Consider the following 55,459-nt stretch of genomic DNA (forward strand, 5'->3'; position numbering starts at 1 on the left):
CGGACGCGCCGGCCACGGCGCGGCGGGGCATGGGCAGCCCGTCCGGATGTGGGGAATCTGGCGTTCGGGCAACGGTCGAACGGGGCATCGAACTCTCCAACAGTGGTTGGATCAACTTTGCCCCTCCAATGGCATGGCGGAAGACGCCGCCTGTGCAGGATATTCCTGCATTGAACGCCATGTGTTAGCCTCGGCACCCATGGCCGATCCCGATCTCAACCTGCTCATCGCGCTCGACGCGCTGCTCACGGAGGGCAGCGTCGTCAAGGCGGCGCGGCGGCTCGGCCTCAGCGACTCCGCGATGAGCCGCACCCTGGCGCGCCTGCGCGCGGTCACCGGGGACCCGCTGCTCGTCCGGGCCGGGCGCGGCCTCGTCCCGACGCCGCGGGCCATCCAGCTGCGGGAGCGGGTGCCCGCCCTCGCCGAGGAAGTCCGCGCGGTGCTGCGTCCGGCGGAGGCCATCGACATCGCCCGGCTGGAGCGCAGCTTCACCCTGCGCGCCAGCGAGAGCTTCATCGAGGTCTACGCCGCCCGGCTGGTCGGCCGCGTCGCCGCCGAAGCCCCCGGCGTCCTGCTGCGCTTCGCGCCGCGGGGCAACCGCGACGCGCAGGCGTTGCGGGACGGGCTGATCGACCTCGACATCGGGGTGCATTCGGAAACCACGCCGGAGCTGAAGGTGCAGAGCCTGCTCCGCGACCGGCTGGTCGCCGCCGTGCGGGACGGCCATCCGCTGACCCGGCTGGAGGCGGTGACGCCGGAACAGTATGCCGCCTGCGGCCATGTGCTGACCTCGCGGCGCGGGCTGGTGCGGGACCGGGTGGACGAGGCGCTGGCCGCCCTCGGCCTTGCGCGCAAGGTGGTGGCCGTGGTGCCGAGCTTCCCGGCGGCCCTGGCGATCGTCCGCGCCTCCGACCTGACCGCCCTGGTGTCCGAGCGTCAGGTTGCCGCGGGCGTGGCTGGGGTCCGCACCCTGCCGCTTCCCATCGCCCTGGATGAGGTCGTGGTGACGCAGATGTGGCATCCCCGGCAGGACGCCGACCCGGCCCACCGCTGGCTGCGCGGGGTGGTGCTTGCTGCTTGTCGTGAGTCGGCGCGGGCGGCGTGAACTGTCAAGGTGTGAGTTGATCGGGGTGGCCGGAGATGACAGTGGTGGGGTGGCTACCGTCCACAAGGGTCGGATGAGACCGTTGATGATCCGTGGATGTCGTTCTTCCCTCATCGCATGTGGCCGGCGTCGAGCCTTTCCAGGATGGTCGATGGTTGCCTCAGCGCGGCGTACGACGCTTTTCCTTCCTGCGCGCTGTGTTCACAGCCGCGCATCCCGCCCGGCCCATCGCATCGGATTTCAGTGGTCACCGCCACCGCCACCGCCACGGAAACGCGCAGCGCGCGCCATCTTGCGGCGAGAGAGGCCGATCTTGATGCCGACCAGCACGGGAGCGGCGATGACGAAGAGCAGGGCGACGGCGGTGAACGCCGTGTCGAAGGCGATCACCGTGGACTGACCCGTCACGGTCCGGCCCAGAAGGCTCGTTGCGACCCGGCTCGCGGTCGCCGTCTCCAGCCCCTTCGCCGTCAGCGTGGCTGCGGTGGTCATCAGCCGCTCGATGAGGATGGGGCCTCCCGCGGTGACGTTGGCGCCGAGGACCGCGGCGTTGGCGGGGATGTCATGGTCGATCAGGGTCTGGAGCGCCGCGACTCCCATCAGGCCGCCAAGCTGGCGACCGGTGTTGAAGAGACCGATTCCAGCCGCCAGACTCCGGCGGTCGAGGGTGCCGAAAGCGATCAGTGTGATCGACAGGAACAGCAAGCCGAGGCCTAGGCCGCGCAGCAGGATCGCCGCCATCATATCGTCAGCACCGCTCTGGGCGGTCGAGCCGGACAGCATCCACATGGCGCCCGTGATGGTCAGGATGCCGAAGGGCACCGTGGCGAACGGAGGGACGCGGCGCACCTGAATCAGAAAGGCGGCCATCAGGAGCGAGCCGGTGAAAAGCGCGCCGCTCGGCAACAGCAGCAGGCCGGCCTCGGTGGGGGTGAAGGCGAGGACGGACAGGGCGAACGACGGAATCAGGAATGCGCTTCCGAACAGGGCGGCGCCGGCGACGAAGCTGACGATGAAGGCGAAGGAAAAGGCGTCCGATTCGAACGGGGAGACGTCGAGCAGGCCCTGGCCTTTCATCAACGCCTGTTGGCCGAGAAAGACCAGCAGAGCGGCTGCGCCGGTCACGGTCAGCCACAGGATGCGGGGCTCCTCGAACCAATCCCACCGGCTGCCCTGGCTGAGGACGCAGGTGACGCAGAAGAGCGTGACGGCGATCAGGGCGAAGCCGAGCCCGTCGAAAGGACGGGACGCGGTCGCGGCGGGCATCGGTTTGTCGGCGATCAGCAGAAGCCCCGCGGCCGCCAGGGCCAGCGGAACGACGCTGAAGAAGATCCAGGTCCAGGATTGGCTGTCGAGCAGCGCCCCCTGAAAGGCCGGGGTGATGGCTGCGGGAGCGACGACAGCCCCCATGGCGAACAGGGCTTGCAGGGCAGGCTGGCGGGATCGCGGACAGGCGAGGAACAGCATAGTCTGCCCCCCGACAAGCAGGATGCCGCCGGCGAAGCCCTGGACGGTGCGAAGGGCGACCAGCAGGTCCAGCCGATCGGTCACGGCGGCCATGCCGCACGCCATGCCCATGGCCAAGGTCGAGCCGACGACCACGCCGCGCGGAGGGATGCGGGTCATCAGCCAGGGGGCTGCCATGAAGCCGATGAGCTTGAGCGTGGTGTACCCGATGTCCAGCCAGGCGAACTCATCGGGGGTCGCGTGCGTGGCGCCCATGATGTTGCCACGCCCGAGCGACAGCACGGTGCCGGCGACCGCCTCCGTCAATGTGGCGAGCAGGATGCCGGCGACGAGGAAAACTTCGGCCGCGGCCCCTTCGTGGCCCGGCGTGGCCGTGGGGGCGGTGGTCATTGGTCGCCTCCCTCGGTGATCTCGACACGCGCCGACAGGCCGGGCACGAGGCGGCCGGGCAACGGGTTGCCGACAAGCCGGATCTTCACCGGCACGCGCTGAACGACGCGAACGAAGTTCCCCGTCGCGTTGTCCGCGGGCAGCAGACTGAAGGCGGACCCGCTGCCGGGTGCAAGGCTGTCGACCACGCCGTCGAGCGTCCCGTCCGGATAACCGTCGACGGAGACGCGGGCGCGTTGGCCGGGCCGGATGTGTTCGAGCTGGGTTTCCTTGTAGTTCGCCACCACCCACATATCGTCGACCGGAACGATGTCGAGCAGGGAGGCGCCCGGCGCGACGAGGCGGCCGACGCGGACCTGGCGGTTGCCGACGGCGCCGCCGACCGGCGCGCGCACCACGGTGCTCTCGAGATCGATCTGGGCGAGGTCGCGCGCGGCCTGGGCCTGGGCCACGGCGGCAAAGGCCGCGTCGCGTTGCGCGGCAAGGACGGCGATGCGTTGCTGCTGGGCCTCGACCATCGCCGAGGCGGCCGACACGCCCGCCTCCGCTTTCAAACGCGCCGCGTCGCTTTCATCGAGGTGGGCTTGGCTGACGGCGTTGCCGCGGATCAGTTCACGGCGGCGGTCGTAGGCCTTGGCCGCGAGAGTCATCTCAGCCACGGCCGACCGTCTCTGGGCTTCGGCCTGCCGGATCAGGACATGCTGAAGCCGGGTCTCCGCATCGACGTTCGTAAGCCGGGCCTGGGCCGCCTCGACATTGGCCACCGCTTGGGCCAGCCGGGCGCGGTAGTCGCGATCGTCGATCCGGAACAGGACGTCGCCGGCTCCGACGGTCTGGTTGTCCTCAACCTCGACGGCCGTGACGTAGCCGGCGACCTTCGGGGCGAGCGAGGTCACGTCGCCGCGGACATAGGCGTTGTCGGTCGCCGTCCCGCCGTTTGAACGGGCCCAGTTCCACCCGCCCGCCGCGACCAAGACGGCGCCGAGGCACAGCAGCACGCCGACCGTCCTTCTTCTGTTGGGGGGCGCCGCGGCGGCGCCGACCGCGGAGCGTTCGCCGGTGGCGTTTGTGCCGGCGACGACGGCCCCCCTGTCCTCGAGCGTGTCCATTCCCTCGTTCCCTGTTGGGGGTGTCCCAGCGTCGCCGCTGATCGCCACGCCACCGCTCCCATCCGCATCGGCTCAGGCCTTGGCGGCCACCGGAAGACGGAAGGGGGCACCCAGCCGGTTGAAGGCGTTCATCGCAGCGATGGCGATGGTGAGATCGACCAGATCCTTCGGCTCGAACGCCGCTGATGCCGCCGCATAGGCGGCGTCGGACGCGTGGGTTTCGCTGACATGCGTCACCTCCTCGGCCCAGGCCAGGGCCGCGCGCTCCGTGTCGGAGAACAGGTGCGGGACCTCCTCCCACACCGGCACCAGCGTGACCTTGTCGATCGACATGGTCTTCCGGAGGTCGCGGCTGTGCAGATCGATGCAGTGAGCGCAGCCGTTGATCTGCGAGACCCTGAGGAACACGAGGTGGATGAGTTCCTCGGGCAGGTTGGTGCGCTTCGTGACGTAATGATGGACGCCGAACAGAGCCTTCGCGCCGTCGGGCGCAACCTCGTACCAAGCCAAGCGTGCCATGTTCTTTGCCTTTCCTATCATCAATTGATTGCGGTTCCCGCTGCGCCGGCCCATGGCCGCCGCCGGGTGTCTTCGAAGTCCTTCAGCGCGCGGCCTGTAGGACGAGCCAGTCCTCGAACCGGATGGCGCCGAGGCGGGGGTTCCGGCCGGGGGTCAGCGATTGATCGTTGAGAACGTCGCCGAAGTAGCGCGCGTGGATGTCCGGCACGACCTTGCGCGTGTCCTTCGTCGCCTGCAGGAAGCGCCGGACCAGCTCGTCGAGTGGGATCGCCTCCGGACCGGCGACTTCGAGCGTGCCGTTGACCGGCGACGCGAGCGCGACCTCGGCGAGGGCCGCCACCACGTCGTCGGAAGCGATCGGCTGGATCAGCGCCGGCGACAGGCGGATTTCCCCGTCGACCGTGGCCGACTGCGCGATCCCGCCGACGAATTCGAAGAACTGCGTGGCGCGCAGGATGGTGTGGGGAATGCCCGACGCCTTGATGAGGCGTTCCTGGGCGACCTTCGCCCGGAAGTACCCGTTGTCGGGAAGCCGTTCACTGCCGACGATCGAGAGGGCGACGTGGTGGCGGACACCGGCGGCCGCTTCGGCGGCGAGCAGGTTGCGGCCCGAGGTCTCGAAGAAGTCGAGGACGGCCTTGTCCTCCCAGACCGGCGCGTTCGTCACGTCGACGACGACAGCGGCTCCGTCCATCGCCTGGGCCAAGCCCTCGCGGGTGATGGTGTTTACGCCCGTCTTTGGCGAGGCTGCGAGCGCGTCGTGGCCGCGCTCGCGGAGGGTCTGCACCAGCTTCGATCCGATGAGGCCGGTGCCTCCGATGACGACGATCTTCATGGGGGCTCTCCGCTTCTCGACGGAAACCAGCGCCGTCGATGGAAGGGAGAATGCCTGCGCACGCCGGGGAAGTCCTTGCGGCGGGCTTGAATTGCCCTCCAAGGACGCTTGGATTTCCGTCCAAGGAGGCCATACGGTGCCACGTGCCTCGACGCGAACGGTGCAGCCGGCGACGCGCCGCCGTGCTATCAAGGGCGCACATCGTTCGCCCGTCGCCCCGGACAGGGTGGCGAGGACGCTCGGTCCAGGGAGGTGCGGGCCTTGCCGTTCCGTTTCGGAGAGTGTGTGCTCGATCAGGAGCGCCGGGAACTGACCCTGCGCGGGCAGGTCGTGGGCGTCGGCCCGCAGGTCTTCGACCTGCTGCTGCATCTCGTCCGCAACCACGACCGCGTCGTCAGCAAGGACGATCTGCTGGAGGCGGTGTGGAACGGACGGATCGTCTCCGAATCGACCATCACCAGCCACATCAACGCGGTTCGCAAGGCCATCGGCGACAGCGGCGGGGAGCAGCGCCTGGTCCGCACGGTCCCCCGCAAGGGATTTCGCTTCGTCGGGGCGATCGAAGGCGGGGCGGCCGAAGTCGGGGCGGCCGAAGTCGGCGCGATCGGGGAGACGCCGCAGCCCGGCGGGTCAGGCATCGCCAGCCGCGCCTCCAGCGAAGGCCGGGAGACGCCGTCCGCACCGGTCCTGCCGGGCAAGCCCTCGATCACCGTGCTGCCGTTCCAGAACCTGAGCGGCGACCCGGAGCAGGACTATTTCGCCGACGGCGTGGTGGAGGACATCATCGCCGCCCTGTCGCGCATCCGCTGGCTGTTCGTCATCGCGCGCAACTCGAGCTTTGCCTACAAGGGCCGGGCGGTGGATGTGACGGACGTCGGCCGCGAGCTGGGCGTCCGTTACGTGCTCGAGGGCAGCGTCCGCAAGGCCGGGAACAGGGTGCGCATCACCGGGCAGCTCATCGACGCGACGAGCGGGATGCATCTCTGGGCGGAGCGCTTCGAAGGCATGCTCGATGACCTTTTCGAACTGCAGGACCGGATCGCCGAAAGCGTCGTCGGCGCGATCGCACCGCAGCTCGAGCGGGCGGAGATCGAGCGCGCCAAGCGCAAGCCGACGGAAAGCCTGGACGCCTACGATTACTATCTCCGCGGCATGGCGAAGCTGCACAGCGGAACCCGCGAGGCGATCGACGCGGCGCTGCCCCTGTTCCACAAGGCGACGGGCCTCGACCCGGAATTCGCATCGGCCTATGGCGGGGCGGCCTGGTGCCATCTCTGGCGCAAGGTGAACGGTTGGATGACCGACCGCCCCCTGGAGATCGCCGAAGGGGTGCGGCTGGCGCGGCTGGCGGTGGAGTTCGGCCGCGATGACGCGGTCGCGCTGACGAGAGCCGGGCACGCGCTTGGCCACTTCGCCGGCGATCTCGATGGCGGCATCGCGCTCATCGACCGGGCCGTGCTGCTCAACCCCAATTTCGCCCCCGCTTGGTTCCTCGGTGGTTACCTGCGCGCTTTCCGCGGTGAAACGGAAAGCGCGAGTGAGCATTTCGCCCATGCCGCCCGCCTGAGCCCGCTGGACCCGGAGATGTTCCGGATGCAGGCGGGGACGGCGCTCGCGCATTTCTTCGCCGGGCGCTACGATTGCGCCGTGGCCTGGGCGGACAAGGCGTTGGGGAACCTGCCCAGCCTTTTGGTCGCCATCGCCCTGACGGCGGCGAGCCACGCGCTGGCTGGGCGGACGGAGGACGCGCGGCGGACGATGCAGCAAATGCGCGCGCTCGACCCGTCCTTGCGCGTCTCCACTCTCAGGGAGTGGCTGCCGATCCACCGTCCCGAGGATCTCACGCGGTTTGCGGAGGGGCTAAGGCTGGCTGGGTTGCCCGAGTGAGCTCAGCCCTTCTCTCCCCGCCGGGCATGCTTCTCCGAAGCAGCCCGGTGCCGAAGGACGTGCGCATCGTCACCCTGACCCACCACCCCGGTGCATTCTGCCAAACAAGCCACCCATCGCCCATCGCCATCCGTCCACACTCCACCGCTCCTCGCCCGCGGAGCAGGACATCAAATAAGAATGCGACTTGTTCGCAATTCCATTTTGTCCTATAGGTTTGGCGGCTCGGGGGAGGATTCGAGGCCCCGCGGCGGCTGGCGGTCTTCGATCAGGCGGGGGAGGGCGGGCTGCACGTCATGGCGTCGCCCGGCCGTGGCGAGGTCGGCCGGCGCAACCGCTGAGCTATGTCCCCACCGACTTGCGGGCGTGGTCGCGCACGGTGAACGTCCGCCGGCTCACCCATCTCGACCTCCATTTGACATGTCCGTCCTGGGGGACCGTTACGTCGATGGGCTGGACATCCGGGGCATGAACCGGCCACGGCTGAACTTCGCCGACGAGCGCCTGTTCGCTCTGGTCCGCCTGTTCGCCGCGGTGCTCGCCGGTCCCTATCTGGTCCGACTGCTCGGCCGGTCCGACGCCCGCACCATCGCCTTCCCCTGACCCTTTCCGCCGTTCCGCAATGAGAAGAGCCATGCTTCGCCGTTTCCTCTCCTACTACCGTCCCTTCACCGGCCTGCTGGTCCTCGACATCGTGTGCGCCGTCCTGTCGGGCTTGCTGGAGCTGGGATTCCCGATGGCCGTGCGCGCTTTCGTGGACCAGCTCCTGCCGACCCAGGATTGGCCGCTGATCGTCGCCGCCACGGTGGCGCTGCTGGCGATCTACATGGCGAATGGCGGGCTGATGGCCATCGTGACCTACTGGGGCCACATGCTTGGCGTGAACATCGAGACGGAGATGCGCCGCAAGAGCTTCGACCATCTGCAGAAGCTCTCCTTCAGCTTCTACGACAACAACAAGACGGGCCATCTCGTCGGGCGGGTCACCCGCGATCTGGACGAGATCGGCGAGGTGGCGCACCACGGTCCCGAGGACCTGCTGATCGCGGTGATGACCTTCGTCGGCGCCTTCACGCTGATGGCGGTGGTGCATCTGCCGCTGGCGCTGATCACCGCGGCCATCGTTCCGGTGATCGCCTTCGTGACCAGCCGCTACGGCGGGCGGATGACGAAGAACTGGCAGTCGCTCTATTCCCGCGTCGGCGACTTCAACGTCCGCATCGAGGAGAATGTCGGCGGCATGCGGGTGGTTCAGGCCTTCACCAACGAGGACCACGAGCGCAAACTGTTCGCCGAGGACAACGACCGCTACCGCACCACCAAGCTCGCCGCCTACAAGATCATGGCGGCCTCGACGACGCTCAGCTACATGAGCATGCGGCTGATCCTGATCGTCGTCATGCTGACCGGCGCCCATTTCGTTCTGGTGGGCGAGCTGACCCAGGGCGGCTTCTTCGCCTTCCTGCTGCTGGTCAACACCTTCTTCCGCCCGATCGAGAAGATCAACGCGGTTATCGAGACCTACCCCCGCGGCATCGCCGGCTTCCGCCGCTACACCCAGCTCCTCGACACCCGGCCGGACATCGCGGATGCGCCGGGCGCCGTCCCGGCCCCGGCGCTGAAGGGCGACATCCGCTACGAGGGCGTGTCCTTCGGCTACGACCCGGCGCGCCCGGTGCTGAAGGGCGTCGATCTGTCGATCAAGGCCGGTTCCACCGTCGCTTTCGTCGGGCCGTCGGGCGCCGGCAAGACGACGATCTGCTCGCTGCTGCCGCGCTTCTACGAGGTCATGGAGGGGCGCATCAGCATCGACGGCATCGACATCCGCGCCATGACGCTGGCCTCGCTGCGCCGGCAGATCGGCATCGTCCAGCAGGACGTGTTCCTGTTCGGCGGCACGATCCGCGAGAACATCGCCTACGGCCGTCTCGGCGCCGGCGACGCGGAGATCATGGAGGCGGCGCGGCGGGCGCATCTGGACGGGCTGATCGCCTCGCTGCCGGAGGGGCTCGACACCATCATCGGGGAGCGCGGCGTGAAGCTATCCGGTGGGCAGAAGCAACGCCTGACCATCGCCCGCATGTTCCTGAAGAACCCGCCGATCCTGATCCTCGACGAGGCGACCTCCGCGCTCGACACCCGGACCGAGCGGGAGATCCAGAAGTCGCTGATGGAGCTGGCGGAGGGGCGGACCACCCTGGTCATCGCCCACCGTCTGGCGACCATCCGCAACGCCGACGAGGTCTATGTCGTCGGCACCGAGGGCGGGCTCCAGCGCATCACCCACGAGGAGCTTGCGGCGCGCGGCTGATCGCGCCGCGTCCCCGGCCATGGAAACGGTCCTCGGCGCGGCACCATTGCCCCATCGCCCTGTTTGTGGACGTGAGACACAGGCAGGAGGGCGACATGGCATCCCGCGCCGAGCGCACCGACCCCCGTATGTGGGAGACGGTGAAGGCAAGCATCCTGAAGGGCGACAAAGGCGGTGAGCCCGGCCAGTGGTCCGCCCGCAAGGCTCAAATGGCCGTTCAGGAATACAAACGGCGCGGTGGCGGCTATACGGGGCCGAAGAGCGCGGGCAACAGCCTGAGCCGGTGGACCGACGAGGAGTGGGGCACGCGCTCCGGCAAGCCGAGCGCGGAAACGGGGGAACGTTACCTCCCCCGGCAGGCCCGCGAACACCTGTCCGAAGCGGACTACCGGCGCACCAGCGACAAGAAGCGCGCCGACACGACGAAGGGCAGGCAGTTTTCAAAGCAGCCCGACGACGTTGCCCGGAAGACGGCGCCGTTCCGGCATCCCGCCGATGGGAACCGGACCCGCGCGGCCCTCTACGAGAAGGCAAAGCAGCAGAACCTGCCCGGCCGCTCCCGCATGAGCAAGGAGGAGCTGCAAAAGGCGCTCTCCTGACCCAATCTCTTGACGCGGAGAGGGCCGTACACGGGTTACTCGCGCATCAGCTTCGGCAGGTCCATGGCGACCCGGCCGACGTCTTCGCGGCGCAGGCCACGAGCGGCCAGTTCGGCCCGGCTCAAGGCCGACAGCTCACGATAAACGGTGTAGGCGGCGGATGCCTCGAACCAGGCGCTGACGAACTCACGAACGCCCTTGACGATCCCCGACAGCCGGCCGTCGTGATCGATGTGCGATGCGGTGGTGTAAGCCATGGTCCGTCTCCTTCATGTCTGGTGCAGAAGACCTTACACTGGCATACCAAATACCTGATACGCTGAGTGTGCAACGCAGCGCGTCAGAAAAATTACAGCTATTTCAAGCATTTGTTCGGCCAATTGTCAGCAGCGCCAATCATCGGCGCGCTGCTCATCACACCGCTTCTGATTGGCTCACCGCGTCCAGGGCATGGGCGATGCCGTCGTCGCCGAGGTCTGTCGGGCAGGGCTGCGTTGGCCGGAATCCGTTCGACAGGTGTCGCAGCCTCATGGTTTAAGAACACGTGACACGGCGCAATTTCGGGTCCTTGTTGTTGGAGCCGGAATCAAGTCCTGGTCGAGGGTGCGGAGGCAAGCGGGCGGGAACTCTCCATGGCGACGGTGCGGGAAGCGCTGGGACTTGCGGTCGAGTATCATCTTCAGGGGGGACTGACGGAGGCCAGGGAGCTATACGGCCGAATCCTTGCTGTCGAGCCGGACCAGCCTCATGCATTGCACCTGTTGGGCGTGCTCGACGGGCAGGAGGGCCGCCCGGTGGAGGCGATGGCGCAGATCCGTCGGGCCATCGCCAGCGCTCCGGGCATTGCCGACTTCCACGCCAACATCGGCAAATTGGCCATGGCGCTGGGCCGAACGGACGAGGCGGTCGCGCTCCACCGCCGGGCGCTGACGTTGTGCCCTGGCCATCCGGATGCGCTTGCCGGTCTGGCGCCGGTGCTGGCCGAGGGTGCTCCGACCGACGAGGCCGTATCGGTGCTCCGGCAACGACTGCGCCTGACGCCCGAGGATGGCGGCCTGTGCTTCTCCCTCGCGCGGATGTTGCGGGCAAGGGGAGAGGCGGCGGAAGCAACGGCGGCCTATCGTCGTCTCATCGTGCTCGACCCCACCCATGTTGCGGCCTGCAACAACCTGGGCAATCTGCTGCGCGCCGGCGGTGCCGTGGAGCAGGCGGTGGCCTCCTTCCGCTGCGCCACGCGGCTTGCGCCCGGCTCTGCGACGATGCCGGTCAATCTCGGCGCGGCGCTCGCCGAACTCGGACGCACCGAGGCGGCGACGGCGGCGTTCCGTCGGGCGATCGCCTGCCAGCCCGACAACGGCGACGCCTATTTCGGGCTCGGCAGCGCGTTCTCCGGACCTTGCCCATCCGACGGCTTGCGGGTGATGAGCCATGGGTTGCGCGCCGCCCCGGACCATCCTGGGTTGCTGTATGCGCTGGGAGTGCTCCACGCCGGCCGGGGCGAAGACACCATGGCCACCGGCTTTTGGGCCCGGGGGGTGGAGGTGGTACCGGAGGATGCCGCCTGCCGCATGGCCTTGTGTGTCGGACAACTCCGCCACGTCTATGCCGACGGAGCGGAACTGGCGTCCCGACGGGAAGCCTACGCGCGCCACCTCGCCGCGCTCGACGGGCTGATCGGCCCCAGCGCGCCGATTGAGGCGCGGCTGAGCGCCTGCGACCTTGCGGGCTCGCATCTGCCCTTCCTGCTGGCCTACCAGGGCATGGACAACCGGACTCTGCAGGAGACCTACGGCGGCATCGTGGCGGGGCTGATGGCGGCGCGTCTGGGGAGTCGCATCCCCACCACCCCGGAAACGCCCCGTGCCTCCACACGTCCCCGCCCGGCCCGGACGCGGCTGCGGGTCGGGATCGTCTCGTCCTATTTCCACGACCATTCTGTCTGGCGGGCGATCCTGGCCGGCTGGCTGACCCGGCTCGATCCGGAGCGGTTCACCCTTCTGGGATACCATGTCACGGGGGAGCAGGATGCGTGCACCGCGCTGGCCGCATCGCGTTGCGCGGTGTTCCGGCGCGGACTCGGTGTCGTGGAGCGCTGGGCGGAGACCATCGTCGCCGACCAGCCCGACGTGCTGCTGTTCCCCGAGGTCGGCATGGAGCCCATGACTCATCGGCTCGCGGCGCTGCGCCTGGCAGCGGTGCAGGCCGTGGCGTGGGGGCACCCCGACACGACGGGGCTTCCCACTCTCGACCATTACCTGTCGGGCGATCTGCTGGAGCCACCCGATGGAGACGCCTTCTACAGCGAGCGTCTGGTCCGGCTGCCCAACCTCGGTTGCCATGTGGAGCCCACGCGGCGGCCCGTCGTGTCGGTCACGCGCGGCCGGCTTGGCCTGCCCGGCGGGGCGCCCGCCTTCCTGTGCAGTCAAAGCCTGTTCAAGTATCTGCCGCAGCACGACCATGTGTTTCCTTCCATCGCCGCCGCCCTGCCCGGCAGCCGGTTCCTGTTCTTCCGGCACCGCCAGGCCACCGTCACCCGCAGCTTGGAAGACCGGCTGGAACGGGCTTTCGCCGTCCAGGGCCTCGACAGCCGGGAATATTGCGTCTTTGCCGACCAACTCGACCATGACGCGTATCTCGCCACGCTGCGGGTGATGGACGTCTATCTCGACAGCATCGGGTTTTCCGGATTCAACACGGCCTTGCAGGCGGTGGAGGCGGGGCTTCCGGTGGTGACCGCGCGGGGGCGCTTCATGCGCGGACGGCTTGCCGCCGCCCTGCTGGACCGCCTCGGTATGGCCGATGCCGTTGCCAAGAGCCCGGACGACTTCATCGAGGACGCCATTTGTCTGGGGCGGGACCCGGCGGCGCGGACCATTCGGAAAGCCCGCCAGACCGCCGCGCTTCCCACCGTCTATCGCGATCAGGCGGCCATCGTCGGACTGGAGCGTTTTCTGACGGGATAGCCCCGACGGCGAGGCCGGTGGCGAATCCTTTGATCAGAATGTTCGGCGACGGGGGCCAGATCCTGCCGGTGTGCCGATGCCACACGAAAAGCCTGACGAGGTCTGGATCGTGCGCATCAACCCCCAGGAGTTCTATCCGGCTTCACCAAACATTGGCCTCGAGGACATCCGGGAGCGGGAAAACAATCTGGCCGGCAACCTGTCGCTCAACCAGGAGCTGGGCGCCATCATGACGATCAACCAACGGATCGAGCGCAATGGATTGAGCGGCACGGAAACGAGCGTCCCCCGCTGGACAACCACAAGATCGTCGCGGTCCGGACCGTCAAGATGACCCGCGATACCGCCTGGGGCCTCAAGCACACCTCGAAATTCAACCGCTGCCCGGACTGCTTCGCGATGCTTCGCGAGGAAGGGCAGACCGTCACCGAACGGTGGCTGGCGGACTGGCGGAGGCTCGGCAAGGACTTCCCCCGCTATCCCAACGACGCGCGCTACCCTGAGCCGACCCAACCTCCATCGCGCGAAGTTTCCTGAGATTTGAAACAGCGTGCGGTTGGGCCCCTATGACTTCTATTGTCATCAACACGCTCGGACACCGATAGGCGTCGGAACCCCATACCGAAACACAGGCTGGCAGTCCGCGATCATGCCAAATCCATGGCGCGCCCCTTATTCGGGATAGGTTTCGACGTCCTCCGGCGCCACCTTGTTGAAGAGAATAAATACCAGAGGGTTGCCGGGTTCGGACATTGCATCGCTGCGCTGCCCCGTTACCTCTCCGGTCACACCGCTTCTATACTCCGCAACCACTTCGCCGAAGCTGTTGCGCTGGATGGCCACCGGCTGTCCAGGTTCGACCTTGTCGTTGAGCTTGACCAGATGCTGGATGATCCCTCCCGCAGTGGCAAGGATCGGGAACGCACTGTTGCCGATGAAGACAGCCACGTCCTTGCTTGTACGCCCCATTGGTCCGGCAACGATGCCGTGATGCTTGAGGACATTCATCGTGCCCTCCACGAACAGGGGGATCATCGTGAGGTCCAGCACGCGCGCGGCGCCGATCTCCGGCGTGAAGGACGGGATACCCAGGTCCATGAACGCGTTGTGCAGGACACCAGGATAGACATGGTTGTCGAAGATCTGGCCGACGGGATAGAGTTCCACCATCGCCTTGACCTCGGGCACATCCATGCCGGCAATATTGAATGCGGTGACCTCAAATCCGGTTGTTCCGGTGTGAAAGTCGATCGCGAAGTCAGCGTTCGGCCGCAGCAGGCGGTTGAACAGGAGCCCGGCGTGTCGGCTGGGTGCGGTGGCGCCGTCTTCGTTTCCGGGCCATTCCCGGTTCATATCAATCAGGTCGATGCCTCTGCCCTGATTGGGCCATCTGCGCTGCATGCTTTCCAGGGCCGGGCGGGACACGTCCGCAACCGCCATCACCGTGCCCGACATTTGCGCCGGATCGAGCTGGTCCATTACGGTCTGCACCGTGTGTATGGAACTCATTTCGTCACCATGCACGCCGCTGACCAGGACACCGCGCTTGCCCGGCTTTGCTCCCCTGGCGACCGTCACGGAGACATACCAATGCTGTCCGGTGGGCATCTCGACACCTTGGAAATACAGAAGGTGCTTCTGCCCGGGCGTCAGGTCGTTGACGTCGAGCTTGCTGACGACTTTCCTCCCGTCGATGACATCACCGACATAGACCGTCCCTTGTGATGCCGGAACGGCAGAAGAGGCAGAGTTATCCTGCGCATTGACAATACTGGCATTTGTGGCGAGAGCAGCCGACATGCCGGCCGTGACTATGGGCGCGAGCATGAAGTCTCGACGGTCGAGGACTTCCTTGGGCTTGTTCGGCATGGTCGGAAATCCTTGCTTGGAAAGCTATTTCCTGATCGAAGGCACGATCCGTCTTGCACACGAAAATAAGAGTTATGTGAATGTAGAAAAGCAAGAAATGTCCGCCTCAGCTCCAAAATCACTCACTGATGATATTTACCACTAAGATCCGCAAGTGGCGCTCCGCAAAATGGCCGTCGTGGATCGACCGATACAGCTCCACTTCTCTCCTTATCGCGCGATACACGATCCAAGTGATCGGCATGCTACCGACAAAGTTCAGCCTACACACTGCCACCGACGCATTCTGCATCATCGGTGGCGGGAATTTCATTGTACGTTCTCTTCCTCGTTTTTACGACGGGTGGAGCTGGTCGGTTGCAGCACACAACGCACCTGACCGGGACAGTCCGCAAAGCGCGACGGCCCGGTTGGTGGCCTTCTTTCCTGTAGTGGCCCCAAATGGCGCGCTGGAAAGGTGTCCTCGGCGACACGCCGCGCTTCCACTCCGATCAGGCGCAGGCCACCGAGGTCGCCGTTGGCGTCGCGGCCCTCAACCGTATGCTCGACCTCGGACGCCCTGAATCCGTTCGCGTTGCCTGAGCGCCAACGGGGGGCGATCTCTTGCTCCGCTCACCTCGCTGCAACACACCGTCGGTAGCGCCAAAGCCAGTCATTTCAGGAGGAGGAGACCAATCCCGGTGCCGATCAAAGCGCCCGCCCACACCAGATCGAAATTCACCCAGCCACGGCGCAGGATACCGAGCCCGACGGTCTCGAAGACCACCAGCCCCACGATCGCGATTACCACCAGCATGGCCGCCATATGCACCAGGACGACAGCCAGTCCGGCGGCCGCCGACCCGAGTGCGGCAATCATGCCCGTCATCTCGGCTCCCGGTCCACACAGCGACAGCGCCATCAGTTGGGCCGGCGCGAGCATGCCCAGCAGCAGGGGCAGGATCATCAGCCCGGCCCCGTGCGCCGATGCCATCAGGAACGACCACAGCGCCAGCCCGGCAAAACCTGTGCGCATGCCGACCCGCACCCGATGCCGGTAGCCACGCACCAGCCGATAGCCACCAAGGCCGATCAGCACCGTCACCGTGGCCGGCTTCAGGAGATCTGGCGGGATGACCAGTTGGACCATGGTAAAGCTGATCACCACCACCAGCACTGACAGCGCGTGGCCCAGCGCGATGGGTGGCAGCGCCTTGACCACTGCCCCGCGGCGGCCTTCCTGAAGTCCGAGAGCTACGGCGAAGAGCCACCCCATGGCCGGGTTGACTCCGTGGAAGGCGCCGAGGCCGATCAGCGCCAGCCACTGCCACGCATCGCTCATGGATAGCAGTACGAGTCCGAGGACGCGTCGCCGCCTTCCAGCCGGATCTGGTGTCCGCGGAAACCGTCGTCGAACCGCAGGAAGAACCGCTCGTCGATGCTCAGGCCACCCTCCGGGGAGGCGTCGAGCTTGACCATCCAACTCTTGATGCCCTCGGGATAGAACTGCTCATCCCAGCTCCGGTACAGCGAGTTGGTGAAGTAGACCCGTTTGCCGTCACGGCTGACCTCGACCATCTGCGGGCCGCCGTTCAGGTCTCCTTCAGCACTTGGATGTCGGCTGCGCCCGACGATCCCGCCCAACCGGACCGAGCCGGTCAGTTTGGGTCGGAAGGGGTCGGAGACGTCGTAGCGTTGCATCTCTCCGGTGCCCCAGCACGACACGTACAGCCAACGGTCGTCCAGCGACAGGTCGATGTCGGTGACCAGCGGCGGCACCGCCTTGAAGCCTTTGAGAATGGGTGGCAGTTGATCCGGATCGGCCGGTTCAGCCGGGATGTCGATGACCTTCCGCATCGCCCACTGGCCGCCGTCGCGATGCCACAGCCAGATCGACGAGGAGAGATCCTTCAGATTGACCACAGCGTTCATGAAGCCATGCGCCTTGGTCGGATCGTGCGCCGGGCGCAACTCCAGTGCCAGCTGATACTCCGGACCCAAATCGATGGTCTGCCGATGCCGGCGGCGGTGCAGGTCCCAGAAGTGGACTTGTCGACCATACTTCGCACCCAGCAGAAGGTCCGGGTTGAGGCCGTCCTCGATCATGTCGGGCGTACCCCATTCGCTGGTGATCATCGTATCCTGGCCGAGATGCCACCAGACGTCGTAAGAGAGGAACTGCGGGCCGCGGTCGATCTCCCATTGGCCGAGCACGTCGAACGTCTCATGGTCGATAAGGAACACACCGCCCGGCCCACCGCCATTGCCCCCGCCGTTGCCGAGCGCGCTGACATAGATGCCCTCGGGACCGCAGTGCAGCGTGTGGGGGCGGGAATAGTTGGCGCGGGAGGCCAGTTGTTCCGGCTCGATCACCTTGACGATCTTTGGATGGGCTGGGTCCGCCTTGGTGTCCACGATGTGAATGCGCGAGGACCGCAGCCCCGGTACGATGAGGTAGCGGCGCTCGACGTGCGGATGAGGCGCGTAAGGGCACAAAGCGGAACTGCAGGCGTTCCAGCCGAAATGATGCAACTCATCGCCGACATTTGGCATGTCGAGGCGGCTGATGATCCGGCCGTACCCCGAAGAGCCGGGATCGACGTCGACGACACCGAGGGCATCCGGGCGGGCGGCGGTGTCCGTGTTCAACATCGCCACATAGGCCAGCCGCTCCGGGGGAGCTTGCATCGCCATACGTGGAGACGGATAGAAGCTGGGATCGGGGGTCCAGGTGGCCATGGAGGAACCTCTCAAGTCGCCACGCGCCTAACAGGGAGGGTATCGCGACACAGAGGTTCATGATGCGAAGGAAAGGGGCTTGTCGGTTCTTCCATAAGTGGGTTTAGTCATCCCTATTTTGGTTCAGAATAATTGGGATAAACGCATGATGATCAGGTGGTGCTGGAACCCCGGCGCGTCTTATGCGCCTCCACATCCATTGGTCCCACGCCGATGGCCTGATCCGCGGGCTCCGTGAACGCGAGGACGGCCGTTCTATACCCATCCGCGCTGCGGACTTGCCGCATCCAGAGGCGTATTTTGGCGCTTTCGCACCTTAACTTTCCCATGGAGGGGTGCCATGACCACGTCGGCAGCGAAAACCATCGATTTCAGTGACCTGAAACGAGCCATCGAATGCAGCGATGCCGACACACTGGTCCAGTTTTATACCGATGATGCCGAGATGATCATCGTCGATCGCAACCGTCCGCCCAGCGCGCCGATGACGCTGTTGGGCAAAGAAGAAATCACGGCATTCTGGCGCGATGTCTGCTCCAGGAACATGACGCATCGTGTCGGTCGAGAGGTGATTGGGGTGGACCGCGCCGCATTCGTTGAGGAGTGCGCCTACCCTGACGGGTGCCATGTGATGTCGGCGATGACCCTCGAGCTGCGCGACGGTCGGATCGCCCGGCATCTTACTGTTCAAGCATGGGATGAGGTCAGCTGCGCGCCTGGTCGAACGTCCTGAAGCCTCCCTCCTATCCCATCGACGGTTCCGTCAGCTCTCACGCCAGGACTGGCGAGTGGGCGCCGGGCGGCCGGGACGTCCTGCTTGCGCTTGGTCGCCGGCCGCACGACGTTGCGCACCTCATCATGGGCGCGGCAGAAGCGGTGAGCGCTGTTCGGCTGGTGGAAGCCGCGCATCGGCCGTGTGCGCCCTTTCACCCCGCGGTGATGTTGCTCCAAATGGTTGTTTTGTACTTGGGGGCGGTTGAGCGGTCGGCGACGCCGGGCGATGACCGCCAGGTCGTCGGGGCCGAGGGTGTCATGGCGGCTGAGGCTGCCGGTGAAGTCAGGGCGCGCGGCGGACTCCTCCCGTCGGCCCAGGCGGCATGGTCACAAACGCTCGGCGTGTAGGCTGAGCCGTCCACCAGTGTCAGCCGGCATGTCATTGCCCATCCTCCTTCAATGGGCCGGCAGGCGCTCCATGGCACCCGGTTTGTCGTGAATCGCCAGCTTGTCCACGATGGTTTCGCTGGCACGGTTCAGGCCGACGATCTCGACCTCGGCCCCTTCCCGACGGAATTTCAGCACCACCATGTCGAGCGCGGAGACGCTGGAGATGTCCCAAATGTGGGCGCGGCTGACGTCGATGGTGACCGTCTCCAGCGCCTCCCGGAAGTCGAAGGTGGCGGTGAAGGTTTCGGCCGAGGCGAAGAACAGCTGTCCCTCGACGGTGTAGGTGCGTGCGGTGCCGTCATCCGACAGGACGGAGCTGACGCGGAACAGTTGGGCCACCTTGCCGGCGAAGAACAGGCCGGACAGCAGGACGCCGATCAGGACGCCGATGGCGAGATTGTGCGTCGCCACCACACCAACGACGGTCGCCACCATGACGATGCTGGAACTGCGCGGGTGCGTCCGCAGGTTCTTCAGCGAAACCCAGCTGAAGGTGCCGATCGACACCATGATCATGATGGCCACCAGCGCCGGCATGGGGATGAGGCGCACCCAGTCGCCCAGCACGACGATCAGGAACAGCAGGAAGACGCCGGCGCAGAAGGTGGAGAGCCGCCCCCGGCCGCCCGACTTCACATTGATCACCGACTGGCCGATCATCGCGCAGCCGGCCATGCCACCGATGAAGCCGGTGGCGACGTTGGCAATGCCCTGTCCGATGCACTCGCGGTTCTTGTCGCTGCCGGTATCGGTCAGATCATCGACGATGGCCGCCGTCATCAGGGATTCAAGCAGCCCGACCACCGCGATCCCAGCGGAATAAGGCAGGACGATCCACAGTGTCTCGAAGGACAGCGGCACCTGGGGCAGCAGGAAGACCGGCAGGGTTGAGGGCAACTCGCCCATGTCACCCACGGTGCGCACATCGAGGCCGAACGCGACCGACAGTGCGGTCAGCACCAGAATGCACACCAGCGGCGATGGGACCGCGCGCGTCACCCGCGGCACCAGATAGATGATGGCGAGGCCGCCGGCGACCATGGCGTAGGTAAGCCAAGTGACACCGATGAGTTCCGGCAACTGAGCCAGGAAGATGAGGATGGCCAGGGCGTTGACGAAGCCGGTCATGACCGATTTCGACACGAAGCGCATGAGGACGCCCAGCCGCAACAGGCCGCAGCCGACCTGCAGCACGCCGGCCAGCACGGTCGCGGCCAACAGGTATTGCAGACCATGGTCCTTCACCAGGGTGACCATCAGGACCGCGGTGGCCGCGGTTGCGGCGGAGATCATTCCCGGCCGGCCACCGACGATCGCGATGATCACGGCGATGGAGAAGGAGGCGTAGAGCCCGACTTTGGGATCGACTCCTGCGATGATGGAAAATGCGATGGCCTCCGGGATGAGGGCCAGGGCGACGACCAGCCCGGCAAGCACGTCACCGCGCACGTTGCCGAACCACTCCGTACGGAGTCGTTGCAAATTGAATGTCATGAAGCTCGTGGAAAAGGAGGGGCGCGGCGGCTCCAAAGAAGCCGGCCGGCATCACGGCAGGATGTGTGAAGGCGCAGCGTCCGCCACATGACGATCATCCCCAGGCGACCCAGCGGGGTCGGAGGACACTAAAGCGGATCGGTCAAGGCGGCGTATTGCGGTGCGGCATGCACCTTCCCTACCAGATCACGCTGATCGGAGCAACCAGGGACATGAAAGGCTTACCGTGTTTCGACACTCCGCAGGAGCCCGATCCCGCTTGGGATGTCATCGGACGAAACCTTCCGTTGCAGTTCGGCACAGCTTGGAGGACAGAGGCTCTTGGTTTGTCCCCTTAACGTATAATCACGCCTGGCTTATGGCGCGTCCCCATCAGGGACCATACACAGTATAAAATTATCAAGACTATAATAATGAAATAATATGACTATGTTTAGGACGTGTTCATCCCAAAATTGTCATTCTGCAACATGCAATCTTCTGATCAATGCTTCGTCCGATTGGAGGGGGCATGTCACTAACGAAGATCGCTGTCTTCACGGCCACGATGCAAAACACGGGCGCTGAACTTTGGGCCACCGACGGCACGCCGTTGGGAACGCGCCTTATTGCCGACATCAGACCCGGCGAGGAGGGAAGCGCTCCCCAGGACGCTGTCGTTGCCGGCGGCAAGGTATTCTTCACCGCCGACGACGGCCTGTACGGACGCGAACTCTGGGTCACGGATGGCACCAGCAGCGGGACCCGGATGTTCGACGCTGCGGCCGGCGCCGCATCAGGCACCCCGGACGACCTGACTGTGGTCGGCGACCGGCTGTTCTTCACTGCGGACGATGGGATCCACGGCCGTGAACTGTGGGTGAGCGACGGAACCGCGGCGGGGACGCGGATGGTCGCTGACCTCATGCCAGGGACACAAGGGTCCTCCCCATCGGCGTTGACAGCTGCACACGGCCGGATCTACCTGCACGCAGACGGTGACACTCAGGATGGGATCTGGAGTTCCGATGGCACCGCCGCCGGAACTCTCCTCTTCCATGAGATGGCGCCGCTGCCCTCCTGGTCCCACGGCATAACGCTGGTCAGCATGAATGACGGAGGGGTGGCCTTTCACGAGGGGACGGCGTCCTGGCCTTCCAAGCTCACCTTCGTCAATGGCAATGGCGCCGCGACGGCATTCGCGAACCTCATCCCCGACAGCGGGGCCGTCCGCTATTCCTCCTCGCCCGAGGGGATCGTGGTGTCAGTCACGAATGTGATCGACTGGACCGGGAGCATGGAGTGGCCTACCGCCGTCCGTCATTCAACCTTCTGGGTCACCGATGGCACGTCCGAGGGCACGCGCTATCTTGGCGACCTGACCATGCAGGGCTGGGACCTTGAGCGGATCGCCGGCGTGCGTGACGGCCATGTGGTGTTCACAACCGACATGGATACCTACCGGGTGGAACAAGGTTCTGCCTCGCTGATCGGAATTCTGGAGGAGGCTACTGGCAAGGTAAGCTTTCTGCCGAGCCAGGAACTCGCCAACCCGCTCGGATGGCTCGATACGGGACTGCCCGGCGATGATGGAGATCGCCTTCTCTTCTTAGACGAAAGCTATTGGTCGGGCTCGCAACGCCTGCTGGCGAGCGATGGCACAGCTGGGGGCACCGCCGAACTTCATCAGAACGATTGGATGTACCAGGACATTGAGATTGCCGGCGGCCGGGCCTTCTTTCTGACGGACCAGAGCGGAGCCAATCCCGCTGCTCTGTGGGTGACCGATGGCACGCCCGAAGGCACACACAAGGTGCAGGACACATCGGGGGGAGCCTTCGGCGACAAGCTCCTCGGGGATCTTGATGGCCACATGCTGGGGTTCGATCGTGATTACGCCGCCAAAACCGATCGGTTCTTCCTGTCCGACGGCACGACGGACGGCACCATCGTACTCGCGGAGCTTCCCCCTGGAACAGGGAACGACTATTGGGATCACACGGCCAAGCTGCTCGGTGTCATCGCAGCACCGGACGGTATCCACCGAGGATCTGAAGGCAACGACACGTTGCTGGGCGGAGATGGTGCGGATCGGATTCATGGATTGGGTGGTGACGACCACATCTTGGCCGGTGCCGGGGACGATCGGTTGAACGGCGGCGCCGGCGCAGACTTCATCGACGGGGCGGAAGGTGCCGATCGCCTTTATGGCATGTCCGGGCGGGATGTCCTCGTGCCGGGGGCTGGGCGCGACATTGTGGATGGTGGTGTCGGCGATGATGTGCTGCTTGCCGAGCGGGACGGCGAGAGCGACCAATTCTTCTTCGCCCCAGGCAGCGGCGCTGATGTGCTGACCGCTCTCGACCCGCTGCTGGACGTCATCATTCTGAAGGGATTCGAGCAGGACATCGGTACGGCGCTATGGCGGGCAGAGCACGTCATCGAATTGGGGGGAAGCGTGCATGTCGATCTCGGAGGCGGAGACAGCATCCTCGTCCTGGACGCGATCGCACAGGACCTCCGCTTTACGGTCATCGACCCAAGCCTCTAACTGCAGTGGCCCGAGATCCTTGGCGGTCGGACCCGAGTGAGAAAGGGCGGACCCGATTGGATCCGCCCTTAGCTTTCTACCCGTTCTGGATGCGGAATCCGCTTCCGCTCAGGCGCAGCCTTTCTCAATCATAGAGTTCGGTTTCTCAAACTTTGCGTTAAGGACCACAAGAACTACTTACACATCCAGGTTGGCGACCTTCAGGGCGTTCTCCTGGATGAACTCGCGGCGTGGCTCCACGATGTCGCCCATCAGGGTGGAGAAGACCTCTTCCGCCTGGTCGGCGTGGTTGACCTTCACCTGCAACAGCGAACGCTTGGCCGGGTCCAGCGTGGTTTCCCAGAGCTGGTCGGGGTTCATCTCGCCAAGGCCCTTGTAGCGCTGGATCGTCACGCCGCGGCGGCCCAGCTCCATCACCGTGTCGAACAGGGCGACGGGGCCGGTCAGGCTGCGGCTCTCCTTCTGCTTTTCGAAGGCGCGGCCCGGCTCGGCGTAGACGCGCTTCAGGTCCGCCGCGATGGCGTCCAGCTTGCGGGCCTCGGCGCTCTTCAGCAGGTCGGCGTCCAGATGATGGCGGTGGGTCACGCCGCGGCGCGTCCGCACCAGCGCATAACCGCCCTGGAACAGGCTCTCGCCGCGCCAGCCGCCTTCCACGTCCAGCGCGTTCAGCCGGGCAGCCACCGTCTCGGCCGCCTGCTGCGCCTGGGCGGTGTCCTGCGACAGCGCGACCGACAGGGCGCCGCTCACCGCCGCCGATTCCACCACCGACAGGTTGCCGGCCTTGCGGGCAAGCGTCTCGATGTGCAGGCGGGCGCCGCGCGCCTGCTCGACCATCTCGCGCAGCGGCTCGCCGGTCAGCAGGGAGCCGTCGGCGGGGCGCACGGACAGGTCGCCCAGCGCCGCCTCGATCAGATACTCCTCCAGCGCCCGGTCGTCCTTCAGGTACCGCTCCTTCGCGTTGCCGCGCTTGATGCGGTAGAGCGGCGGCTGGGCGATGTAGAGGTAGCCGCGCTCGATCAGCTCCGGCATCTGCCGGAAGAAGAAGGTCAGCAGGAGCGTGCGGATGTGGCTGCCGTCCACGTCCGCGTCGGTCATGATGATGATCTTGTGGTAGCGCGTCTTGTCCGGGTTGAACTCGTCGCGCCCGATGCCGGTGCCCAGCGCCGCGATCAGCGTGCCGATCTCCGCCGAGGACAGCATCTTGTCGAAGCGCGCCCGCTCCACGTTCAGGATCTTGCCGCGCAGCGGCAGGATGGCCTGGAACTGGCGTGACCGGCCCTGCTTGGCCGAACCGCCCGCCGAATCGCCCTCCACGATGAAGAGTTCGGACAGCGCCGGGTCGCGCTCCTGGCAGTCGGCCAGCTTGCCGGGCAGGGACGCGATGTCGAGCGCACCCTTGCGCCGGGTCAGCTCGCGCGCCTTGCGGGCGGCCTCACGGGCGGCGGCGGCCTCGACCACCTTCTGGACGACGCGCTTGGCGTCGGCCGGATGCTCCTCGAAATACTGGGCGAGGCATTCGCCGACCACCGCCTCGACCACCGGGCGGACTTCGGAGGAGACCAGCTTGTCCTTGGTCTGGCTGGAGAATTTCGGGTCGGGCACCTTCACCGACAGCACGCAGGTCAGCCCCTCGCGCGCGTCGTCGCCGGAGAGGTTGACCTTCTCCTTCTTCGCGATGCCCGACTCGTTGGCGTAGTTGTTGATCGCCCGCGTCAGCGCCGCGCGGAAGCCGGCGAGGTGGGTGCCGCCGTCCTTCTGCGGGATGTTGTTGGTGAAGCAGAGAGTCGTCTCGTGGTAGCTGTCGTTCCACTGGAGCGAGCATTCCACGGTGACCACGCCGCCATGCTCGGTCGGGCGTTCCGCCTTGATCGAGATCGCCGGCTTGTGCAGTGGCACCTTGGAGCGGTCGAGCCAGTTCACGAAGGCTTCCAGACCGCCTTCGTAATGCAGGTCCTGCACCCTCGGCTCCACCCCGCGGGCGTCGGTCAGCACCAGCCGCACGCCGGAGTTCAGGAAGGCCAGCTCGCGCAGCCGGTGTTCCAGAGTCGCGAAATCGAATTCGGTGTTGGTGAAGGTGTCCTTGGACGGCAGGAAGGTGACCTCGGTGCCGGAGAGCGGCTTCTGCCCGCCGTTGCCGTCGTCCACCATCGGAGCCGGGCCGACGTCGGCCAAGCGGGCATCGGCGACGCCATGGCGGAAGAGCATGAACCATTCGCGGCCGTTGCGCCAGATGCGCAGCTCCAGCGTTTCCGACAGGGCGTTCACCACCGACACGCCCACGCCGTGCAGGCCGCCCGACACCTTGTAGGAGTTCTGGTTGAACTTGCCGCCGGCGTGGAGCTGGGTCATCACGACCTCCGCCGCCGACACGCCCTCTTCGGAGTGGATGTCGGTGGGGATGCCGCGGCCGTTGTCGCGCACCGTGACCGACCCGTCGGCGTTGAGCTGCACCACGACCGCGTCGCAGTAGCCGGCCAGCGCCTCGTCGATCGCGTTGTCCACGACCTCGTAGACCATGTGGTGCAGTCCGGAGCCGTCATCGGTGTCGCCGATGTACATGCCCGGACGCTTGCGCACGGCGTCCAGCCCGCGCAAGACGGTGATCGATTCCGCGCCGTAATCCTGCTGCGGGAGGTCGTTCTTCAGTGCTTCCTGTGCCATGGCTCGACTATAGCAGACTGCGTTGGGTTTCGGCGGAATACCGTACTTCGGTCGGTGATTTTCCGGGCTTTTGAGCCCTTTTTGAGCGCCCATTTTCGAGCGCTAGGCCGGGGTCACGGTCGCATCCTCGATGTGGAAGCGTTTGGCGGCACCGCCGAGCGGCCCGAAGACCGAATCGTCGGTGCCGGTCATCCAGGCCTGGGCGCCCAGCGCCAGGATCTCGTCGAACAGCGCCTCGCGCCGCTGCGGGTCCAAATGGGCGGCCACCTCGTCCAGCAGCAGCAGCGGGGCGGCCCCGCGCTCCGCCGCCAGAAGGCGGGCGTTGGCCAGCATGATGGCGATCAGCAGCGCCTTCTGCTCCCCGGTGGAGCAGAGCGCCGCCGGCATGTCCTTCTGGGCGTGGCGCACCGCGAGGTCGCTCTTGTGCGGTCCCAGCGTGGCGCCGCCGCCGTCCGAATCGGCCCGCCGGCTGTCGCGCAGCGAGCGGCGCAGCGCGTCCTCGGCGGCCAGCGCCGGGCCGTCGTCGAGCCAACGCTCCACCGTGCCCTGCACCGTCAGGTCGGCGCCGGGGAAGGGGCCGACGGCCCGCCCGCAGGCGGCGCGCAGCCGCTGCACCACGTCGCGGCGGGCGGCGGCCACGGCGACTCCGGTTGTCGCCATCTGGTCCTCCAGCCCGCTCAGCCAGCCCTCGTCGCCGTTCCAGCCGCGATGCCCCTCGCGCAGCAGGCGGGCGCGCTCGCGCAGGGCGTGCTCGTAGCGGCTGAGCCGGCCGGCGTGGGCGGGGTCGAATCCGAAGACGAGACGGTCGAGGAAGCGACGGCGCCCGCTGGAGCCCTCCAGGAACAGCCGGTCCATCTGCGGGGTCAGCCAGACGACGGCGACATGCTCGGCCAGCACGGTCTGGCCCTTGGCGGGGTGGCCGTCCACCCGGACGACGCGGCGGTCGCGCTCGGCTCCGGACGCCGCTTGGGCGCTGAGCTCGCGGCCGGTGCCGATCTCCACCGGGCCGGTGGGGGTGTCCAGCACGGCGGCGACCGCCCAGCCGGCGCCCGTGCCATTGCCAGCGCTGCCGCCGATCCGCTCGACCTCCGACAGCTTGGCGCCGCGCAGGCCACGTCCGGGGGCGAGAAAACTGACGGCTTCGAGCAGGTTGGTCTTGCCGGCGCCGTTCGGTCCGGTCAGCACCACCGGGCGGTGGTCGGGCTCCAGGCGCGCGCTGTCATAACCGCGGAAGCGGGTCAGGGTCAGGCGCGTCACCGCCAAAGCGGCCGGAGTGTCCATCACGGGGACGGGATAGGGCGAAGTCTGTCTGGCGTCGAGCAAAGCGTCCGATCCGGGATGCGAGGACCGGGCCGCCGCACCCCGTCAAACACGGGGTCCGGAGCGCACCGGTCCGAAAAGCGCCGATCCGTCCGGACCGGTCACACACGCATCGGCATCAACACGTAAAGGGCCGTGGGGTCGGCAACGTCGCGCACGATGGTCGGCGACGCGGCGTCGGCCAGCGAGAAGCGCGCGCCCTCGCCCTCGATCTGCTGCGTGATATCAAGCAGATAGCGAGAGTTGAAGCCGATTTCCAGGGGGCCTTCCTGGTAATTGACTTCCAGCTCCTCGGTGGCGCTGCCGGCCTCGGGGCTGGTGGCGGACAGGGTCAGCGTGCCGCGGGTCAGCGACAGCTTCACCGCCCGGCTCTTCTCGGTGGAGATGGTGGCGACGCGGTCCACGGCGGCGGCGAACAGCTTGGCGTCCACCTCCATCGTCTTGTCGTTGCCGACCGGGATGACCCGCTCGTAATCCGGGAAGGTGCCGTCGATCAGCTTGGAGGTCACGACCACCGAGTCGAAGGCGAAGCGGATCTTGTTGTCCGACAGCGACAGCTCGATGCGGTCGGCGGCCTCGTCGATCAGCTTGCGGATCTCGTTCACGGTCTTGCGCGGAACGATGACGCCGGGGATGCCGGCGGCCCCCTCCGGCAGCGGCATCTCGACCCGCGCCAGACGGTGGCCGTCGGTCGCCACGGCGCGCAGCACCGGCAGCTCGGACCCGCCGGCCTTGGCCTTGGCGGCGTGCAGATAAATGCCGTTGAGGTAATAGCGCGTCTCTTCGGTCGAGATGGCGAAGCGGGTGCGGTCGACCAGCGCCCGCAGATCGCCCGCCGTCAGGTCGAAGCGGTGCGGCAGGTCGCCGCCGGAGAGCTGCGGGAAATCGTCGATCGGCAGGCAGGACAGCTTGAACTGCGACCGCCCCGCGCGCAGCGTCAGGATCGTGCCGTCGCCGCCGATGTCCAGCTCCACCTGGCTGCCGTCGGGCAGCTTGCGCACGATGTCGTACAGCGTGTGGGCCGGGGCGGTGGTCCCGCCCGCGCGGGTCACCGTGGCCGGGACCGTTTCCACGATCTCCAGGTCCATGTCGGTGGCGGCCAGCGACAGCTCGCCGTCGCTCGCCCGCAACAGCACGTTGGACAGAATGGGGATGGTGTTCCTGCGCTCCACCACGCTCTGCACATGACCAAGGGACCGGAGAAGGGCGGCGCGTTCGATGATGATGTTCATGCTGGTCGTCGTCTCGGCAGGTCGTGTTTTTTGCGATTCGCAGGCGTACCCATGCCGGTCCGGCCACAATCCAGCGGGCCGGAACGGGGGCGCATGATACCACAACGTCGGTTCTGCCGAACCAAATTCGTTCGGCGCGGTCGAGCGGTCGCCGGAAACGACGATTCCAGCCCATCCGGAGGCCCGTGACGCCCCCGCCGGGTGCCGCCGTAGGGGGAATACGGCCGGAACGAGAGGGTGTCGATTCGCGTCCCTGCGACTCTAGCGCCCGCCTTCCGCCGCGAACTGGGCGTCCAGCCCGGCGCGGTAGTCGGGGTAGGTCAGTTCGACGCCGAGCTGGCGCTTGATGCGGTCGTTCTTCACCCGGCGGCAGTCGGCGTAGAAGCTGGCGGCCATCGGCGACAGTCCGGCCTCCTCGAAGGGCACCAGCGGCGGCGGCTCCACCCCCAGCAGGCCGCAGGCGTAGCTCACCACCTCGTGGGAGGGGGAGGGCAGGTCGTCGGCGACGTTGTAGACCGCGCCCAGCGTCGGCTTGTCCATCGAGGCGCGGAGCGTCGCCGCGATGTCCTCGACATGGATGCGGCTGAACACCTGACCGGGCTTGTCCACCCGCCGGGCGGTGCCGTCACGCACGTTGTCCAGCGCGCTGCGCCCCGGCCCGTAGATGCCGGCCAGCCGGAAGAGATGCATCGGCACGCCGTACTGGCGGTAGAGGTTCAGCCAACCGCGCTCCGCCTCGACGCGGCGCTTCTGCCGCTCGCCGGTCGGTCGCAGCCACGCCGCCTCGCCGACCCAGTCGCCCTTGGTGTCGCCGTAGACCCCGGTGGTCGAGAGATAGCCGGCCCAGTCGAGCGTCCGCAGGTCCGCCAGATCCATGGCGTGCTGGTCGAGCACCGGGTCGCCCCGCTCGTCGGGCGGGACGCTGACCAGCAGGTGGGTGGTGCCGGCAAGCGCCGCGCGGGCGTCCTCCAGCGGTCGTCCCCGGTCGAACAGGAACGCCTCGACGCCCTGCGCCTCCAGGGCGGCGCGCTTGTCCTCGCCGCGGCAGGTGGCGGCGATCCGCCAGCCCTCGGCCCTCAGCCGGTCGGCGAACACGCGGGCGGTGAAGCCCAGGCCGAAGACGAACAGACGGGGTGAAGCCATGTCTTGCGGGGTCCTTGCGTCGGGAGCGGCAATGACGGAGTGTAAGGCCGCCATGAACCGACGCAACGCTTACCTCATCACGGCCGCGCTGGCGCTCTTCTCCGCCGGCCCGGCCTTTGCCGCTCCCGCCGTCGATCACAACCGGGAGTTCCAGGCCTGCCTGACGCTCGCCGAGAAGCGCCCGGCCGAAGCGCTGGAGAGCGCGCAGACCTGGCTGAACCGCGGCGGCGGCGACCATGCCCGGCTGTGCCAGGCGCTGGCGCTGTTCCACAAGGGCGACTTCACCACCGCCGGGGCGCGGCTGGAGGAGTTGGCCCCGGTGCTGGGCAAGGACGACCCGAAGGCCGGGGCCTCGATCCTCGGGCGGGCCGGCTGGGCGTGGCTGCGCGCCGGCGACAACGCGCGGGCGGAGCGGGCCTACAGCCGCGCGCTGGCGCTCCAACCGGGTGACGTGGACCTGCTGATCGACCGCGCCATCGCGCGGGCCGAGACGGAACGCTTCTGGGACGCCGTGTCCGACCTGGACGCGGCGCTGGCGAAGGACCCGCGGCGGGCCGAGGCCTATCTCTACCGCGCCGCCGCCCACAAGGCGCTGGCCAACGACCGGCAGGCCATGGCCGACATCGACCGCGCGCTGGACCTGCGCCCCGGCGACCCCGACGCCCTGCTGCTGCGCGCCAACATCAAGGCGCAGGCCGGCAATCTGCCGGGTGCGCGGGAGGATTGGAGCCAGATCGTCCGCAACGCGCCGAACAGCGGGCCAGCAAAGACCGCGCAAGCCAACCTCGACCGCTCCGCCAGGGTGCCGGCTCCCGTGGCCAAAGGCGACGCGAAGGGCGCTGCGGTTCCCGCAAAACCCTAAACCCGGTGTGGTCGATACGCTTGTTTTACAAGGCTCCTGCGACATTTAGCCGGCTGGACGAATGCGAACGCTTCGCAGGATCATTCGCGGCGAAGAGGGGCGGATACGAACGCGCCCCCCACCTCCCGGTGCGATCAGGTGCAGTCATGAGCGGTCATCCCACCCCCGAAACGGGCCAGTCCCCCGGTGGACGGCATTTGGGCGAGTTGAAGAAGGGCGAGCGCGCCCGCGTGACCGGCGTCGATGAGCGGTGGGTCGTCACCACCCTTCCCGAAGGGGAGCTGGAGCGGCGGATGATCGAGATGGGGCTGGTCGAGGGCTCCCACGTCGAGGTCCTGCACGAAGCCTTTCCGGGCCGCGACCCCATCGCCATCCGCGTGAACGAGCACACGCTGGCACTCCGCCGCGCCGAGGCGCGCGCCGTGCTGGTGGCGCCCGCCGCCTGACGCGCAGCGTCATCTCCTTCCTTCGAAGCGACCTCCTGCAAGGACATCCGGCCATGTCGGTCCTGGACTCCGCCCTGCCGCCGCGCATCGCGCTGGTCGGCAACCCGAACTGCGGCAAGACCGCCCTGTTCAACGCGCTCACCGGCTCCCGCCAGAAGGTGGCGAACTATCCCGGCGTCACCGTGGAACGGAAGATCGGGCATTTCGTCAGCCCGCTCGGCCGTCGCGTCCAGGTGATCGACCTGCCGGGCACCTACAGCCTGCGCGCCCGCTCCCCCGACGAGGAGGTGACCCGCGACGTCGTGCTGGGCCGCTTCTCGCACGAGGACAGCCCCGACCTGCTGGTCTGCGTCGCCGACGCCACCAATCTGCGCCTGAACCTGCGGCTGGTGGTGGAGTTGAAGCGGCTGGGCCGCCCGATCATCCTGGCGCTGAACATGATGGACGCGGCGGAGAAGCGCGGCTGCCGCATCGACGCGGCGGCCCTGTCCGCCGCGCTCGGCGTGCCGGTGGTGCCGACCGTTGCCATCCGCCGCGGCGGCGTCCAGCCGCTGCTGGAGCAGATCGACGGCGCCATGGCCATGGCGGCGGACGCGGCCGAAACCCCGGCCCCCTGCGGCTGGAGCGAGCCCTCCTCGCGCGACCTGCGGGCCTACCACCAGGAGGTCGAGGGGTTGCTGGCCGGCTGCGTGGCCGACGCCGGCCTGCCGCCGCTGGCGACCCGGCGGGTGGACGCCGTTCTGCTGCACCCGGTGTTCGGGCTGGCCTTCCTGTTCCTCGTGCTGTTCCTGATGTTCCAGGCGGTGTTCGCCTGGGCCGAGGCGCCGATGAACCTGATCGACGGCGCGGTCAGCGGGCTCAAGGACTGGGTGGCCGCCACCCTGCCGGACGGGGCGTTGCGCAGCCTGCTGACCGACGGGATCATCGCCGGGGTGGGCAGCGTGGTCATCTTCCTGCCGCAGATCCTCGTGCTGTTCTTCTTCATCCTGGTGCTGGAGGCGACCGGCTATCTCGCCCGCGCCGCCTTCCTGCTGGACCGGCTGATGGGCGGGGTGGGGCTGCACGGGCGGGCCTTCATCCCGCTGCTGTCCAGCTTCGCCTGCGCGGTGCCCGGCGTCATGGCGGCGCGCACCATCGAGAACCGGGCCGACCGGCTGGCGACCATCATGATCGCCCCGCTGATGACCTGCTCGGCCCGGCTGCCGGTCTACACGCTGCTGATCGCGGCCTTCGTGCCGGACCGGGAGTTGGTGGGCGGGCTGGTCGGGCTGCCGGGGCTGGTGATGTTCGCGCTCTACGCCGCCGGCATCCTGTCGGCGCTGGCCGTCGCCTTCGTGCTCAAGAAGACCGTCTTCAAGGGCGCGCGCGAACCGTTGCTGATGGAGCTTCCGGCCTACCGTCTGCCCAACCCGCGCGACATCGCGCTGGGCCTGTTCGAGCGGGCCAAGGTCTTCCTGGCGCGGGCCGGCACGACGATCTTCGCGCTGATGATCGTCATGTGGTTCCTGGCGAGCTTCCCCGCCGCGCCGGAGGGAGCGACCGAACCGGCCATCCAGTATTCCATCGCCGGCATGATCGGCCACGCGCTGGAACCGCTGCTGGCGCCCATCGGCTTCACCTGGCAGATCGCCGTGGCGCTGGTGCCGGGCATCGCGGCGCGCGAGGTGGCGGTCGGCGTGCTGGGCACCATCTACGCGCTGAGCGAGAGCGGCGACGCGCTGCAATCCTCGCTGGCCGGGGCGCTGGCCGCCTCCTGGAGCCTGCCGACCGCCCTGTCGCTGCTCGCCTGGTACGTCTTCGCCCCGCAATGCGTCGCCACCCTGTCGGTGGTCAAGCGGGAGACCAACGGCTGGTTCTGGCCGGTGGTGATGTTCGTCTACATGATCACGCTGGCTTACGGGGCAAGCTTCGTCACCTACCGCGTCGCGTCTGCGTTGCTGTGAGGGGCGCTGCTGTAAGGGGAGGGCATAGCCATGTGGCAGAATCTGCTGGTCGCGGTGGTTGTGGCGCTGGCCGCGGCGTGGACGGTGTGGCGGGTGATCCTTCCGGCCGGGCTGCGTGCCCGCCTGCTGGGCCGCGCCGCGCCGAAGGGTCCCGGCTGCGGCGGCGGGTGCACGGGCTGCGGCCCCTCCGGCGGCGGATCAAGCTGCCACTGAGCGGAAGCGCCTACAGGGCGGGGACCCGGGCGGCGCCCCTCTTGACCGCGTACATGGCCTGATCGGCGTGGACGATGAGCTGCTGGGAATCGCGACCGTCCTGCGGGTAGACGGCGACGCCGATCGACAGGGCGAGCGGCAGCCGCAGCCCGTCGATCAGAATGGGCTCCTCCAACGCCGCCCGGCACTTGTCGGCGACCGTTTCCGCCCCGGCGCGGGTCGCCTCCACCTCCAGGATGATGGCGAACTCGTCGCCGCCGATGCGGGCGATCAGGTCGGACCGGCGCAGCAGGCCGGACAGGCGCCGCGCCACCACGCGCAGGACCTCGTCGCCCCGGCTGTGGCCGTGGGTGTCGTTGATCGGCTTGAAGCCGTCGAGGTCGATGTAGAGCAAAGCGAACAGCATGCCGCCGCGCTCCGCCCGGTCGACGGCCTGTTGCAGCCGCTGGAGGAACATGGCGCGGTTGGGCAGGCCGGTGAGCGCGTCGTGATGGGCCATATGCGCCATCCGCGCCTCGCTCGCCCGAAGGGCGGCCTCCTGCTCCCGCAACTTGCCCAGCAGATAGTTGAAGCCCTGCGCCAGTTCCCCGACCTCGTCCATGCGGTGGACCGGCAGGGGCGACAGCTCGACATGCCCGTCGGCCATCTGGTGCATCCGCCGCGCCGCCTCGGTCAGCGGGCGGAAGAAGCGGCGCATGCCGAAGAACAGCACGGTCACGGCGAAGGCGGCGATCATCAGGCTGTTGGTGGCGATGAAGGTCTGCAGGTCGCGAACCCCCTCGAACGCCTCCGCCGTGGGCAGCCGGGCGACCAGGAACCAACCCGCCGTCGGGACCGCCGCGATGGCCGACAATTCCTCCACCCCCGCCGCGTTGACGGTGATGCCGGTGCCGCGGTAACCGGCCATGGCCCGGTCGTGCAGCGGATTCACCCCCTCCGGCGGGGTCGCGGTCAGGATCATGCCGTGATCGCTGGCCGATACGAACAGCTTGTCGCGGGGGGAAACCAGCAGGAAGCCGCCGCTGCGCCCGATGCGGTTTCCCTGCACCAGATTGAGGAAGCCGGGCGACGACAGGGCGGTGGCGCCGGCCAGGACCGCGACCGGTGTTCCGGCGGCGTCGGTGACCGCCGTCGCCATGACCATCATCGGCTCGTCGTCGATGGCGGAGCGGGCGGGCCTCCCGATCACCGGTTCGCGGGTGTCCAGCGCCGACCGGAACCAGTCGCGATCCGAAACGTCGAAATCGGGCGGGCGGTGCCGTTCCGGGTAATCGGCGAAGACTCCGTGCCCGTCCGGCCGGACGACCATCAAGCCGCGCGAGAAGAGGGGCGCGATCTCGTGATGCGTCTTCAGCCAATCCCGCAGGGCTGCGGGATCGTCGAGGTTCGCCAACGGCAGGCTTCCGGCGGCGCGGCGCAGGAGGTCGAGCCGGGCCTTGATCTTCTCGTCAATGTCGTGGGCGACGTAGGACGCGGTCGATTGCTGTTGGGACGAGGTCAGGTTGTTGATCTTGTCCTCCAAGAAGGAGGACAGGACCCAGATGCGCGCACAGGCACCGACAAAGACCAGAACTAGTCCAAACAGCATAAGACGTATGATGACGCTGCGGCTTTGCCGGCGCAGTTCATCAGCTACGGCGACAAGCATTCGCAAGCTCTGCTCCCCCAAGAAACCGCCCGCTCATTTCCCAGATGGATAGGCTTTGCGCCCACCGCTGGCCGAAGATAAACGATGACGCGGCTGTTCGGAAGACGCAAAGGACGCCAAATGCCCGCTGATAGCACCGGAACTGATTGAAAAAACGAAATATTTCCACTCTCGAGAGAACTGCGGCGGTGCCGGTTCGCGTGCCTTTCCGTTCTCTCCGTCCTTTCCCGCGATTCAGGGGCGCGGGCCTCCCAGCCTCCTCCCATACGCACGGGCGGCCCACCGATACCTCCGTATAGTTTCCAGGCCGGGCCGCTTTCGGCACTGTTGTGACGCCGACGACGTTCCGCGCTGCCCATGGAAAGGCCGGTGTCCGCCTTCCCCTCGCGCCGCGGATCTTTCGCGCGCCCGAAAAAATGGAGGGGGTTTTGAGCACGATCTCGACCAAGGACGGCACCCGCATCTTCTACAAGGACTGGGGCAGCGGACAGCCGGTGGTCTTCTCGCACGGGTGGCCGCTCAGCGCCGACGCCTGGGACGGGCAGATGCTGTTCTTCGGCCAGCAGGGCTACCGGGTCATCGCCCATGATCGGCGCAGCCACGGCCGGTCGGACCAGACCTGGACCGGCAACCACATGGACCAGTACGCCGACGATCTGGCCGAGCTGCTCGACGCGCTGGACGTGCGCGACGCGGTGATGATCGGCCATTCGACCGGCGGCGGCGAGGTCGCCCGCTACATCGGGCGCCACGGCACCGGGCGGGTCGCCAAGGCCGTTCTGGTCGGGGCGGTGCCGCCGATCATGCTGAAAACCGCGGCCAACCCCGGCGGCCTGCCGATGGAGGTCTTCGACGGCATCCGCAAGGGCACCTACGACGACCGGTCGCAGTTCTTCCTCGACCTGACCATGCCCTTCTACGGCTTCAACCGCGACGGCGCCAAGGTGTCGGAGGGGCTGCGCCAGTCCTTCTGGCTCCAGGGCATGATGGCCGGGATCAAGGGCGCTTACGACTGCATCCAGCAATTCTCGGAAAGCGACTTCACCGAGGATCTGAAGAGGATGGCGCTCCCGACGCTGTTCATCCACGGCGACGACGACCAGATCGTGCCCATCGACGCGGCGGCCCGCCGCGCCGTGGAGATCGCGCCGCAGGCGACGCTGACGGTCTATGAGGGGGCGCCGCACGGCCTGACGGCCACCCACCAGGATCGCTTCAACGCCGATGTGCTGGCCTTCATCAAGGGGGCCTGAGCAGGGACCGGTCAGGCGTCGCCGGCGAGGGTCACCTTGTCGGCGATGCGGACCAGATCGGGCAGGGACCGCGCCTGCATTTTGCGCATCACGCTGGCGCGGTGGACCTTCACGGTGATCTCGCTGAGCTGCAACTCGGCGGCGATCTGCTTGTTGAGCTGCCCGGCGGCAACGAGCCGCATCACCTCCCGCTCGCGCGGGGTCAGGCTGCGGAAGCGCTCCTGAAGGTCGGACAGGGCGTCGACGGCGCGGCGCCGGTCGCGGTCGCGCTCGATGCCGGTGTGGACGGCGTCGATCAGGTCCTGATCGCGGAAGGGCTTGGCCAGGAACTCGACGGCGCCGGCCTTCATCGCCGTCACCGACATGGGAATGTCGCCATGGCCGGTGATGAAGACGACCGGCAGATGGATGCCCGCCCCGGTCAGTTCGCGTTGGAACTCCAGCCCGCTCTGGCCGGGCAGCCGCACGTCCAGCACGAGGCAGCCCGGCGCGTCGGGCAGGCGCTGCTGCAGGAACTCCTGCGCCGAGGCGAAGGGCAGGGCGGTCAGCCCGACGGAGCGCAGCAGGCTGACCAGCGATTCCCGGATCGACGGATCGTCGTCGATGATGGCGACGAAGGGCGTTTCACCGGCGGCTGCGGCGGACCGGTCGGTCATCGCGTCCGCTCCAGCGCCGCGCCGGCGGCCGGCCGCTTCGGCTCGTCGTCGGCGGGCAGGGTGAAGCGGAAGACGGCGCCGTGGGGCTGGTTGGCGGCCACCCACAGCCGGCCGCCATGGGCCTCCACGATCGACTGGCAGATGGTCAGCCCCATGCCGATTCCATGCTCCTTGGTGGTGAAGAAGGGTTCGAACAACCGCTCCTCCTGGGACGCCTGCAACCCGGTGCCGGTGTCTTCCACCGACACGAGGACGTCCGCGAGCCCGCGGCGGCGCGAACGGATGCTCAGCACGCGCGGGCGGTCGGCGACCGCGCCCATCGCGTCGTCGGCGTTGGCGATCAGGTTCAGAAGCACCTGTTCGAGCTGCACCGGGCTGCCGTTGACCGGCGGCAGGCTCTGCTGCAGGTCGGTGCGGACGGCGATGCGGTTCAGGCGGCGCTCGCCCTCCGTGCGGTCCAGCGCGCTCCGGATCACGCCGTTGATGTCCAGCCGGCGGCGCTGGGGCGGTGCCTTGCGGAAGGAATCGCGGATGCAGGCGATCACCCGCGCGGCGCGGTGCCCGTCGTCGGAGATCCGCTTCAGCGCCGCCCGCACCTCCACCAGATTGGGCGACGGGCGGTCCAGCCAGCGCAGCCCGGCGCCCGCGTTGGTGACCATGCTCGCCAGCGGCTGGTTGACCTCGTGCGCGATGGAGGCGGAGAGGGCCTCCAGGCTGGCCAGACGCGCGTCGCGCACCCGCCGCTCCGCCGCCACCGAGCGGACGAGCCGCCCGTAGAGCGTCGTCATCTCCGCCAGCAGGACCAGCAGGACGACGCTGGAGGCGGCCAGCCCGAACAGCCGCCCCGACCACCAGCCGGCGCTGAAGCGCCCGCCGCTGATAAAGCTCAGCAGACAGGTCTCGATGGCCCAGGCGGCCAGGACGACCATCAGCCAGAGGTCCAGGACGGAGCGCCGCTGCCGCCACAGGACGGCCAGTGCGGCGGCGCAGAGCGCCAGCGCCGTCACCGGCACGACCCGCCACAGCGGTGTTTCCCGCAGGGTGTCCACCATCAGCCGCGGCAGCAGGGCGTCGTCGGCGAGCGCGAAGGCGGTGAGGCCCCCGGCCAGCGCCGCCGCCAGCGCCGCGCCGCCCGCGATGGCCGGCAGGGCCGGGCGGTGCGCCTCGCGCGGGCCGGCCTCCACGGCCTTCAGCAGCGCGTAGGCCAGGATGAACAGCGGCAGGCCGATGCGGCGCCCGGCGGCGACGATGGCCGTGCTCTGCAAGCCGGCGCCGAGCAGCCCGGTCGGCGCGAAGACGCCGGGGAAGGTCAGCGCCCAGGGAACGATCAGCAGCGCCGTGACCAGATAGCCGACGGCCAGCGCCAGCAGGGCCGGCGTGCGCTGCGTGGCGTAGAGCGCGAACAGCAGGACGGCGGTCATCAGCTCGGTCAGCAGGACCGCGGTGGCGTAGGCGGGCAGCAGGACCGCCGTTCCGTCCAGCGTCAGGCGGGCGAAGGGTGCGGCAATGGCCAGAGCGGCCAAAAGCCCCGCCACCGTGCCGATGGCCAGCCGCGTCTGCCCCGCCCCCGGGGGCAGGGTCGCCAGAAGAAACCGCTGGTCTCCGGGGACATCCCTCGTGCGCATCACCGTCGCTCGCCCGGCCGTCGGGTCACGTCTTCCCCCAACCCCTGTCCCTTTACCCTGACCGGCACCGGCGGCGAGAGACGCCTTGGCCTGATATACCAAGGTATAGGGCCGGCAAACGCAAGTTCAATGTCGCCGCCCTCCGTCCCTGGCCGATGCTTCGACGCACCGCCGGGCCACGGGCATCGCCGCAGGGCTCGCCCGGGGCACCGGCGCCAAAAACAAAAGGGATAGAGACATGACCATCACCGCCACCGCGACTCCCGGCAAGCTGCTCGTCTCGCCGAAGGACCACGCGCTGATCATGATCGATCATCAGTCGCAGATGGCCTTCGCGACCCATTCGATCGACGCCACGACGCTGCGCACCAACACCGCGCTGGTCGCCCACGCCGCCGCCGGCTTCGGCGTCTCGACCATCCTGACCACGGTCGCGGAAAAGAGCTTCTCCGGCCCGATCTTCTCCGAGATCACCGAGGCCTTCCCGGGGGCGGAGGTCACCGACCGCACCTCCATGAACACCTGGGAGGACGCCAATGTCATCAAGCGGGTGAACGGCCTGGGCAAGACCCGGCTGGTCTTCTGCGGCCTGTGGACCTCGGTCTGCATCGTCGGCCCGACCCTGTCGGCGCTGGACCAGGGCTTCGAAGTCTACGTCATCGCCGACGCCTGCGGCGACGTCTCGGTCGAGGCGCACCAGCGCGCCATGGACCGCATGGTCCAGGCCGGCGTGCGTCCGATGACCTCGCTCCAGTACATGCTGGAACTGCAGCGCGACTGGGCGCGCACCGAGACCTACGAGATGACCACCGGCATCGCCAAGAAGTACGGCGGCGCCTATGGCCTGGGTATCATCTACGCCAAGACGATGTTTGGCGCGTCGGAAGGCGGCCACAGCGCCGCCGCCTGATCGCGGCGCTCGGCTTGCGGCGCCTGATGCCCCGCGCCGCGGCGGACCGGTCCCGACCCTTCCCGGGGCCGGTCCGCCTTTTTCCGCCCATTCGGACGAAGAACAGGCACGCCATGATGCCCTATCTGCTTTCCCTCGGCGCCGGCATCCTGGTCGGCGTCCTCTACGCGTTTCTCGGCGTCCGCTCCCCGGCGCCGCCCACGATCGCCTTGATCGGCCTGCTCGGCATGCTGGTCGGCGAGCAGGCGGTGCCGGTGGTCAAGCGGCTGATCGCCGGGCAGCCGGTTCTCGCTTTCATCCAGAACGACTGTGCCCGCCACATCCTGGGTCCGCAGGCCGGCAGCGCCGCCGCTCCCGATGCCGCGAATCCGCCGGCCCCGGCCGCGGATGCACCCCCGCGGGGCCGGGCATGACCGGCCGGACCGGGATCGGTCGCCCCGGTATCGGTCGCCGCAGCGCCATCGCCGGAAGCGCCGCCACCACCCTGCTCGCCTCGCCCCTGTTCACCCGCCTTGGGAATGCCGCCATGCCCTCCTCCGACCTTCTGATCGTCAACGCCCGCATCACGACGCTCGACCGCGCCAACCCGCAGGCCGACGCCGTGGCGATCCGCGACGGGCGCTTCCTCGCCGTGGGGCGGGAGGCCGAGGTGCGCGCCGCCGCCGCCCCCGACGCCGCGGTGATCGACGCCAAGGGGCGCCGCCTGATCCCCGGCCTGATCGACAGCCACATCCACGTCATCCGCGGCGGCCTGAACTACAACATGGAGCTGCGCTGGGACGGCGTGCCGACGCTGGCCGACGCCATGGCGATGCTGCGCGCCCAGGTAGCCCGCACCCCCGCCCCGCAGTGGGTGCGCGTCGTCGGCGGCTTCACCGAGCACCAGTTCGCCGAGAAGCGCCTGCCGACGCTGGAGGAGCTGAACGCCGCCGCCCCCGACACGCCGGTCTTCATCCTGCACCTCTACGACCGCGCGCTGCTGAACGGCGCGGCGCTGCGGGCGGTGGGCTACGGCAAGGACACGCCCAACCCGCCGGGCGGCGAGATCCAGCGCGACTCCGCGGGCAACCCGACCGGCCTGCTGCTGGCCCTGCCCAACGCGATGATCCTCTACTCCACCCTCGCCAAGGGGCCGAAGCTGCCGGAGGAGTATCAGGTCAACTCCACCCGCCATTTCATGCGGGAGCTGAACAGTCTGGGCGTCACCAGCGTGATCGACGCCGGCGGCGGCTTCCAGAACTATCCCGACGACTACGCGATCATCGAGAAGCTGCACGCCGACGGCGAGATGACCCTGCGCATCGCCTACAACCTGTTCACCCAAAAGCCGAAGGAGGAGCTGCAGGACTTCGCCACCTGGTCGGACAAGGTCAAGCCGGGCGATGGCGACGACCGCTACCGCCTGAACGGGGCGGGGGAGATGCTGGTCTATTCGGCCGCCGACTTCGAGGACTTCCGCGTCGCCCGGCCCGAGATGCCGCCCAACATGGAGACGGACCTGGAGCCGGTGGTCCGCCTGCTGGCCGAGCGGCGCTGGCCGTGGCGGCTGCACGCCACCTACGACGAGACCATCGGACGGGCGCTCGACGTCTTCGAGAAGGTCAACCGGGACATCCCGCTGCAGGGGCTGAACTGGTTCTTCGACCACGCCGAGACGATCAGCGAGCGCAACATCGACCGCATCGCGACGCTCGGCGGCGGCATCGCCGTGCAGCACCGCATGGCCTACCAGGGCGAGTATTTCGTGGAGCGCTACGGCGCCAAGGCCGCCGAGGCCACGCCGCCCATCGCCAAGATGATGGCCGCCGGCGTGCCGGTGGGCGCCGGGACGGACGCCACCCGCGTCGCCAGCTACAACCCCTGGGTCTCGCTGTCCTGGCTGGTCACCGGCAAGACGGTGGGCGGGCTGTCGCTCTACCCGATGGCGAACCGGCTGGACCGCGAGACGGCGTTGCGCCTGTGGACGGAGGCCAACACCTGGTTCTCCAACGAGCAGGGCAGGAAGGGCCGGATCGAGGCCGGGCAGCTCGCCGACGCGGCGCTGCTCAGCGACGACTACATGGCCGTGCCGGAGGACCGCATCCCCCACATCCGTTCGGTCCTGACCCTGCTGGGCGGCGCCGTGGTGCATGGCGAGGGCGATTACGACAAACTCGCCCCGCCGCTGCCCAAGCCGATGCCCGACTGGTCGCCGGTCGCCACGGTCGGCGGTTATCACCGCGACCCCAAGACGGTGCAGCGGCAGGCGGCGGAGTGCGGTTGCCACTCCGGCTGCGCGGTGCACGGCCACGACCACGCGGCGGCGCTGGGCGCCGACGTGCCCTCGTCCGACGCGCGCAGCTTCTGGGGCGTGTTCGGTTGCGGTTGCTGGGCGGTCTGAGGGGGAGCGCAACGATGGCCGACACCCTCTCCTCGCGCAAGGACGCCGCCGCCGCGCCGGTCGCCGCCCTGCTCGACTGGCCGGGGACCGCCTGGCTCGCCCGCCTCGCGCTGGCGGCGCCCTTCGTGGTCAGCGGGCTGGTCAAGCTGACGGACTTCAACGGCGCCGTGGCGGAGGCGGCGGGGCTGGGGCTCGGCCTGCCGGTCCTCGTCGCGGTGGCGGTGATCGTCACCCAGCTCGGCGGGTCGGCGCTGTTTCTGACACGGCGCTGGTGCTGGCTCGGCGCCGGGATTCTCGCCGGCTTCACGGTGGTCGCCACGCTGCTCGCCCACGCCTTCTGGACCTATGAGGGGGCGGACCGCGCACGGCAGACCGCCACCTTCCTGGAGCATCTGGCGATCGTCGGCGGCTTCGCCGCGGCGGCGGTGCTGACCCACCGCCGGGGAGGCCGCGCATGACCGCCGAGACCGTTCCCACCCCCGGCACCACGCCCCCCGCACAAAAGCCCGCCGGCGCCTTCGCGCCGCTGAGCAACCGGCTGTTCGCCGTGCTGTGGGTGGCGGCCGTGCTTGGCAACGTCGGCACCTTCATGCGCGACGTGGCGAGCGCGTGGCTGGTGCTCGACCTATCGGGCTCGCCGTCCACCGTCGCGCTGATCCAGGCGGCGGGTTCGCTGCCGATCTTCCTGCTGGCGATCCCGGCGGGCGTGCTGTCGGACATCATGGACCGCCGGCGGATGCTGATCGTCATCCAGTGCCTGCTCGCCTGCGTCAGCGCCGCGCTGATGGTCCAGGCATGGCTGGGCGTCGCCAGCGTGGCCTCCATCGCCGGGCTGACCTTCCTCGGCGGGGTCGGGGCGGCGCTGATGGCGCCGGTCTGGCAGTCCATCGTGCCGGAACTGGTGCCGCGCGGCGAGCTGAAGGGCGCCGTCGCGCTGAACAGCCTGGGCATCAACATCGCCCGCGCCATCGGCCCGGCGGCGGGCGGCGCCATCCTGGCCGCCGCCGGGGCCGCCGCCACCTACGCGGTGGACGTCTCCTCCTACATCATCGTCATCGCCGCCCTGCTGTGGTGGCGGCGCACCCCCGACGCCCGCGACGATCTGTCGGAGCAGTTCGGCGGCGCGCTGCGCGCCGGGCTGCGCTACGCCCGCGCCAGCAAGGAACTGCACCGCGTCTTCCTGCGCGCCGGCCTGTTCTTCGCCTGCGCCAGCGCCCTGTGGGCCCTGCTGCCCATCGTCGCCGGGCCGATGCTGGGCGGCGGGCCGGGCTTCTACGGCCTGCTGCTGGGCGCCGTGGGGGCGGGGGCCATCGGCGGGGCGACCGTCCTGCCACGCCTGCGCGAGCGGCTGGGGGCGGACGGCCTGATGCTGGCGGCGGCGCTGGTCACCGCCGTCGTCATGGGCATCCTGGCGCTGGCCCCGCCGCGCTGGCTGGCGCTGCCGGTCCTGCTGGGCGCCGGGGCGGCCTGGATCGCCGTGCTGACGACGCTGAGCGCCACCACCCAGGCCATCCTGCCCAACTGGGTGCGCGGGCGCGGGCTGGCGCTGTACCTGACCGTGTTCAACGGCGCCCTGACGGCGGGCAGCCTTGGCTGGGGCGCGCTGGCCGACGCGATCGGCGTGCCCGCCACCCTGTGGGTCAGCGCCGCCGGGCTGCTCGCCGTGGCGATCCTGTCGCGCGCGGTGCCGCTGCCGGAGGGCGAGGCCGACCTCACCCCGTCCAACCATTGGCCGGAGCCGCTGACCGCCGAGCCGGTGCGCAACGACCGCGGCCCGGTGCTGATCACCATCGAGTACCGGGTGGCCGCCGCCGACCAGCACGCCTTCCACGCGGCGCTCCGTCGCCTGTCGGAGGCGCGGCGGCGGGACGGCGCCTACGCCTGGGGCGTCAGCCAGGATTCCGGCGATCCGGAGCGGGTGCTGGAGTGGTTCTTCGTGGAATCCTGGGCGGAGCACCAGCGCCAGCACCGCCGGGTGTCCAACGCCGACGCGGACGTGCAGAAGGAGGCGCTGGCCTTCCACCGCGGCGACGGGCCGCCGCGTGTGTCGCATTTCCTGGCGCTGGAGCATGGCGCGGGGCCGGCCTCGTGAGGCGGTGGCGCGGGGCGCTGGTCGCGGCTCTGCTGCTCCAGTCCGCCGCGGCCCCCGCCGAGACCCTTGCGGAGACGCCCCCGCCGCTGACCAACAGCCGCTACGACGAGGATTACCGCTACCTCCTCGACCCCGCGGCGGGCAGCGGCGCTTTCTGGGAGCGCTTCAAGGCGATCCCGCTCACCCCCGGCGGCACGGTCTCCCTGTCCACCGGGCTGGAGGCGCGGCTGCGTGGCGAGGCGGTGCGCAACAGCGGCTGGGGGCAGGACGAGCCGAGAAACGACGCCTACGGCCTGTGGCGCCTGCTGCCCTACGCCGACCTGCGCGTCGGCCCGGCCTTGCGGGTCTTCGGGCAGCTGATCATGGCCGGCTCGGCGGGCAAGCTCGGGCCGGAGGGGGCGCCGGACGTCGACCGCGCCGACCTGCTGCAAGGCTTCGCCGACCTCTCCGTCCCGCTGGGGGACGCGCAGGGGACGCTGCGGGCGGGGCGCCAGATGCTCGCCTACGGGTCGGAGCGGCTGATCAGCCTGCGCTACGGCGCCAACGTCCCCCGCGCCTTCGACGCGGTGACGGGCATCGTGACCGCCGGCCCCTGGCGGGTGGACGGATTCCTCGGCCGCCCGGTCCGCGCGGCGCCCGACCTGTTCGACGACCAGCGCGACGGCAAGCGGTCGGCCTGGGGGCTGTACGCCACGCGCGGCGCGGCTGCGGGCTGGGGCACGGGGCTGGACGCCTACTACATCGGCTACGGCAACCGGGCGGCGTCCTTCGAGGGCGGGCAGGGGCGGGAGGAGCGGCATACGCTGGGCACCCGCCTGTTCGGAAAGGCCGACGGCTGGGACTGGAACTGGGAGGCCATGCTCCAGACCGGGCGCATTGATGGCGACACCATCGCTGCATGGTCGGTCGCCAGCGACACCGGCCACCGTTGGGAGAGCGTACCGTTGCGCCCGCGGCTTGGGCTGAAGGCGAACATCGCCAGCGGCGACCGCGATCCCGGCGACGGGCGCCTGGGCACCTTCAACCCCCTGTTCCCCCGCGCCAAGTATTTCGGGGAGCTGACCCTGGTCGGGCCGCTGAACCTGATGAACCTGCATCCCTCCCTTGATCTGGCGCTGTCGGACGAATTCAGCCTCTCCGCCTCGGCCATCGCCTATTGGCGGATGAGCCTGGAGGACGGCGTCTACGACCTGTCCGGCAACCTGCTCCGCTCTGGCGCCGAATCGCGATCGCGCCACATCGGCACGCAGGGGGAGCTTGTGCTGTCCTACGCCGCCGGGCGCACGGTCGAGGGGCTGCTGTCCTACTCGCTGTTCCGGCCCGGCTCCTTTCTTCAGGACACCGGCCCCGCGAAGACGATCCACTTCGTCGGGATGGAGGCGGTGTTCAAATTCTGACCCCCTCGGGTGATTGCTCCCATCCATCGGACGGGTCGAGGGGGCGAACTTACGGTAAGTTGCCCCGGCCACCAGGGTCGGCCAGGGTCGGGATATGGAACATCCGCACGACCGTGCCGTTCCTGCGCCCGAACCGGACCAAAGCGAACCGGCCACAGGCCCGGGAGCCGGTCCCAGAAGAGGTGGAGGCGATCCCATGAAGCACCAAACCCGTGCCGTCCTGGCGGTGTTCCTGACCGGCGCGGTCCTGGCCGGTTGCGCGCCGGCGTCCGAAACCGCGCCGCCGTCCGCCGCGATGGCGCCGGCGAGCGTGGAGCCGACGCCCCGGCTGTCCATGGTCGAGAATGTCCGCTCCGCCGCCAAGGTCCGCGGTATCGACAAGGCGGCCCGGACGGTGATCCTGCAATTCCCGGACGGGCGGGAGGAGGCGGTGACCGCCGGAAGCGAAGTGCGGAACTTCAACCGCATCAAGGTCGGCGACACCGTGCAGATCGAGTACGCCCGCCTGACCAACATCGTCACCCAGCCGCCGGGCGGCGGGCCGGGCGCCATTCAGAGGAGCAGCACGGACCGCGCCGCGGTCGGCGAGATGCCGCGCGCGTCGGCGATCACCACCACCCAGGTGACGGAGGTCGTCGAGGCCATCGACCTCGGCCGGCGGACGGTCACGCTGCGCGGGCCGCAGGGGCGCACGCGCACGGTTCCGGTCCCGCCGGAGGTGCAGGGGTTGGAAACGGTGAAGCCCGGCGACGAGGTGGTGATCAGCCGGACGGAGGCCGCCACGGTCACCGTGATGCGATGAGGAGGGGGGAGAAGAAGGCCACCGAAGAGGGAAGGTGGCGCGAGTGACGGGACTTGAACCCGCGGCCTCCGGCGTGACAGGCCGGCGCTCTAACCAACTGAGCTACACCCGCAATATGGCTCCGGATGCTGGACTCGAACCAGCGACACGCGGATTAACAGTCCGCTGCTCTACCGACTGAGCTAATCCGGAACGGAGGCCGGCTTATAAGCCCCTTTCGGGGGGCTGGCAAGGGGAAAACGACCCGGCGGAGGGATTTTCTGTCCTTCGCCGGCGGCGGCGATGCAGGGCCGTGACAATGGGGCCGAAATGTGGCGAAGCCCTCGCGCGCCGGTTGACAGGGGGCGTGGCTTTCGCTTCCTTCCGGCCCCGGTTCCCGTCCCCTGCCGCTGGTCCCTGTTCCCCATGTCCAAGGTCGTTCCCTTCGCCCAGGCGCGCGAAGCCCTCCTCGCCCGCCTCACCGAACAGCTTCCCCCCTCGACCGAGTGGGCGGGGCGCCTGATGCTGATGCCGGACGGCAACCGGGTGGAACCGATGCCCGCGGCGGAGGCGGTCGAGGTGCTGCGCGCCTTCCGCGCCGGGCTGGGCGAGGCCATCGGCGCCGCCCCCTGCTCGGTCGGCGGCATGTGGGTGTCGCGGGAGGACTGTCTGGACTGGGACGGGCTGCTGGCCCCGCTGGCAGTGGCCGCCGGCTATGTGGTGGCCGGGGCGACCGGCGGCGCCGGCCTGTCGGTGGAGCTGTTCCGCTGCAAGGGCGCGCTGGCCGGCTGGGGCGTGCGCGGCCTGCGCGGGGAGCCGGCGGTGGCCCGCTCCGCCGCCTACGCCGTGGTGATGGTCAGCCGCCGCCCGGACGACCAGGAGATCGTCCTGGACCGCGTGATGGACACCTTCGGCTTCGTGATGCGCAGCCAAGGCGAACCGGTGGTGGAGAGCGGCGACCTGAACGCCCGGCTGGCCCGCCGGGCCTGCCCGCTGCGGCGATAACCGGGCGGTTACCGGTTCGGCGCGTTGGCCTGGACGATGCGGGCGACGGTCTGCAGACGCTGTACGTCGCGCACTTCCAGAACGATGCCCAGGTTCAGCGCGGCGAGCGTGTCGGCCAGGGACCGCATGCTCTCCCGCACCCGCTCCAGCGCGTCGGGGCCGTGGTCCGATTCGCTGCCGAGGGAACTGACGAAGGCACTGATTTCCAACTGCATTTACGCCCGGCTCCGCCTGTATGGTGGGTGCTGTCCCTCAAGGCGTTACCCCGATCCGCGCGGTCTCGTCCATGACGCTTGCGCCATAGGCTGCTGGGCGAATCCTCCCCTTCGCCATTAGGCCGAAGGGCGGCGGAAGCGCAGGGGTTCGCCGAAGCCGGGGATGGCGAACCGACCGGGATCGACGGCCTGCTCGGCCAGCGCGTGGTGCAGCGCCCGGATGGGGGCGTCGATGCCCTCGGCGGTCAGCTGGAAGGTGCCGAAATGCATGGCGACGCTGTGCCGCGCCCCCAGATCCCGGTGCGCCCGCACGGCGTCGGCCGGATTCATGTGCTGGGCGGCCATGAACCAGCGCGGCTCGTAGGCGCCGATCGGCAGCAGGGCGACGTCGATGGCGCCGAACCGCCGCCCGATCTCCCGGAAATGCGGGCAGTAGCCACTGTCGCCCGCGAAATAGATGGCGGCCTCCGGCGTCTCGACGACGAAGCCGCCCCACAGCGTCCGGCGCCGGTCGAAGGGGCTGCGGGCGGACCAGTGCTGCGCCGGGACGAAGGTGACCCGGGTGCCGTGCGGGCCGGGCAGGCTGTCCCACCAGTCCAACTCGTGCACCGCGTCGAAGCCAGCCCGGCGCATCATCGGGCCGTTGCCCAGCCCCGTCATCACCTGCGGCACGCCGCGCCGCCGCGCCAGGTGGCGGAGCGTCGGGGCGTCGAGGTGGTCGTAGTGGTTGTGGCTGAGCAGCACCGCGTCGATGGCCGGCAAATCCTCCATGCGCACCGCGGGCGGGCGCACCCGCTTCGGCCCAAGCCGCCCGAAGGGGCCGGCATGGTCGGAATAGACGGGGTCGGTCAGGAAGGCCGCCCCGCCGATCTGGATCAGGAAGGTCGCCTGCCCGATGAAGGTCACCGCCACCTCGCCGCGCGCCGGGGTGACGGCGCGGAAAGGGCGGGGCGGTTGCGGGTCCGGCGGCGTCCAGCGCGGACCGCGCGCCTTGTAGAGCCGCCACAGCTCGCGCGGTCCCTTGTCCGTATCGGCGTGCGGGTTGAAGAAGCGGCGCCCGTCCCAGTGGTCGGACGGGACGGCGGGAAAGCGGGGCTGGCTGTCGTCGCGCGGCATGACACGAGAAGTGGGGTTGTGGGGCGGCTTTGGCTAGACCGCCGCTTCCCGCGATGCGGCAAGAATTCGACGTCCGCTGTACGAACAGTTCAATATGCTGAATGCGTGATGTTTAAAGCATTGAAAGCGTTGCATTTTTTGGGGTCTGCCCTGCAAGAAGCGCGCGTGTGGTATTGGGTATACCAGGGCATATTGGTCTCAACGAACAACGCCCCCGATAACGCCTCCCAACGATTGGAGACCATCATGAACAGCTCGACCTACAGCCACATCGGCAGCGACCGCGCCCCGTCCTCCGCCCTCCAGGCCGTCCGCGAGTTCCTCGCCGCCTGGCTGCGCGCGACTCCGGCCTACATCGTGTATCGCGCCTTCAACGAGCGTTGATCTGCGAGCCTGAAGTCACGAATGCTGAATGTTGAACGGGGGCGGCCCAACGGTCGCCCCCGTGCTGTATGAACTCGGTGCGTCCCGGTTCAGGACGCCGGCGTGAAGTTCCGGTTCCAGACCGGCGCCAGATTCGGCAGGGCAAGCACCCGCTCCGCTACGCGCGACAGCTTCGGGCCGTGTTCCGCGAACCAGGCGCGGTGGGGCCGCCAATGCACCATCGCCCCAATGTAAATGTCGAGCGCGCTGAAGCGCTCCCCCAACACCCATAGGCCATCGCCCAGCTGCGATTCCAGCCAAAGCCACAGCGTCTTGCGCTGCTCCACCATCGCCGCGCCGAGCGTCTCCGGAGCCTCCGTCACCCAGCGCTCCGGATAATCGCCGTAGGTGAAGGTCGGGTAGACGTTCGCCACCAGCCAGACCAGCAGCCGCAGGAAGGCGGCGCGCTCCGGTGCGTTCGGCGGCGGCGCCAACCCGGCGTCCGGGTGCCGTTCGGCCAGCAGCAGCGCGATGGCCGCGCTCTCCGTCATCACCGTCCCGTCCGGCAGGACCAGGGTGGGGATCTGCCCCAGCGGGTTCAGCGCCAGCAGCCTCTGCCGTGCCTCGCCCGGCGCGTCGAAGCCCGCGACGTCCTCGAAGACGAAGGGAACACCGCACTGGACCAGCATCGCTTCCGTCAGGACGGACCCCCAGCCGGGGGCCCCGTAAAGCCTGTAATCCGCTTCGCTCATTCCCGTTCCCTCCCATGCTGGGGCGCCTGTTCCGCCGCCAGCGTCCAGAAAGCCTCGGCCGCCGGACTCTGACGGGCGCGTGGGCGGTACAGGCGCACCTCCACCGGGATTTCCCAGCCCGCTCCGCCGGCCCGCACCAGCCGTCCCTGCGCCAGATCCTCGGCGATCAGGCTGTCCGGCAGCCACGCCACGCCGCGCCCGTCGCGGGCCAGCGTGCGCAGCACCGCGGCAAGGTGCGAGGTGAAGACGGTATCGAGTGCCAGGGGCGTTGGAAAGCCGCCGCGCGCCGCCGTGACGATGCGTCCCATGCCGGATTCCGGGCTGTAGGCGAGATGGGGCAGGGCGGCCCCGCCGCCGGATACCCCCCCGCCAGATAGGGGATGCTTCGGCGCGCCCGCCTCGTCCGGCGCGGAGACCGGCACCAGACGGTCGCTCCCCACCGCGGCCGAGCGGAAGGCCCCGGCCTCCAGCCGGGAGGGAGCCGCCGCATGGGCGTGGCACAGCAGGAACTGCGCCTGCCCCTGCGTCACCACCTGCTCGCAGGCCTGCATGCTGTCGGACAGCAGGTGAATGGCGCCCAGCCGCGCCTGCCCCTCCAGCCGGCTCAGCCAGGTCGGGAAGAAGGTCAGCGACAGCGCGTGGGTCGCCGCGAAGCGCAGCGCCGTGGCCGCCGCCCCGCCGGCCAGCCGTGCCTCCTCCCGCCCTTGCAGGAGGCGGCGCACCGTCTCGTCGGCGAAGGGGCGGAAGCGGCGCCCGGCCTCGGTCAGCCCGACCGGCTGGGTGCTGCGGTCGAACAGCGGCGTGCCGGTCCAGTCCTCCAGCGCACGGATGCGGCGGCTGAAGGCCGGCTGGGTCAGGTTGCGTCCCTCCGCCGCGCGGGAGAAGTTGCCGCACTCCGCCAGGGCGAGGAAATCCTCGAGCCAGTTCAGTTCCATCGGTGACTCATCAGCCCATGCCGGACGCGCATCATGCGATTTGAAACTGGCATTGGCCCGGCGGTCCCGTCCATCCCTATCCTGCGGCCCAGGGCATCGGAAAAGCCAAAGGGAAGCAGCGCCATGCGCATCGTGGAGATCCGGGAAAAGACCGTCGGCATCAAGTCCGACATCGCCAACGCCTACATCGACTTCAGCCAGATGACCTGCTCCACCGTGGCGGTCGTCACCGACGTGGTGCGCGACGGCAAGCCGGTCATCGGTTACGGCTTCAACTCCAACGGACGCTACGGCGCCGGCGGCCTGATGCGGGAACGCTTCATCCCCCGCCTGACCTCGGCCGCCCCCGACAGCCTGATCGACGAGGCGAACGGCAACCTGGACCCGTTCAGGATCTGGGCGCGGCTGATGACCAACGAGAAGCCGGGCGGCCACGGCGAACGCTCGGTCGCGGTCGGCACCATCGACATGGCGGTGTGGGACGCCGTGGCGAAGATCGCCGGCAAGCCGCTCTACCGCCTGCTCGCCGACCGCTACCGCGGTGGCGTGGCCGACGAGTCGGTCTGGGTCTACGCCGCGGGCGGCTACTATTACCCCGGCAAGGGGGTGGAGGCGCTCCAGGACGAGATGCGCAGCTACCGCGACCGCGGCTACAAGGTCGTGAAGATGAAGATCGGCGCCACCTCGCTGGAGGACGACCTGCGCCGCATCGAGGCGGTGCTGGAGGTGGTCGGCGATGGGCAGAACCTCTGCGTGGACGCCAACGGCCGTTTCGACCTGAAGACCGCAATCGCCTACGCCGAAGCGCTGAAGCCCTACAACCTGTTCTGGTACGAGGAGGCCGGCGACCCGCTCGACTACGCGCTCCAGGCCGAGCTGGCGAACCACTATGACGGCCCCATGGCGACGGGCGAGAACCTGTTCAGCCATCAGGACGCCCGCAACCTGATCCGCCACGGCGGCATGCGCCCGGACCGCGACTGGCTGCAGTTCGACTGCGCACTCAGCTATGGCCTCGTCGAGTACATGCGCACCCTGGACATGCTGGCGGAGAACGGCTGGTCGAGCCGCCGCGTGGTGCCGCACGGCGGCCACCAGATGTCGCTGAACATCGCCGCCGGCCTGCATCTGGGCGGCAACGAGTCCTACCCGGACGTGTTCAAGCCCTTCTGCGGCTTTGCCGACAGCATCGCCGTGGAGGACGGGCGCGTCCGCCTGCCGGACCAGCCGGGCATCGGCTTCGAGGACAAGGCGGAGTTGTTCCGCACCATGCGGGAGGCGCTGGAGACGGCGTGATCGGACTCGCCACAACCCTCTCCCGTCCTGGGAGAGGGAAGGGGCCCGCGCGAAGCGTGGGAAGGGAGAGGGTGCAGGCAAGGATCGGTGCCTTGATTCTCGTGAGACCCTCACCCGCCCGCTTTGGCGGGCACCCTCTCCCGGGGCGGGTGAGGGACTCGCACCCTGTACGGGCGGTATAAGGCGTTGACTCGCGCCGGATCGTCCTCACATGCTGTTGCGGTGTTCAACAGTTTTGAAAGGAGGTGATCCAATGTCTCATGGAGCCAAGCCGGTAGCCGTTCTGTTCGGTCTCGCCGCCCTCCTGACGGCGGGGGTCGCCAGCGCGGACTGCTCCTCCAGCCACAGCGCCAGCGCCGGCACGCAGAAGCCGGCCAGCGACACGGTCGCCACCGGCGACCGGGCTTCGGGCAGCACCCGCGGCTGATACCAGCAACGCAACACCGGCAGCACCATGCCGAACGGGCCGTTTCCCATCTGGGAAACGGCCCGTTTCTTTTTGGCGTGAGCCCCTCCATCCGGCGTCTTTATAATTCGTATGCGAAATAGTCGGTTGAGCGCGGTCCTTCCATTTGGTAAACGCAAAGGTAAGGATGTGGCCGGCGGGGTAGCGGGACACCGCTGCCGCGGATATGACGGCGTGCATCGGACCCGGGGTGCCGCCCGTCCCTTGGGAAGTGCAGGATTGTGCCGTTCCCTTCCGCCGATCTGTTCCCAGGCCGCCGATGAGCATTCTCACACGCCTTGTCCTGCTCGTTCTCCTCGCCAGCCTGCCGGCCATCGGCATCCTTGGCCACGCCAGCCTGACTGCCATCGAGGCGGGTGAACGCCAAGCCGAGGCGGAGGCCCGCCGCCTGCTGACGCTGATCCAGGACGAGCAGCAGCGGGTCGTCGAGGGCATGCGCGGCGTGCTGGTGACGGTGGCCGAAATGGCGCCGCGGCTGGCCATCGACCCGCAGCAATGCTCCACCATCCTGAACCGCCTGCGCGGCCGGCTGCCGCGGGTGAAGGGCATCGCCCTGACCGATCTCGACGGCTCGGTCCGCTGCGCCAGCGACGCCAAGCTGAACGGCCTGATGGTGGCGGCGTTGCCGCACATCCGCATGGCGCTGTACGGGCAGGGCTTCGTCGTCGGGGATTATGCGGTGCGGCGGATGGACGGGCGTCCCGTGCTGCCCTTCGCGGCGCCCTACACCGACGGGGCGGGCCGCATGGCGGGGGTGGTGTCCATCGCGCTCGACGCCGGATGGCTGCGCGAGTATCTGGCGGAAAAGCCGTTTCCGCCGAACGCCATGCTGGTGCTCGCCGACCGCAACGGCACCGTGCTGGGCCGCTTCCCCGGCAGTGAAGACCAGCGGGTGGGCAAACCGCTCCCGGAACCGCTGATGGCTCTGTTGCGCGCGCCGTCCGACGGTGTGGCGGAGGTTGCCGGCCTGGACGGCGAGCCGCGGATATTGGCCTACGCCCCGGTGGACCAGAAAGTCCGCGATCTGTTTCTGGCGGTCGGGCTGGACCGGACGGAGGCGTTGCGCCCCGTCACCGCCGCGGCCGAGCGGAGCGCCCTCCTGCTGGCGCTGGCGGCGGCGCTGTCCCTGGCCGCGGCCTGGATCGGCGCGCGCCTGTTCGTGCTGCGCCCCGTGGCCCGTCTGAAGCGGGTGGTGGAGCGCTGGAGCGCCGGGGACCGGGACGCGCGGATCGGACGGCCGGGCGACCGCTCGGAGATCGGTGCCTTGGGCCGCGCCTTCGATTCCATGGCGCAGGAGCTTCAGGCGCGGGAACTGGCCCGCGACGCCGCCCACGCCGCCGAACATCGCATGGCGGCCATCCTCGCGGCCTCAACCGACGCGGTGGTGGAACTGGACCATGAGGGGCGGGTGACCTTCGCCAACGAAAAGGCGGCGCGCCTGTTCGGCGACGGCGGGGATCTCCTGGGGCATGTCTTCGTCGCCCTGCTGCCGCCCGGCGTGGCCGAACCCTTCGCCGCGCGCCTGCGCGACGCGCTGGACCGGCGGGAGCCGGAGGAGTTCGAAATCCGGCTGACCAGCAACAGCGACTGGTACGCCCTGCGCCTGTTCGCCACCGGCGACCGGCTGGCCGTCTATGCCCAGGATGTAACCCGCCGCAAGGAGGACGAACGGGCGATCCGGCGGGCCGTGGAGCGCCACCGCTCCCTCTTGGAAACCGCCGCCGACGCGATCCTTCTGGTGGATGCCAATGGCACGGTGCACACCTACAACCGCGGTGCGGAGCGCATCTTCGGCCATTGCCCCGCCGACGCGGTTGGGGCCGACGTGCGCCGTTTGATCCCGGGTGGCCTCATTTCGGAACCTCTCAGCCCGGACCGGCTGGCCGACGGAGTCGCGCGCGAGGTGGAGGGACGGCGCCGCGACGGGCTGGCGGTGCCGCTGGAGCTGTCGCTGTCGGCCTGGAGCGACGGCGGAGACCGCTTCTTTACCGCCATCCTGCGCGACATCACCGAGCGCAAGCGCACCGAATCGGCGCTGCGCCGCGCCAAGGACCAGGCGGAGCGGGCCAACCGGGCGAAATCGCGCTTCCTCGCCGCGGCCAGCCACGACCTGCGCCAGCCGGTGCAGTCGCTGTTCTTCCTCACCTCGGCGCTGGGCGAGCAGACGCAGGGCACCCCGGCCCACGCCACGTTGAAGACCATGCAGCAGGCGCTGGAGGCGCTGAAGCGGCTGCTCGACGGCTTGCTGGACATCTCCAAGCTCGACGCCGGGGTGGTCGAGCCGGTGACCTCCACCGTGGCGATCCAGCCCCTCTTCGAGCGCCTCGCCGCCGAATACGCGCCGGAGGCGGCGCGGCGCGGCCTGACCCTGCGCGTCGTTCCGACCACGCTCCACGCGCGCAGCGACCCCATGCTGCTGGAGCGGGTCGTCCGCAACCTGCTGGACAACGCGCTGCGCTACACCGGGCGGGGCGGGGTGCTGCTGGGCGTGCGGCGGTCGCGCCGCCGCTTCCACATCGCCGTGTGCGACAGCGGCGCCGGCATCCCGCCGGACCGCCAGGAGGACATCTTCGAGGAGTTCACCCAACTCGGCAACCCGGAGCGCGACCGCGAGAAGGGGCTGGGCCTCGGCCTCGCCATCGTGCGGCGGCTCTGCGCTCTGCTCGGCCATTCCGTGGCCCTGCGATCGCGGCCGGGCAGCGGATCGACCTTCCTGGTCACCGTTCCCGCCGCCGAGCCGCCGCGCCCCGCGGTGACGACGGTTCCCGCGGTCGGCCGGACGGAGGGCGGCGGGTGCCGGCTCGTCCTGATCATCGACGACGAGGTGATCATCCTGATGGGGCTGCGCGCCATGCTGGAGGGCTGGGGCTACGAGGTCATCGCCGCCACCGCGGGGGACGAGGCGATCCGCCTGCTCGACGAGGCCGGGCGGCGGCCGGACGTGATCCTGGCCGACTACCGGCTGCGCAACGGCAAGACCGGGCCGGAAGCCCTGCGCGCCATCCACGCCCATTGCGGGGCGTCGATCCCCAGCATCATCCTGACCGGCGACACCGCCCCCGAACGCATCGTCGAGGCCCAACGCAGCGGCTTCGCCATCCTGCACAAGCCGGTGTCGTCCCATCACCTGAAGCAGGTGGTGGCCGAAGCCGGGGGCCGCTGAGAGCGCCCGGCTCCGGCTCTGCTCACCGAACCCGCAGCAGCGCGTGGCGCTTGCGGCCGGCGGACAGGCGGATCAGCCTGTCCCCGTCGAGGTCCGCCGGGGTCAGCAGCGCCGCCTCGTCGGTGACCGGGGTGCCGTTGACCCGCGCTCCGCCGTCGCGGATCAGTCGCCGCGCAGCGCCCTTGGACTCGGCCAGCCCGGCGGCGGTCAGCAGGTCGGCCAGACGGACGCCGGCGGCGAGGTCGGCGCGGGCGGCCTCCACCGTCGGCAGGCCGCCGCCGGCCCCGGCCTCCTCGAAGACCCGGCGGGCGGTCTCCCCGGCCTCGGCGGCCGCCGCCGCGCCATGGCAGAGGGCGGTGGCCTCGTGAGCAAGGATCTTCTTGGCCTCGTTGATCTCCGATCCCCGGAGCGCCTCCAGCCGGGCGATCTCGTCCAACGGCAGCTCGGTGAACAGGCGCAGGAAGCGGCCGACGTCCGCGTCTTCCGTGTTGCGCCAGAACTGCCAGAAGTCGTGCGGGCTGCGCCGGTCGGCGTTCAGCCACACCGCCCCCGCCGCCGTCTTGCCCATCTTGGCGCCCGACGCGGTGGTCAGCAGCGGCGTGGTCAGGCCGAACAGCTCCGTCCCG

At 68.7% G+C, this 55,459-nt stretch carries 50 protein-coding genes and 2 tRNA genes (2 of these 52 only partly in view); 28 read left to right on the forward strand and 24 right to left on the reverse strand.

Annotation, left to right across the window (positions count from 1 at the left end; all coding sequences use genetic code 11):
* Positions 1-31, reverse strand: the 5' end (the start) of a protein-coding gene (locus tag DS837_RS18780; RefSeq protein ID WP_211102313.1) for an MFS transporter. 1,331 nt of this gene lie to the left of the window's left edge; 31 of the gene's 1,362 nt are visible here — the first part of the coding sequence; its start codon is at positions 29-31; its stop codon lies beyond the left edge, outside the window.
* A 168-nt stretch (positions 32-199) separates the two neighbouring features.
* Here DS837_RS18780 and DS837_RS18785 point away from each other — a divergent pair, with 168 nt between their 5' ends.
* The gene (locus tag DS837_RS18785; protein WP_149166156.1) at positions 200-1,105 is read left to right on the forward strand and encodes a LysR family transcriptional regulator; all 906 of its coding nucleotides are present in this window, start codon (positions 200-202) and stop codon (positions 1,103-1,105) included.
* Between the two features lie 240 nt (positions 1,106-1,345).
* On the opposite strand, the gene DS837_RS18790 is transcribed toward DS837_RS18785, so the two are convergent.
* The 4 genes from DS837_RS18790 to DS837_RS18805 form a co-directional block, all read right to left on the reverse strand.
* Complete coding sequence (locus DS837_RS18790; RefSeq protein WP_149166157.1) at positions 1,346-2,962, reverse strand: MFS transporter; 1,617 nt, start codon at positions 2,960-2,962, stop codon at positions 1,346-1,348.
* A complete protein-coding gene (locus DS837_RS18795) occupies positions 2,959-4,071 on the reverse strand; it encodes an HlyD family secretion protein (protein ID WP_149166158.1) in 1,113 nt (370 codons plus the stop codon). The genes DS837_RS18790 and DS837_RS18795 overlap by 4 nt, the downstream gene beginning before the upstream one ends.
* Positions 4,072-4,143: 72 nt before the next feature.
* Positions 4,144-4,590 carry a carboxymuconolactone decarboxylase family protein gene (locus DS837_RS18800; protein ID WP_149166159.1) on the reverse strand — a complete coding sequence of 149 codons (447 nt, stop codon included), beginning with the start codon at positions 4,588-4,590 and terminating at the stop codon, positions 4,144-4,146.
* A gap of 82 nt (positions 4,591-4,672) precedes the next feature.
* Entirely contained in the window at positions 4,673-5,425 is a 753-nt protein-coding gene (locus DS837_RS18805; RefSeq protein WP_149166160.1) for an SDR family oxidoreductase, read from the reverse strand.
* Between the two features lie 252 nt (positions 5,426-5,677).
* Between DS837_RS18805 and DS837_RS18810 the strand changes: the two genes are divergently transcribed.
* The 4 genes from DS837_RS18810 to DS837_RS18825 all read left to right on the forward strand — a co-directional run bounded on the left by DS837_RS18810 (position 5,678) and on the right by DS837_RS18825 (position 10,222).
* On the forward strand, positions 5,678-7,312 hold the full coding sequence (locus DS837_RS18810; protein WP_247890019.1) for a winged helix-turn-helix domain-containing tetratricopeptide repeat protein: 1,635 nt from the start codon (positions 5,678-5,680) through the stop codon (positions 7,310-7,312).
* A 420-nt stretch (positions 7,313-7,732) separates the two neighbouring features.
* On the forward strand, positions 7,733-7,915 hold the full coding sequence (locus DS837_RS32390; RefSeq protein ID WP_211102315.1) for a hypothetical protein: 183 nt from the start codon (positions 7,733-7,735) through the stop codon (positions 7,913-7,915).
* A gap of 31 nt (positions 7,916-7,946) precedes the next feature.
* Positions 7,947-9,623: an ABC transporter ATP-binding protein gene (locus tag DS837_RS18820; RefSeq protein ID WP_149166162.1), complete on the forward strand. Its 1,677-nt coding sequence runs from the start codon at positions 7,947-7,949 to the stop codon at positions 9,621-9,623.
* 95 nt (positions 9,624-9,718) lie between these two features.
* Positions 9,719-10,222 (forward strand): DUF5872 domain-containing protein, encoded by a 504-nt coding sequence (locus tag DS837_RS18825; RefSeq protein WP_149166163.1) that lies wholly within the window; start codon positions 9,719-9,721, stop codon positions 10,220-10,222.
* 35 nt (positions 10,223-10,257) lie between these two features.
* Here the strand turns inward: DS837_RS18825 and DS837_RS18830 are convergent, their stop codons facing one another.
* On the reverse strand, positions 10,258-10,479 hold the full coding sequence (locus DS837_RS18830) for a hypothetical protein (RefSeq protein ID WP_149166164.1): 222 nt from the start codon (positions 10,477-10,479) through the stop codon (positions 10,258-10,260).
* A 375-nt stretch (positions 10,480-10,854) separates the two neighbouring features.
* Between DS837_RS18830 and DS837_RS18835 the strand changes: the two genes are divergently transcribed.
* The 3 genes from DS837_RS18835 to DS837_RS32400 all read left to right on the forward strand — a co-directional run bounded on the left by DS837_RS18835 (position 10,855) and on the right by DS837_RS32400 (position 13,722).
* Positions 10,855-13,185 (forward strand): tetratricopeptide repeat protein, encoded by a 2,331-nt coding sequence (locus DS837_RS18835; protein ID WP_149166165.1) that lies wholly within the window; start codon positions 10,855-10,857, stop codon positions 13,183-13,185.
* Between the two features lie 76 nt (positions 13,186-13,261).
* A complete protein-coding gene (locus tag DS837_RS32395) occupies positions 13,262-13,519 on the forward strand; it encodes a hypothetical protein (protein WP_211102317.1) in 258 nt (85 codons plus the stop codon).
* Positions 13,516-13,722: a hypothetical protein gene (locus tag DS837_RS32400; protein ID WP_211102319.1), complete on the forward strand. Its 207-nt coding sequence runs from the start codon at positions 13,516-13,518 to the stop codon at positions 13,720-13,722. Before DS837_RS32395 ends, DS837_RS32400 begins: the two co-directional genes overlap by 4 nt.
* 135 nt (positions 13,723-13,857) lie before the next feature.
* Here the strand turns inward: DS837_RS32400 and DS837_RS18845 are convergent, their stop codons facing one another.
* Entirely contained in the window at positions 13,858-15,054 is a 1,197-nt protein-coding gene (locus DS837_RS18845) for a M14 family metallopeptidase (protein ID WP_149166166.1), read from the reverse strand.
* 441 nt (positions 15,055-15,495) lie between these two features.
* On the opposite strand from DS837_RS18845, the gene DS837_RS32115 reads away from it, so the two are divergent.
* Positions 15,496-15,636: a hypothetical protein gene (locus tag DS837_RS32115; RefSeq protein WP_170295902.1), complete on the forward strand. Its 141-nt coding sequence runs from the start codon at positions 15,496-15,498 to the stop codon at positions 15,634-15,636.
* Positions 15,637-15,706: 70 nt separating this feature from the next.
* Here the strand turns inward: DS837_RS32115 and DS837_RS18850 are convergent, their stop codons facing one another.
* Both DS837_RS18850 and DS837_RS18855 read right to left on the reverse strand, forming a co-directional pair.
* Entirely contained in the window at positions 15,707-16,375 is a 669-nt protein-coding gene (locus DS837_RS18850; RefSeq protein WP_149166167.1) for a hypothetical protein, read from the reverse strand.
* Entirely contained in the window at positions 16,372-17,772 is a 1,401-nt protein-coding gene (locus DS837_RS18855; protein ID WP_149166168.1) for a selenium-binding protein SBP56-related protein, read from the reverse strand. The genes DS837_RS18850 and DS837_RS18855 overlap by 4 nt, the downstream gene beginning before the upstream one ends.
* Positions 17,773-18,112: 340 nt before the next feature.
* On the opposite strand from DS837_RS18855, the gene DS837_RS18860 reads away from it, so the two are divergent.
* Positions 18,113-18,505, forward strand: coding sequence for a nuclear transport factor 2 family protein (locus tag DS837_RS18860; RefSeq protein WP_149166169.1), 393 nt, complete (start codon positions 18,113-18,115; stop codon positions 18,503-18,505).
* A 437-nt stretch (positions 18,506-18,942) separates the two neighbouring features.
* Here the strand turns inward: DS837_RS18860 and DS837_RS18870 are convergent, their stop codons facing one another.
* Complete coding sequence (locus DS837_RS18870) at positions 18,943-20,430, reverse strand: SulP family inorganic anion transporter (protein ID WP_149166170.1); 1,488 nt, start codon at positions 20,428-20,430, stop codon at positions 18,943-18,945.
* A 511-nt stretch (positions 20,431-20,941) separates the two neighbouring features.
* Here DS837_RS18870 and DS837_RS18875 point away from each other — a divergent pair.
* The gene (locus DS837_RS18875) at positions 20,942-22,960 is read left to right on the forward strand and encodes an ELWxxDGT repeat protein (RefSeq protein WP_149166171.1); all 2,019 of its coding nucleotides are present in this window, start codon (positions 20,942-20,944) and stop codon (positions 22,958-22,960) included.
* Positions 22,961-23,137: 177 nt separating this feature from the next.
* Here DS837_RS18875 and gyrB read toward each other — a convergent pair whose 3' ends face one another.
* The 4 genes from gyrB to DS837_RS18895 all read right to left on the reverse strand — a co-directional run bounded on the left by gyrB (position 23,138) and on the right by DS837_RS18895 (position 29,316).
* Positions 23,138-25,621, reverse strand: coding sequence for a DNA topoisomerase (ATP-hydrolyzing) subunit B (gyrB, locus tag DS837_RS18880; RefSeq protein ID WP_149166172.1), 2,484 nt, complete (start codon positions 25,619-25,621; stop codon positions 23,138-23,140).
* Between the two features lie 102 nt (positions 25,622-25,723).
* Complete coding sequence (gene recF / locus DS837_RS18885; RefSeq protein WP_149166217.1) at positions 25,724-26,902, reverse strand: DNA replication/repair protein RecF; 1,179 nt, start codon at positions 26,900-26,902, stop codon at positions 25,724-25,726.
* A gap of 140 nt (positions 26,903-27,042) precedes the next feature.
* Positions 27,043-28,173 (reverse strand): DNA polymerase III subunit beta, encoded by a 1,131-nt coding sequence (gene dnaN / locus DS837_RS18890; protein WP_145627058.1) that lies wholly within the window; start codon positions 28,171-28,173, stop codon positions 27,043-27,045.
* A gap of 261 nt (positions 28,174-28,434) precedes the next feature.
* Complete coding sequence (locus DS837_RS18895) at positions 28,435-29,316, reverse strand: SDR family oxidoreductase (RefSeq protein ID WP_149166173.1); 882 nt, start codon at positions 29,314-29,316, stop codon at positions 28,435-28,437.
* A 52-nt stretch (positions 29,317-29,368) separates the two neighbouring features.
* Here DS837_RS18895 and DS837_RS18900 point away from each other — a divergent pair, with 52 nt between their 5' ends.
* The 4 genes from DS837_RS18900 (at position 29,369) to DS837_RS18915 (ending at position 32,780) form a co-directional block, all read left to right on the forward strand.
* Positions 29,369-30,178: a tetratricopeptide repeat protein gene (locus DS837_RS18900; protein ID WP_149166174.1), complete on the forward strand. Its 810-nt coding sequence runs from the start codon at positions 29,369-29,371 to the stop codon at positions 30,176-30,178.
* 146 nt (positions 30,179-30,324) lie between these two features.
* A complete protein-coding gene (locus DS837_RS18905; protein ID WP_149166175.1) occupies positions 30,325-30,624 on the forward strand; it encodes a FeoA family protein in 300 nt (99 codons plus the stop codon).
* A 53-nt stretch (positions 30,625-30,677) separates the two neighbouring features.
* Positions 30,678-32,567 carry a ferrous iron transporter B gene (gene feoB, locus DS837_RS18910; RefSeq protein WP_149166176.1) on the forward strand — a complete coding sequence of 630 codons (1,890 nt, stop codon included), beginning with the start codon at positions 30,678-30,680 and terminating at the stop codon, positions 32,565-32,567.
* A 30-nt stretch (positions 32,568-32,597) separates the two neighbouring features.
* Positions 32,598-32,780: a hypothetical protein gene (locus tag DS837_RS18915; protein WP_149166177.1), complete on the forward strand. Its 183-nt coding sequence runs from the start codon at positions 32,598-32,600 to the stop codon at positions 32,778-32,780.
* Between the two features lie 10 nt (positions 32,781-32,790).
* Here the strand turns inward: DS837_RS18915 and DS837_RS18920 are convergent, their stop codons facing one another.
* Positions 32,791-34,368 carry a bifunctional diguanylate cyclase/phosphodiesterase gene (locus DS837_RS18920; protein ID WP_247890020.1) on the reverse strand — a complete coding sequence of 526 codons (1,578 nt, stop codon included), beginning with the start codon at positions 34,366-34,368 and terminating at the stop codon, positions 32,791-32,793.
* Between the two features lie 488 nt (positions 34,369-34,856).
* Between DS837_RS18920 and DS837_RS18925 the strand changes: the two genes are divergently transcribed.
* On the forward strand, positions 34,857-35,681 hold the full coding sequence (locus DS837_RS18925) for an alpha/beta fold hydrolase (RefSeq protein ID WP_149166179.1): 825 nt from the start codon (positions 34,857-34,859) through the stop codon (positions 35,679-35,681).
* Positions 35,682-35,692: 11 nt separating this feature from the next.
* On the opposite strand, the gene DS837_RS18930 is transcribed toward DS837_RS18925, so the two are convergent.
* Both DS837_RS18930 and DS837_RS18935 read right to left on the reverse strand, forming a co-directional pair.
* Positions 35,693-36,337, reverse strand: a complete 645-nt coding sequence (locus tag DS837_RS18930) for a response regulator transcription factor (RefSeq protein WP_149166180.1) — start codon at positions 36,335-36,337, stop codon at positions 35,693-35,695.
* Positions 36,334-37,962: an MASE4 domain-containing protein gene (locus DS837_RS18935; protein ID WP_149166181.1), complete on the reverse strand. Its 1,629-nt coding sequence runs from the start codon at positions 37,960-37,962 to the stop codon at positions 36,334-36,336. Before DS837_RS18935 ends, DS837_RS18930 begins: the two co-directional genes overlap by 4 nt.
* A gap of 238 nt (positions 37,963-38,200) precedes the next feature.
* Here DS837_RS18935 and DS837_RS18940 point away from each other — a divergent pair, with 238 nt between their 5' ends.
* From DS837_RS18940 to DS837_RS18975, 7 genes are all read left to right on the forward strand, one after another.
* Positions 38,201-38,872: a hydrolase gene (locus DS837_RS18940; RefSeq protein WP_014197758.1), complete on the forward strand. Its 672-nt coding sequence runs from the start codon at positions 38,201-38,203 to the stop codon at positions 38,870-38,872.
* A 113-nt stretch (positions 38,873-38,985) separates the two neighbouring features.
* Positions 38,986-39,285 (forward strand): XapX domain-containing protein, encoded by a 300-nt coding sequence (locus tag DS837_RS18945; RefSeq protein WP_149166182.1) that lies wholly within the window; start codon positions 38,986-38,988, stop codon positions 39,283-39,285.
* Positions 39,282-41,252, forward strand: coding sequence for an amidohydrolase (locus DS837_RS18950; protein ID WP_149166183.1), 1,971 nt, complete (start codon positions 39,282-39,284; stop codon positions 41,250-41,252). Before DS837_RS18945 ends, DS837_RS18950 begins: the two co-directional genes overlap by 4 nt.
* Positions 41,253-41,266: 14 nt before the next feature.
* Complete coding sequence (locus DS837_RS18955) at positions 41,267-41,710, forward strand: DoxX family protein (protein WP_211102321.1); 444 nt, start codon at positions 41,267-41,269, stop codon at positions 41,708-41,710.
* Positions 41,707-43,344, forward strand: a complete 1,638-nt coding sequence (locus DS837_RS18960; RefSeq protein ID WP_149166184.1) for an MFS transporter — start codon at positions 41,707-41,709, stop codon at positions 43,342-43,344. Before DS837_RS18955 ends, DS837_RS18960 begins: the two co-directional genes overlap by 4 nt.
* Positions 43,341-44,741 carry an alginate export family protein gene (locus DS837_RS18965; protein WP_149166185.1) on the forward strand — a complete coding sequence of 467 codons (1,401 nt, stop codon included), beginning with the start codon at positions 43,341-43,343 and terminating at the stop codon, positions 44,739-44,741. The genes DS837_RS18960 and DS837_RS18965 overlap by 4 nt, the downstream gene beginning before the upstream one ends.
* A 196-nt stretch (positions 44,742-44,937) precedes the next feature.
* Positions 44,938-45,543 (forward strand): hypothetical protein, encoded by a 606-nt coding sequence (locus DS837_RS18975; protein ID WP_149166186.1) that lies wholly within the window; start codon positions 44,938-44,940, stop codon positions 45,541-45,543.
* Between the two features lie 35 nt (positions 45,544-45,578).
* Here DS837_RS18975 and DS837_RS18980 read toward each other — a convergent pair.
* A tRNA-Asp gene (locus DS837_RS18980) sits at positions 45,579-45,655 on the reverse strand.
* Between the two features lie 4 nt (positions 45,656-45,659).
* Positions 45,660-45,735 (reverse strand) — tRNA-Asn (locus tag DS837_RS18985).
* 213 nt (positions 45,736-45,948) lie between these two features.
* Between DS837_RS18985 and DS837_RS18990 the strand changes: the two genes are divergently transcribed.
* On the forward strand, positions 45,949-46,527 hold the full coding sequence (locus DS837_RS18990) for a hypothetical protein (protein ID WP_149166187.1): 579 nt from the start codon (positions 45,949-45,951) through the stop codon (positions 46,525-46,527).
* A gap of 8 nt (positions 46,528-46,535) precedes the next feature.
* On the opposite strand, the gene DS837_RS18995 is transcribed toward DS837_RS18990, so the two are convergent.
* A complete protein-coding gene (locus DS837_RS18995) occupies positions 46,536-46,742 on the reverse strand; it encodes a hypothetical protein (protein WP_149166188.1) in 207 nt (68 codons plus the stop codon).
* A gap of 117 nt (positions 46,743-46,859) precedes the next feature.
* Positions 46,860-47,858 (reverse strand): MBL fold metallo-hydrolase, encoded by a 999-nt coding sequence (locus DS837_RS19000; RefSeq protein ID WP_149166189.1) that lies wholly within the window; start codon positions 47,856-47,858, stop codon positions 46,860-46,862.
* A 246-nt stretch (positions 47,859-48,104) separates the two neighbouring features.
* Between DS837_RS19000 and DS837_RS32120 the strand changes: the two genes are divergently transcribed.
* Positions 48,105-48,242 carry a hypothetical protein gene (locus DS837_RS32120; RefSeq protein ID WP_170295904.1) on the forward strand — a complete coding sequence of 46 codons (138 nt, stop codon included), beginning with the start codon at positions 48,105-48,107 and terminating at the stop codon, positions 48,240-48,242.
* 89 nt (positions 48,243-48,331) lie between these two features.
* Here DS837_RS32120 and DS837_RS19005 read toward each other — a convergent pair whose 3' ends face one another.
* Both DS837_RS19005 and DS837_RS19010 read right to left on the reverse strand, forming a co-directional pair.
* Complete coding sequence (locus DS837_RS19005) at positions 48,332-48,973, reverse strand: glutathione S-transferase family protein (protein ID WP_149166190.1); 642 nt, start codon at positions 48,971-48,973, stop codon at positions 48,332-48,334.
* Positions 48,970-49,908: a LysR family transcriptional regulator gene (locus DS837_RS19010; protein WP_149166191.1), complete on the reverse strand. Its 939-nt coding sequence runs from the start codon at positions 49,906-49,908 to the stop codon at positions 48,970-48,972. The genes DS837_RS19005 and DS837_RS19010 overlap by 4 nt, the downstream gene beginning before the upstream one ends.
* 123 nt (positions 49,909-50,031) lie before the next feature.
* On the opposite strand from DS837_RS19010, the gene DS837_RS19015 reads away from it, so the two are divergent.
* From DS837_RS19015 to DS837_RS19025, 3 genes are all read left to right on the forward strand, one after another.
* A complete protein-coding gene (locus tag DS837_RS19015; RefSeq protein ID WP_149166192.1) occupies positions 50,032-51,204 on the forward strand; it encodes a mandelate racemase/muconate lactonizing enzyme family protein in 1,173 nt (390 codons plus the stop codon).
* 253 nt (positions 51,205-51,457) lie between these two features.
* Positions 51,458-51,631 carry a hypothetical protein gene (locus DS837_RS32125; RefSeq protein WP_155903579.1) on the forward strand — a complete coding sequence of 58 codons (174 nt, stop codon included), beginning with the start codon at positions 51,458-51,460 and terminating at the stop codon, positions 51,629-51,631.
* Positions 51,632-51,929: 298 nt separating this feature from the next.
* Positions 51,930-54,833: a PAS domain S-box protein gene (locus DS837_RS19025; RefSeq protein WP_170295905.1), complete on the forward strand. Its 2,904-nt coding sequence runs from the start codon at positions 51,930-51,932 to the stop codon at positions 54,831-54,833.
* A 22-nt stretch (positions 54,834-54,855) separates the two neighbouring features.
* On the opposite strand, the gene tyrS is transcribed toward DS837_RS19025, so the two are convergent.
* Positions 54,856-55,459, reverse strand: partial view of a tyrosine--tRNA ligase gene (gene tyrS / locus DS837_RS19030; RefSeq protein WP_149166195.1) — the end only. It continues 668 nt past the right edge of the window; the window shows 604 of its 1,272 coding nt (coding positions 669-1,272); its start codon lies beyond the right edge, outside the window; it ends in the stop codon at positions 54,856-54,858.

It is taken from the genome of Azospirillum brasilense (assembly GCF_008365405.1).
Taxonomy (GTDB): domain Bacteria; phylum Pseudomonadota; class Alphaproteobacteria; order Azospirillales; family Azospirillaceae; genus Azospirillum; species Azospirillum brasilense_D.

What these genes read in the sequence shown, in the direction of transcription:
- DS837_RS18785 (WP_149166156.1), top strand. Translation starts at nt 200, where the DNA reads ATGGCCGATCCCGATCTCAACCTGCTCATCGCGCTCGACGCGCTGCTC.
- DS837_RS18790 (WP_149166157.1), bottom strand. Translation starts at nt 2,962, where the DNA reads ATGACCACCGCCCCCACGGCCACGCCGGGCCACGAAGGGGCCGCGGCC.
- DS837_RS18795 (WP_149166158.1), bottom strand. Translation starts at nt 4,071, where the DNA reads ATGGACACGCTCGAGGACAGGGGGGCCGTCGTCGCCGGCACAAACGCC.
- DS837_RS18800 (WP_149166159.1), bottom strand. Translation starts at nt 4,590, where the DNA reads ATGGCACGCTTGGCTTGGTACGAGGTTGCGCCCGACGGCGCGAAGGCT.
- DS837_RS18805 (WP_149166160.1), bottom strand. Translation starts at nt 5,425, where the DNA reads ATGAAGATCGTCGTCATCGGAGGCACCGGCCTCATCGGATCGAAGCTG.
- DS837_RS32390 (WP_211102315.1), top strand. Translation starts at nt 7,733, where the DNA reads ATGTCCGTCCTGGGGGACCGTTACGTCGATGGGCTGGACATCCGGGGC.
- DS837_RS18820 (WP_149166162.1), top strand. Translation starts at nt 7,947, where the DNA reads ATGCTTCGCCGTTTCCTCTCCTACTACCGTCCCTTCACCGGCCTGCTG.
- DS837_RS18825 (WP_149166163.1), top strand. Translation starts at nt 9,719, where the DNA reads ATGGCATCCCGCGCCGAGCGCACCGACCCCCGTATGTGGGAGACGGTG.
- DS837_RS18830 (WP_149166164.1), bottom strand. Translation starts at nt 10,479, where the DNA reads ATGGCTTACACCACCGCATCGCACATCGATCACGACGGCCGGCTGTCG.
- DS837_RS18835 (WP_149166165.1), top strand. Translation starts at nt 10,855, where the DNA reads ATGGCGACGGTGCGGGAAGCGCTGGGACTTGCGGTCGAGTATCATCTT.
- DS837_RS32395 (WP_211102317.1), top strand. Translation starts at nt 13,262, where the DNA reads ATGCCACACGAAAAGCCTGACGAGGTCTGGATCGTGCGCATCAACCCC.
- DS837_RS32400 (WP_211102319.1), top strand. Translation starts at nt 13,516, where the DNA reads ATGACCCGCGATACCGCCTGGGGCCTCAAGCACACCTCGAAATTCAAC.
- DS837_RS18845 (WP_149166166.1), bottom strand. Translation starts at nt 15,054, where the DNA reads ATGCCGAACAAGCCCAAGGAAGTCCTCGACCGTCGAGACTTCATGCTC.
- DS837_RS32115 (WP_170295902.1), top strand. Translation starts at nt 15,496, where the DNA reads ATGGCGCGCTGGAAAGGTGTCCTCGGCGACACGCCGCGCTTCCACTCC.
- DS837_RS18850 (WP_149166167.1), bottom strand. Translation starts at nt 16,375, where the DNA reads ATGAGCGATGCGTGGCAGTGGCTGGCGCTGATCGGCCTCGGCGCCTTC.
- DS837_RS18855 (WP_149166168.1), bottom strand. Translation starts at nt 17,772, where the DNA reads ATGGCCACCTGGACCCCCGATCCCAGCTTCTATCCGTCTCCACGTATG.
- DS837_RS18860 (WP_149166169.1), top strand. Translation starts at nt 18,113, where the DNA reads ATGACCACGTCGGCAGCGAAAACCATCGATTTCAGTGACCTGAAACGA.
- DS837_RS18870 (WP_149166170.1), bottom strand. Translation starts at nt 20,430, where the DNA reads ATGACATTCAATTTGCAACGACTCCGTACGGAGTGGTTCGGCAACGTG.
- DS837_RS18875 (WP_149166171.1), top strand. Translation starts at nt 20,942, where the DNA reads ATGTCACTAACGAAGATCGCTGTCTTCACGGCCACGATGCAAAACACG.
- gyrB (WP_149166172.1), bottom strand. Translation starts at nt 25,621, where the DNA reads ATGGCACAGGAAGCACTGAAGAACGACCTCCCGCAGCAGGATTACGGC.
- recF (WP_149166217.1), bottom strand. Translation starts at nt 26,902, where the DNA reads ATGGACACTCCGGCCGCTTTGGCGGTGACGCGCCTGACCCTGACCCGC.
- dnaN (WP_145627058.1), bottom strand. Translation starts at nt 28,173, where the DNA reads ATGAACATCATCATCGAACGCGCCGCCCTTCTCCGGTCCCTTGGTCAT.
- DS837_RS18895 (WP_149166173.1), bottom strand. Translation starts at nt 29,316, where the DNA reads ATGGCTTCACCCCGTCTGTTCGTCTTCGGCCTGGGCTTCACCGCCCGC.
- DS837_RS18900 (WP_149166174.1), top strand. Translation starts at nt 29,369, where the DNA reads ATGAACCGACGCAACGCTTACCTCATCACGGCCGCGCTGGCGCTCTTC.
- DS837_RS18905 (WP_149166175.1), top strand. Translation starts at nt 30,325, where the DNA reads ATGAGCGGTCATCCCACCCCCGAAACGGGCCAGTCCCCCGGTGGACGG.
- feoB (WP_149166176.1), top strand. Translation starts at nt 30,678, where the DNA reads ATGTCGGTCCTGGACTCCGCCCTGCCGCCGCGCATCGCGCTGGTCGGC.
- DS837_RS18915 (WP_149166177.1), top strand. Translation starts at nt 32,598, where the DNA reads ATGTGGCAGAATCTGCTGGTCGCGGTGGTTGTGGCGCTGGCCGCGGCG.
- DS837_RS18920 (WP_247890020.1), bottom strand. Translation starts at nt 34,368, where the DNA reads ATGCTGTTTGGACTAGTTCTGGTCTTTGTCGGTGCCTGTGCGCGCATC.
- DS837_RS18930 (WP_149166180.1), bottom strand. Translation starts at nt 36,337, where the DNA reads ATGACCGACCGGTCCGCCGCAGCCGCCGGTGAAACGCCCTTCGTCGCC.
- DS837_RS18935 (WP_149166181.1), bottom strand. Translation starts at nt 37,962, where the DNA reads ATGCGCACGAGGGATGTCCCCGGAGACCAGCGGTTTCTTCTGGCGACC.
- DS837_RS18940 (WP_014197758.1), top strand. Translation starts at nt 38,201, where the DNA reads ATGACCATCACCGCCACCGCGACTCCCGGCAAGCTGCTCGTCTCGCCG.
- DS837_RS18945 (WP_149166182.1), top strand. Translation starts at nt 38,986, where the DNA reads ATGATGCCCTATCTGCTTTCCCTCGGCGCCGGCATCCTGGTCGGCGTC.
- DS837_RS18950 (WP_149166183.1), top strand. Translation starts at nt 39,282, where the DNA reads ATGACCGGCCGGACCGGGATCGGTCGCCCCGGTATCGGTCGCCGCAGC.
- DS837_RS18955 (WP_211102321.1), top strand. Translation starts at nt 41,267, where the DNA reads ATGGCCGACACCCTCTCCTCGCGCAAGGACGCCGCCGCCGCGCCGGTC.
- DS837_RS18960 (WP_149166184.1), top strand. Translation starts at nt 41,707, where the DNA reads ATGACCGCCGAGACCGTTCCCACCCCCGGCACCACGCCCCCCGCACAA.
- DS837_RS18975 (WP_149166186.1), top strand. Translation starts at nt 44,938, where the DNA reads ATGAAGCACCAAACCCGTGCCGTCCTGGCGGTGTTCCTGACCGGCGCG.
- DS837_RS18990 (WP_149166187.1), top strand. Translation starts at nt 45,949, where the DNA reads ATGTCCAAGGTCGTTCCCTTCGCCCAGGCGCGCGAAGCCCTCCTCGCC.
- DS837_RS18995 (WP_149166188.1), bottom strand. Translation starts at nt 46,742, where the DNA reads ATGCAGTTGGAAATCAGTGCCTTCGTCAGTTCCCTCGGCAGCGAATCG.
- DS837_RS19000 (WP_149166189.1), bottom strand. Translation starts at nt 47,858, where the DNA reads ATGCCGCGCGACGACAGCCAGCCCCGCTTTCCCGCCGTCCCGTCCGAC.
- DS837_RS32120 (WP_170295904.1), top strand. Translation starts at nt 48,105, where the DNA reads ATGAACAGCTCGACCTACAGCCACATCGGCAGCGACCGCGCCCCGTCC.
- DS837_RS19005 (WP_149166190.1), bottom strand. Translation starts at nt 48,973, where the DNA reads ATGAGCGAAGCGGATTACAGGCTTTACGGGGCCCCCGGCTGGGGGTCC.
- DS837_RS19010 (WP_149166191.1), bottom strand. Translation starts at nt 49,908, where the DNA reads ATGGAACTGAACTGGCTCGAGGATTTCCTCGCCCTGGCGGAGTGCGGC.
- DS837_RS19015 (WP_149166192.1), top strand. Translation starts at nt 50,032, where the DNA reads ATGCGCATCGTGGAGATCCGGGAAAAGACCGTCGGCATCAAGTCCGAC.
- DS837_RS32125 (WP_155903579.1), top strand. Translation starts at nt 51,458, where the DNA reads ATGTCTCATGGAGCCAAGCCGGTAGCCGTTCTGTTCGGTCTCGCCGCC.
- DS837_RS19025 (WP_170295905.1), top strand. Translation starts at nt 51,930, where the DNA reads ATGAGCATTCTCACACGCCTTGTCCTGCTCGTTCTCCTCGCCAGCCTG.